At 67.9% G+C, this 56,850-nt stretch carries 52 protein-coding genes (1 of these 52 cut by a window edge); 29 read left to right on the top strand and 23 right to left on the bottom strand.

All coding sequences use genetic code 11. From position 1 onward, the window contains the following. Positions 1-209 precede the first annotated feature (209 nt). Positions 210-1,472 (top strand): M23 family metallopeptidase, encoded by a 1,263-nt coding sequence (locus MWN34_RS04775; RefSeq protein ID WP_247027117.1) that lies wholly within the window; start codon positions 210-212, stop codon positions 1,470-1,472. A 163-nt stretch (positions 1,473-1,635) separates the two neighbouring features. Next, on the top strand, positions 1,636-2,658 hold the full coding sequence (adhP, locus tag MWN34_RS04780; protein WP_247027119.1) for an alcohol dehydrogenase AdhP: 1,023 nt from the start codon (positions 1,636-1,638) through the stop codon (positions 2,656-2,658). Between the two features lie 529 nt (positions 2,659-3,187). On the opposite strand, the gene MWN34_RS04785 is transcribed toward adhP, so the two are convergent. Then, positions 3,188-4,489 (bottom strand): MFS transporter, encoded by a 1,302-nt coding sequence (locus MWN34_RS04785; RefSeq protein WP_247027121.1) that lies wholly within the window; start codon positions 4,487-4,489, stop codon positions 3,188-3,190. 189 nt (positions 4,490-4,678) lie between these two features. On the opposite strand from MWN34_RS04785, the gene MWN34_RS04790 reads away from it, so the two are divergent. The 7 genes from MWN34_RS04790 to MWN34_RS04820 all read left to right on the top strand — a co-directional run bounded on the left by MWN34_RS04790 (position 4,679) and on the right by MWN34_RS04820 (position 13,539). Further along, on the top strand, positions 4,679-5,593 hold the full coding sequence (locus MWN34_RS04790; RefSeq protein WP_247027123.1) for a LysR substrate-binding domain-containing protein: 915 nt from the start codon (positions 4,679-4,681) through the stop codon (positions 5,591-5,593). A 168-nt stretch (positions 5,594-5,761) separates the two neighbouring features. Next, positions 5,762-6,676, top strand: a complete 915-nt coding sequence (locus MWN34_RS04795) for a LysR family transcriptional regulator (protein ID WP_247027125.1) — start codon at positions 5,762-5,764, stop codon at positions 6,674-6,676. Between the two features lie 115 nt (positions 6,677-6,791). Continuing rightward, positions 6,792-7,193, top strand: a complete 402-nt coding sequence (locus tag MWN34_RS04800; RefSeq protein ID WP_247027127.1) for a DoxX family protein — start codon at positions 6,792-6,794, stop codon at positions 7,191-7,193. A gap of 86 nt (positions 7,194-7,279) precedes the next feature. Further along, complete coding sequence (locus MWN34_RS04805) at positions 7,280-8,233, top strand: glutathione S-transferase family protein (RefSeq protein WP_247027129.1); 954 nt, start codon at positions 7,280-7,282, stop codon at positions 8,231-8,233. 174 nt (positions 8,234-8,407) lie between these two features. Further along, positions 8,408-10,660 (top strand): ATP-binding protein, encoded by a 2,253-nt coding sequence (locus MWN34_RS04810; RefSeq protein WP_247027131.1) that lies wholly within the window; start codon positions 8,408-8,410, stop codon positions 10,658-10,660. Then, entirely contained in the window at positions 10,653-11,105 is a 453-nt protein-coding gene (locus tag MWN34_RS04815; protein ID WP_247027133.1) for a response regulator, read from the top strand. Before MWN34_RS04810 ends, MWN34_RS04815 begins: the two co-directional genes overlap by 8 nt. Continuing rightward, positions 11,095-13,539, top strand: a complete 2,445-nt coding sequence (locus MWN34_RS04820; protein WP_247027135.1) for a response regulator — start codon at positions 11,095-11,097, stop codon at positions 13,537-13,539. Before MWN34_RS04815 ends, MWN34_RS04820 begins: the two co-directional genes overlap by 11 nt. A 9-nt stretch (positions 13,540-13,548) precedes the next feature. On the opposite strand, the gene MWN34_RS04825 is transcribed toward MWN34_RS04820, so the two are convergent. Continuing rightward, the gene (locus tag MWN34_RS04825) at positions 13,549-14,181 is read right to left on the bottom strand and encodes a nitroreductase family protein (protein ID WP_247027137.1); all 633 of its coding nucleotides are present in this window, start codon (positions 14,179-14,181) and stop codon (positions 13,549-13,551) included. Positions 14,182-14,337: 156 nt separating this feature from the next. Between MWN34_RS04825 and MWN34_RS04830 the strand changes: the two genes are divergently transcribed. Together MWN34_RS04830 and MWN34_RS04835 are read left to right on the top strand one after the other, a co-directional pair. Continuing rightward, entirely contained in the window at positions 14,338-14,658 is a 321-nt protein-coding gene (locus MWN34_RS04830; RefSeq protein WP_247027139.1) for a GNAT family N-acetyltransferase, read from the top strand. A 307-nt stretch (positions 14,659-14,965) separates the two neighbouring features. Beyond that, positions 14,966-17,842: a DNA translocase FtsK gene (locus tag MWN34_RS04835; RefSeq protein WP_247027141.1), complete on the top strand. Its 2,877-nt coding sequence runs from the start codon at positions 14,966-14,968 to the stop codon at positions 17,840-17,842. Between the two features lie 74 nt (positions 17,843-17,916). On the opposite strand, the gene MWN34_RS04840 is transcribed toward MWN34_RS04835, so the two are convergent. Next, positions 17,917-18,096, bottom strand: coding sequence for a hypothetical protein (locus tag MWN34_RS04840; RefSeq protein WP_247027143.1), 180 nt, complete (start codon positions 18,094-18,096; stop codon positions 17,917-17,919). Between the two features lie 81 nt (positions 18,097-18,177). Beyond that, positions 18,178-18,720, bottom strand: a complete 543-nt coding sequence (locus tag MWN34_RS04845) for an MgtC/SapB family protein (protein ID WP_247027145.1) — start codon at positions 18,718-18,720, stop codon at positions 18,178-18,180. A gap of 242 nt (positions 18,721-18,962) precedes the next feature. Here MWN34_RS04845 and MWN34_RS04850 point away from each other — a divergent pair, with 242 nt between their 5' ends. The 4 genes from MWN34_RS04850 (at position 18,963) to MWN34_RS04865 (ending at position 24,190) form a co-directional block, all read left to right on the top strand. Beyond that, positions 18,963-20,402, top strand: coding sequence for an NAD-dependent succinate-semialdehyde dehydrogenase (locus MWN34_RS04850; protein WP_247027147.1), 1,440 nt, complete (start codon positions 18,963-18,965; stop codon positions 20,400-20,402). A 120-nt stretch (positions 20,403-20,522) separates the two neighbouring features. Next, on the top strand, positions 20,523-21,779 hold the full coding sequence (locus tag MWN34_RS04855) for a winged helix-turn-helix domain-containing protein (protein ID WP_247027148.1): 1,257 nt from the start codon (positions 20,523-20,525) through the stop codon (positions 21,777-21,779). A 122-nt stretch (positions 21,780-21,901) separates the two neighbouring features. Further along, positions 21,902-22,741: an EamA family transporter gene (locus tag MWN34_RS04860; RefSeq protein WP_247027150.1), complete on the top strand. Its 840-nt coding sequence runs from the start codon at positions 21,902-21,904 to the stop codon at positions 22,739-22,741. A 33-nt stretch (positions 22,742-22,774) separates the two neighbouring features. Then, complete coding sequence (locus MWN34_RS04865; protein WP_247027152.1) at positions 22,775-24,190, top strand: ATP-dependent DNA helicase; 1,416 nt, start codon at positions 22,775-22,777, stop codon at positions 24,188-24,190. 200 nt (positions 24,191-24,390) lie between these two features. Here the strand turns inward: MWN34_RS04865 and MWN34_RS04870 are convergent, their stop codons facing one another. After that, positions 24,391-25,275: a LysR family transcriptional regulator gene (locus MWN34_RS04870; RefSeq protein ID WP_247027154.1), complete on the bottom strand. Its 885-nt coding sequence runs from the start codon at positions 25,273-25,275 to the stop codon at positions 24,391-24,393. Between the two features lie 103 nt (positions 25,276-25,378). On the opposite strand from MWN34_RS04870, the gene MWN34_RS04875 reads away from it, so the two are divergent. From MWN34_RS04875 to MWN34_RS04890, 4 genes are read left to right on the top strand one after another with little or no spacing between them, the layout of a single operon-like run. Next, complete coding sequence (locus tag MWN34_RS04875) at positions 25,379-26,827, top strand: aldehyde dehydrogenase family protein (RefSeq protein WP_247027156.1); 1,449 nt, start codon at positions 25,379-25,381, stop codon at positions 26,825-26,827. Next, a complete protein-coding gene (locus tag MWN34_RS04880; protein ID WP_247027158.1) occupies positions 26,827-27,828 on the top strand; it encodes a membrane dipeptidase in 1,002 nt (333 codons plus the stop codon). Before MWN34_RS04875 ends, MWN34_RS04880 begins: the two co-directional genes overlap by 1 nt. Beyond that, positions 27,825-29,498 carry a hypothetical protein gene (locus MWN34_RS04885; protein ID WP_247027160.1) on the top strand — a complete coding sequence of 558 codons (1,674 nt, stop codon included), beginning with the start codon at positions 27,825-27,827 and terminating at the stop codon, positions 29,496-29,498. The genes MWN34_RS04880 and MWN34_RS04885 overlap by 4 nt, the downstream gene beginning before the upstream one ends. 10 nt (positions 29,499-29,508) lie before the next feature. Next, positions 29,509-30,096 (top strand): DUF3726 domain-containing protein, encoded by a 588-nt coding sequence (locus tag MWN34_RS04890; RefSeq protein WP_247027162.1) that lies wholly within the window; start codon positions 29,509-29,511, stop codon positions 30,094-30,096. 40 nt (positions 30,097-30,136) lie between these two features. On the opposite strand, the gene MWN34_RS04895 is transcribed toward MWN34_RS04890, so the two are convergent. Then, entirely contained in the window at positions 30,137-31,156 is a 1,020-nt protein-coding gene (locus MWN34_RS04895) for an Ldh family oxidoreductase (protein ID WP_247027163.1), read from the bottom strand. A 134-nt stretch (positions 31,157-31,290) separates the two neighbouring features. Here MWN34_RS04895 and MWN34_RS04900 point away from each other — a divergent pair, with 134 nt between their 5' ends. Beyond that, positions 31,291-31,665 carry a VOC family protein gene (locus tag MWN34_RS04900; RefSeq protein ID WP_247027165.1) on the top strand — a complete coding sequence of 125 codons (375 nt, stop codon included), beginning with the start codon at positions 31,291-31,293 and terminating at the stop codon, positions 31,663-31,665. 7 nt (positions 31,666-31,672) lie between these two features. Here the strand turns inward: MWN34_RS04900 and MWN34_RS04905 are convergent, their stop codons facing one another. Continuing rightward, positions 31,673-32,896, bottom strand: a complete 1,224-nt coding sequence (locus MWN34_RS04905; RefSeq protein ID WP_247027167.1) for an acyl-CoA dehydrogenase — start codon at positions 32,894-32,896, stop codon at positions 31,673-31,675. A 258-nt stretch (positions 32,897-33,154) separates the two neighbouring features. On the opposite strand from MWN34_RS04905, the gene MWN34_RS04910 reads away from it, so the two are divergent. The 5 genes from MWN34_RS04910 to MWN34_RS04930 all read left to right on the top strand — a co-directional run bounded on the left by MWN34_RS04910 (position 33,155) and on the right by MWN34_RS04930 (position 39,019). Continuing rightward, positions 33,155-34,747, top strand: a complete 1,593-nt coding sequence (locus MWN34_RS04910) for an ABC transporter substrate-binding protein (protein WP_247027169.1) — start codon at positions 33,155-33,157, stop codon at positions 34,745-34,747. Positions 34,748-34,991: 244 nt separating this feature from the next. Further along, a complete protein-coding gene (locus tag MWN34_RS04915) occupies positions 34,992-36,002 on the top strand; it encodes an ABC transporter permease subunit (RefSeq protein WP_247027171.1) in 1,011 nt (336 codons plus the stop codon). Continuing rightward, positions 35,995-36,999 (top strand): ABC transporter permease subunit, encoded by a 1,005-nt coding sequence (locus tag MWN34_RS04920; protein WP_247027173.1) that lies wholly within the window; start codon positions 35,995-35,997, stop codon positions 36,997-36,999. Before MWN34_RS04915 ends, MWN34_RS04920 begins: the two co-directional genes overlap by 8 nt. A 3-nt stretch (positions 37,000-37,002) precedes the next feature. Beyond that, positions 37,003-38,001: an ABC transporter ATP-binding protein gene (locus MWN34_RS04925; RefSeq protein WP_247027175.1), complete on the top strand. Its 999-nt coding sequence runs from the start codon at positions 37,003-37,005 to the stop codon at positions 37,999-38,001. Between the two features lie 10 nt (positions 38,002-38,011). Next, positions 38,012-39,019: a dipeptide ABC transporter ATP-binding protein gene (locus MWN34_RS04930; protein ID WP_247027177.1), complete on the top strand. Its 1,008-nt coding sequence runs from the start codon at positions 38,012-38,014 to the stop codon at positions 39,017-39,019. 23 nt (positions 39,020-39,042) lie between these two features. Here MWN34_RS04930 and MWN34_RS04935 read toward each other — a convergent pair whose 3' ends face one another. The 4 genes from MWN34_RS04935 to MWN34_RS04950 form a co-directional block, all read right to left on the bottom strand. Continuing rightward, the gene (locus tag MWN34_RS04935) at positions 39,043-39,951 is read right to left on the bottom strand and encodes an energy transducer TonB (protein ID WP_247027179.1); all 909 of its coding nucleotides are present in this window, start codon (positions 39,949-39,951) and stop codon (positions 39,043-39,045) included. Beyond that, positions 39,948-40,448: a TonB system transport protein ExbD gene (exbD, locus tag MWN34_RS04940; RefSeq protein ID WP_247027181.1), complete on the bottom strand. Its 501-nt coding sequence runs from the start codon at positions 40,446-40,448 to the stop codon at positions 39,948-39,950. The genes MWN34_RS04935 and exbD overlap by 4 nt, the downstream gene beginning before the upstream one ends. Before the next feature lie 27 nt (positions 40,449-40,475). After that, entirely contained in the window at positions 40,476-41,684 is a 1,209-nt protein-coding gene (gene exbB, locus MWN34_RS04945; RefSeq protein WP_247027183.1) for a tonB-system energizer ExbB, read from the bottom strand. 201 nt (positions 41,685-41,885) lie between these two features. Further along, positions 41,886-43,346, bottom strand: coding sequence for an FAD-binding oxidoreductase (locus MWN34_RS04950; protein WP_425532058.1), 1,461 nt, complete (start codon positions 43,344-43,346; stop codon positions 41,886-41,888). 177 nt (positions 43,347-43,523) lie between these two features. Here MWN34_RS04950 and MWN34_RS04955 point away from each other — a divergent pair, with 177 nt between their 5' ends. The 3 genes from MWN34_RS04955 to MWN34_RS04965 all read left to right on the top strand — a co-directional run bounded on the left by MWN34_RS04955 (position 43,524) and on the right by MWN34_RS04965 (position 47,100). Further along, positions 43,524-45,332: an ABC-F family ATP-binding cassette domain-containing protein gene (locus MWN34_RS04955; RefSeq protein WP_247027187.1), complete on the top strand. Its 1,809-nt coding sequence runs from the start codon at positions 43,524-43,526 to the stop codon at positions 45,330-45,332. 61 nt (positions 45,333-45,393) lie between these two features. Further along, positions 45,394-46,206, top strand: coding sequence for a TrmH family RNA methyltransferase (locus tag MWN34_RS04960; RefSeq protein WP_247027189.1), 813 nt, complete (start codon positions 45,394-45,396; stop codon positions 46,204-46,206). 63 nt (positions 46,207-46,269) lie between these two features. Beyond that, positions 46,270-47,100, top strand: a complete 831-nt coding sequence (locus MWN34_RS04965; RefSeq protein WP_247027191.1) for a quinoprotein dehydrogenase-associated SoxYZ-like carrier — start codon at positions 46,270-46,272, stop codon at positions 47,098-47,100. Positions 47,101-47,186: 86 nt separating this feature from the next. Here the strand turns inward: MWN34_RS04965 and MWN34_RS04970 are convergent, their stop codons facing one another. From MWN34_RS04970 to MWN34_RS05020, 12 genes are all read right to left on the bottom strand, one after another. Next, positions 47,187-47,573, bottom strand: coding sequence for a hypothetical protein (locus MWN34_RS04970; RefSeq protein WP_247027610.1), 387 nt, complete (start codon positions 47,571-47,573; stop codon positions 47,187-47,189). Positions 47,574-47,783: 210 nt separating this feature from the next. Then, positions 47,784-48,488 (bottom strand): hypothetical protein, encoded by a 705-nt coding sequence (locus MWN34_RS04975; protein WP_247027193.1) that lies wholly within the window; start codon positions 48,486-48,488, stop codon positions 47,784-47,786. Positions 48,489-48,544: 56 nt separating this feature from the next. Next, positions 48,545-49,693: a pyrroloquinoline quinone biosynthesis protein PqqE gene (gene pqqE, locus MWN34_RS04980; protein ID WP_247027195.1), complete on the bottom strand. Its 1,149-nt coding sequence runs from the start codon at positions 49,691-49,693 to the stop codon at positions 48,545-48,547. Next, positions 49,693-49,977 carry a pyrroloquinoline quinone biosynthesis peptide chaperone PqqD gene (gene pqqD / locus MWN34_RS04985; RefSeq protein WP_247027197.1) on the bottom strand — a complete coding sequence of 95 codons (285 nt, stop codon included), beginning with the start codon at positions 49,975-49,977 and terminating at the stop codon, positions 49,693-49,695. Before pqqD ends, pqqE begins: the two co-directional genes overlap by 1 nt. A gap of 3 nt (positions 49,978-49,980) precedes the next feature. Further along, positions 49,981-50,739: a pyrroloquinoline-quinone synthase PqqC gene (pqqC, locus tag MWN34_RS04990; protein ID WP_247027199.1), complete on the bottom strand. Its 759-nt coding sequence runs from the start codon at positions 50,737-50,739 to the stop codon at positions 49,981-49,983. Further along, positions 50,736-51,653 carry a pyrroloquinoline quinone biosynthesis protein PqqB gene (gene pqqB / locus MWN34_RS04995; protein ID WP_247027612.1) on the bottom strand — a complete coding sequence of 306 codons (918 nt, stop codon included), beginning with the start codon at positions 51,651-51,653 and terminating at the stop codon, positions 50,736-50,738. Before pqqB ends, pqqC begins: the two co-directional genes overlap by 4 nt. Positions 51,654-51,704: 51 nt before the next feature. Continuing rightward, entirely contained in the window at positions 51,705-51,782 is a 78-nt protein-coding gene (gene pqqA, locus MWN34_RS19755; protein ID WP_425532059.1) for a pyrroloquinoline quinone precursor peptide PqqA, read from the bottom strand. Positions 51,783-51,978: 196 nt separating this feature from the next. Beyond that, the gene (locus MWN34_RS05000) at positions 51,979-52,668 is read right to left on the bottom strand and encodes a response regulator transcription factor (RefSeq protein ID WP_247027201.1); all 690 of its coding nucleotides are present in this window, start codon (positions 52,666-52,668) and stop codon (positions 51,979-51,981) included. Further along, positions 52,665-54,326: a sensor histidine kinase gene (locus MWN34_RS05005; RefSeq protein ID WP_247027203.1), complete on the bottom strand. Its 1,662-nt coding sequence runs from the start codon at positions 54,324-54,326 to the stop codon at positions 52,665-52,667. The genes MWN34_RS05000 and MWN34_RS05005 overlap by 4 nt, the downstream gene beginning before the upstream one ends. Before the next feature lie 142 nt (positions 54,327-54,468). Further along, a complete protein-coding gene (locus MWN34_RS05010) occupies positions 54,469-54,726 on the bottom strand; it encodes a hypothetical protein (protein WP_247027205.1) in 258 nt (85 codons plus the stop codon). A gap of 148 nt (positions 54,727-54,874) precedes the next feature. After that, a complete protein-coding gene (locus MWN34_RS05015) occupies positions 54,875-55,339 on the bottom strand; it encodes a cupredoxin domain-containing protein (protein WP_247027614.1) in 465 nt (154 codons plus the stop codon). A 385-nt stretch (positions 55,340-55,724) separates the two neighbouring features. Beyond that, positions 55,725-55,931, bottom strand: coding sequence for a hypothetical protein (locus tag MWN34_RS05020; RefSeq protein ID WP_247027207.1), 207 nt, complete (start codon positions 55,929-55,931; stop codon positions 55,725-55,727). Positions 55,932-56,426: 495 nt separating this feature from the next. Between MWN34_RS05020 and fae the strand changes: the two genes are divergently transcribed. Continuing rightward, a protein-coding gene (gene fae, locus MWN34_RS05025) for a formaldehyde-activating enzyme (RefSeq protein WP_247027209.1) crosses the window boundary here: on the top strand, positions 56,427-56,850 show its 5' portion. Its footprint extends 83 nt past the window's final position; only the first 424 of its 507 coding nucleotides appear in the window; its start codon is at positions 56,427-56,429; the stop codon falls past the right edge of the window.

Here is a 56,850-nt window from a genome sequence, read left to right on the forward strand (position 1 = left end):
GCCGGACGCATGCCGTTGGGACAGGCTGGTTCCTGCTTACCTGGAGGTCGAACATGCCGAGCCCTGCCAGCACCTCGCCGCCCCGTTCGGCCAGTTCCGATGCGGAAGAACGCACAAAAGGCACGGCGTCAAGGCTTCGCGTGCGTCCCTTGCGCCCGGACGCCGGCGGACGCGCGCCATTCCACCGGGAGGCGGATGTCCGCGGCGAGATGAGCATTGCTCGAGCCTGCCGGCTCATCCTCGCCCCGGTTGCCCGTGCTCTGAAGCGGAGCGCCCCCGCACTGGTGAGCGGATCCGCGGCGATGGCGCTCACCCTTTCCGCCGCGCCAGCTACGGGTCAGACGCTACGGCCCGACGAGGTGCTCAGCTCCATCACTCTCACCCCCCTCGCCCCGCCGCGACCGGTTAAGGGCTCGGACGGCAAGGTGCACCTCGCCTATGAGCTCTATATCGGCAATCCGGGCAAGGTCTTCGTCACCCTGAGCCGGCTCGATATCCTTGATCCCGAGAACAAGGTGCTGCTCTCGCTCGCCGACGACGGGCTGAAGCAGAGGACCCATCTTCCGGCCGGAACCGGCGTTCGCCTGTCGCCGGGCGGCACCGCGATCGTGTTCCTCGACGTCGCCCTGCCGGCGGATGGCCCGGTGCCGGCGCGGCTCGCCGCGCGGGTCGACGCCTTGCGCGAGCTGGCGGGGGCAGATGGGCGGCCCGCACCGGTGCCGGCGGATTCGCCTTTGCCCGCGCGCTACACGTTCACCGGCGGGGCTGTCGCGACCGGACGACCGGCGGTGAGTCTCGCCCCGCCGCTGCGGGGGTCGCGCTGGGTGGCGGTGAACGGGTGCTGTGACGCCGTCACCTCGCATCGGGGCGCGGTGATGGCGGTGAATGGCGTGCTGCGCGCGCCCGAACGCTTCGCCATCGACTTCGTGCAGCTCGATGCCGACAATCGCCTCTTCACCGGCGATGGCGGGAGGCTGGGGAGCTATGGCTATTTCGGCGTGCCGGTCCATGCCGTTGCCGACGGCACGGTGGTGAATGTCTATGACGAGGCGCCGGAACAGACCCCGCTCGGCACGCCGGCCGGCATCACCCCGGCCAATATCGGCGGCAACATCGTGGTGGTGGACATCGGCGCGGGGAACTTCGCCTTCTTCGCCCATCTCCAGCCCGGCAGCCTGAAGGTGAAGATCGGCGACCGTGTCACCACCGGCAAGGTCATCGGCCTGCTCGGCAACAGCGGCAATTCCAGCGCGCCGCACCTGCACTTCCACGTGACCGACGGCACCTCGCCGCTGAACGCGGACAGCCTGCCCTATGTCTTCACCCGGTTCGAAAGCCGCGGCGTGATGGCCGATGACGAGGCGGTGATGGAGGCCGGCACGCCCGCACGAATCGCCCCCGGCGAGCGGGCCGGACCGAAAACCGACGTTCTGCCAATGGACAACGAGGTGATCGATTTCCCCGACGAGTGAGGCGGATGCCCCGAAATTGGCCTCTCTGCGGAGCCGCCCGCATTCGCAACGCCCGTTCGGCGCGTTTCGGGCGGGTTTGACACCGGTCAAGGCCGGGGTCAGCCTGTCGGCACAGTCTTCCACGCCTCGGATTTCCGCCGCCTCCGACCTGTCAAGGTGTTCCATGACCAACATGATGAAGGCCGCTCTCTGCCGCCAGTTCGGCGCCCCGCTTACCATCGAGGAGCTGCCGGTTCCCGAGCCGGGCCCGGACCAAATCCTGGTGCGCCTCGCCGCGACCGGCGTGTGCCACACCGATCTGCACGCGGTGAACGGGGACTGGCCGGTAAAGCCGAACCCGCCTTTCATTCCCGGCCATGAGGGGGTGGGCACCGTCGCTGCCATCGGGCGCAATGTGAAACGGGTGAAGGAAGGCGACCGCGTCGGCATTCCATGGCTGCATACCGCCTGCGGTTACTGCCCCTATTGCCGAACCGGCTGGGAAACGCTGTGCGGCAAGCAGCAGAACACCGGCTATTCGGTGAATGGCAGCTTCGCCGATTATGCGCTGGCGGACCCGAACTATGTCGGCCGGCTGCCGGACGCGCTCGAATGGGGACCGGCCGCGCCCGTGCTGTGCGCCGGCGTCACGGTCTATAAGGGCCTGAAAGAGGCCGAGGTGAAGCCCGGCGAGTGGGTGGCCGTGTCCGGCATCGGCGGGCTCGGCCACATGGCGGTGCAATATGCCAAGGCGATGGGCATGCATGTCGCGGCCATCGACGTGCACCCGGAAAAGCTTGAGCTCGCAAAATCGCTCGGCGCAGATGTCACCGTGAATGCGCGCGAGGAAGACCCCACCGCCGTCCTGCAGGCCATCGGCGGGGTGCATGGCGTGCTGGTCACCGCGGTGTCGCCCAAGGCGTTCGAGCAGGCCTTCGGGGTTCTGCGCCCGCACGGCACCATGTCGCTGGTCGGCCTGCCGCCGGGCGCCTTCGCCCTGCCGATCTTCGACACGGTCCTGAAACGCATCACGGTGCGCGGCTCCATCGTCGGCACGCGGCAGGACCTCGAGGAGGCCCTGGAGTTCGCCGGCGAAGGCAAGGTGGCGGCGCATTTCTCCTGGGACCGGCTCGAGAACATCAACACCATTTTCAAGACGATGGAAGAAGGCGGAATCGACGGGCGCATCGTGCTGCAGCTGAACTGACGCGCAAAGCATCGGCCCGCGCGGCGTACCGGACGTCGGCCCGATCCCGGATCGGGCCGACGATCTGGTCCGGGCGACGCCATGGGCATCGCAGAACGGACACGGCCGATGGCATGACGAAGGCGTGGCGGTAATCCGCGACCGTCTGCCATCCCGATCGCCTGCCGCCGGGATGGTCTGCTGGATGGCAGGAGATGCGTCCGAGGGGGATTTTGCGACACGTGCCCCGCTGCTCCGGCAGCCTGCTCGCCCCCGAACCAAGCCGGGGAACGGACCGGGTCATGTCGGGACGGAGCGGGAGAGCGGAGGTGTCGGAGCGGCATCTTCATGCCCCGATGCCTGCCCCACAGGTCCGAGCCGGCCGCGTGGCGGGTCTGGCGTGTTTTGGACTCATCGTCCACCTCACTGCACTCACTGTCCCGCCGCGCGGCCGGCTCCAGCGCCCTCCTCCCGGGCATCTCGCACAGGTCTGAACGTCCGCATCCCGCTGTCAGCGGTCCTGCATTCCTTCCAGATAGGAATTAATTCTCTAGACAGTCGCCGTCCGCGCCTCCCGCGCCAGCCAGGCCGCCGTGGCGAGGCCGGCGACCAGCATCACGCAGAGCAGCAACACTACGCCCGGCCAGCCGCCATCGGCCCAGAACAGGCCGCCCACGGTGCCGATGACGCTGGAGCCGAGATAATAGGAGAAGAGATAGAGCGAGGACGCCTGCGCCTTGGCGGCGTGCGCATTGGCTCCGACCCAGGAACTCGCCACCGAATGGGCGCCGAAGAAGCCGAAGGTGATGGCGGAAAGCCCGAGCAGGATCGCCGGCATCGCAGGCATCAGCGTCACCAGCGCGCCGGCCAGCATCAGGCCCATGGACAGGCACAGCACCGGGCCGCGGCCGAGCCGGGTGGTGAGATTGCCGAGATAGGCCGAGGAAAAAATGCCGATGAGATACACGCCGAAGACGAGGCTGACCGTCGCCTGACCATAGTCGAAGGGCGGCTGCATCAACCGGTAGCTGGTGTAGTTGTAGACGCACACGAAGCTGCCCAGCAGCAGGAAGCCGGTGAGGAACAGCGCCCGCTGCCGGGCATCCTTCAGATTCACCAGGAACGACGCCAGGATCACCCGCGGCGAGGGCGAAGAGGGGCGGAAGTGCCGCGAGGCCGGCAGGCTCCACCACAGGATCAGCCCGCAGGCGATGCCGAGCGTGCCGACCGCGAACATCCCCGTCCGCCAGGAATAGAAATCTGCGATGATGCCGGCGATCGCGCGCCCGCCAAGACCGCCGAGCCCGGAGCCGCCAATATAGAGGCCCATGGCGAGACCGCTGGATTCGCTGTGCATTTCCTCGCCGACATAGGCCATCGCCACCGCCGGCAGGCCGCTGAAGGTGATGCCGGCGACGGCGCGCAGCCACACGAACTGGTTCCAGTCCTGCACGAAGGGACACGCCATCATGAGGGCGGAGGACACCAGCAGCGAGGCCACCATGACCGGCTTGCGCCCGACCACTTCGGACAAGGCGGAGGCGAAGAGCATCGCCACGGCCAGCATGCCGGTGGTGGCGGAGAGCGCGAGGCTGCTCTGCGCCGGGCTGATGCCGAACTCCACGGAGAACACCGGCATCAGCGGCTGCACGCAATAGATGAGCGCGAAGGTGGAAAAGCCTGCCGAGAACAGCGCCAGATTGGTGAGCACGAAGCTGCGCGTGCCGCGCCTTATGCGCGTGTCGCCATCGGCCGCGGCAGCGGGGTTCGCCACGCGCTCCCGCCCCGGCAGGGCCGGAGCAGCAACGGGAACGGCACGCTCGAAGGAAACGCTGGGCTGGGACACGGACATGGCGGCAGCTTTGGTGGCAGGGTTTTGATGGACGGGGCTGTGAAAGATCGGGCCCTTCGGGAAACGGCGTGGAGCGGGGGACCCCGGCGCCATCTGCGGTCAATGCGGCAGTGCCGCTTGACGCCGGTGATGCACCCGTCGATTGATATTGTCCAATATGGCTTTTGACCCGATTGATATGATCTACGAATGGATTTGAAACATCTGCGTTCCTTCGTCGTGCTTGCCGAGGAGCTGCATTTCGGCCGCGCCGCCTCGCGGCTCGGCATCTCGCAGCCTCCGTTGAGCCAGCAGATCCACCTGCTGGAAGAGACCACCGGGGGTCCGCTCTTCGCCCGCACCAGCCGTCGGGTGGAACTGACCGAGGCCGGCCGGCTGTTCCTGCCGGAAGCCCGCGCCGTGCTGCTGCGGATGGACGAAGCGATGCTGGTGGGCCAGCGCGCGGTGCATGGCGAACTCGGCGAACTCAAGATTGGCTTCACTGCGTCCGCTCCGCTCGCCAACATCATGCCGACGCTGATCCACGCCTTCCGGCAAACGCGGCCCGACGTGCATCTCACCCTGCTCGAATTGCTGAGCAGCCTTCAGGTGCAGGCGCTGCGCGACGGCCGGCTCGATGTCGGCTTCCTGCGCGCGCCTTCCGACCCCGCGGCGCAGGATGACGAGGTCACCGCCGTGGCGCTGCAGAGCGAGGAACTTTTGGTGTTTCTCCATGCTCATCACCGCCTCGCCGCCCTCCCGCCCGAAGCCCGTCTCGTCCTCGCCGAGCTGAAGGACGATGCCTTCGTGCATTTCTCCGCCGAGGCCGGCGCCAGCACATCGGGACAGTTTCACGCGCTGTGCCGCGAGGCCGGGTTCGAGCCCCGCATCATCCAGGAGGCCCGCGAGGCCAGCACCATCATCGGGCTGGTGGAGGCCGGGCTCGGGGTCACGCTGCTGGCGAGCTCCTTCCGCAGCATCAGCCTGCCCCACGTCGTCACGCGCCGCCTCGCGGAACCCGTGCCGCTGCTCACCACGTGGCTCGCGCACCGCACGCATGATCCCTCGCCCGTGGTCGCGGCCTTCCTCGCGCTGGCGGCGCGGCAGGGCCGGCTGCCGCGGTGAGGCCAGCGGGAACGGCCGCGGTTGCGGCGGTGCGGGGTAGCTACCCCGATTGCGGCCTTGAGGGGCCATCGCCGCGGTTGCGGCCTTGGAGGGGCGACCGCCCCGATTGCGGCGTCGAGCGGTCTCGGCGCTATCATCGCGGCCGCGGCGAATCCGGGGAGGGGAAGCATGGCGCGCATCGACCAGGACCGCATGTTCGTCGCGGTGCTGGACCTCGGCAGCTTCGCCGCAGCGGCGCGAAGGCTCGGCACCAGCAGCGGGCAGGCCTCCAAGCTGGTCGCCCAGCTCGAAGCCGAACTCGGGGTGCAGCTTTTGAAGCGCACCACCCGTGCGCTGGCACCCACCGAGGTGGGGCAGGCCTATTACGACCGTATCCGTGTGCTGCTGGAGGAGTTCGACGCGCTCGACGCCTCCGTCCGCACGGCCTCCGCCCAGCCCGCCGGGCGGCTGCGCCTCACCGCGCCGGCCTCCTTCGGCACCACGCAACTGGTGCCGCGCCTCATCGGCTTCGCACGCGATTTTCCGCAGATCGAGCTCGATGTCAGCTTCACCGACCGGGTGGTGAATCTGATCGACGAAGGGTTCGACGCCGCCCTGCGCATCGGCCGGGCAGGCGATTCCAGCCTCATCGCCCGCAAGCTCTGCGAGAGCCGCGTGGTGATGGTCGCCGCCCCCGCCTATGCCGCCAGAAGCGGCCTGCCGGCGAGGCCGGAAACCCTCGCCGGCCATGCCTGCATCATCGACACCAACTTCCCCGATCCGCTGAACTGGCGGCTGCGGCCGGATCCCTCCGGCGAGATCCTCGCCGTCCCGGTCGTGGGGCGGCTGCGCTTCGCCAATGCCGAGGCCTGCCTCGCCGCCGCCGAAGCCGGGCTCGGCATCGCGCGGGTGCCGAGCTTCATCGCCGGAGAGAGCCTGCGCGCCGGTCGCGTGGTGCCGGTGTTGCGCGGCATGGCGCCGGAGGTGCACGGCGTCTTCGCGGTCTACCCGCCCGCCCGTCACCTCGCCGGAAAGGTGCGCGCGCTGGTCGACCATCTGGTGCGCAGCTTCCATGGCGAGCCGGAATGGGACCAGGGTTGGTGAGCGCCATTCCTTCCAAAGAGGAAGGGATCATCCGCCGTGTGACGGGATAATCATTCGTGCGGGAACGGGCCATGTTCCGCGGCGAACGAACCCCGACCTGCGGAGCATCATAGAAATGACCGATTCCCGTACCGCCCCCTACGCCGCCCTGCTGCTGCGGGTAGCCCTCGGCATCCTGTTCCTGGCCCATGCCGGCCTGAAGATTTTCGTCTTCACCCCCGCCGGCACTGCCGGATTCTTCTCCTCGCTCGGCCTGCCGGGCTGGCTCGCCTATGTCACCATCCTGTGGGAAGTCCTTGGTGGCATTGCACTTATTCTCGGCATCTATGCCCGCTTCGCCGCGATCGCGGTGATCCCGATCCTGCTCGGCGCCATCGCCACCGTGCACGGTCCGGCCGGCTTCTTCTTCACCAACCCCAATGGCGGCTGGGAATTCCTGGCGCTGTGGATCGCCGGCCTGATCGCGCTCGCCCTGATCGGCGATGGCCCGCTGGCGCTCAAGCCGAGCCGCAGGTGAGCGGAGCGGCGAGACCGTGGGCGAGGGAACCCACGGTCAGCCGCATCCGTGCCATGATCGGCAGAATTCCTCCCGGAGACATTCCCATGCTCGTCGATGGAAAATGGACGGCCGACTGGCAACCCGTGCAGGCGACCGATGCCAAGGGCGGCTTCGTCCGCCAGATATCCGGTTTTCGCAACTGGGTGACAGCGGACGGCGCCCCGGCCCCCACGGGCAGCGGCGGCTTCAAGGCCGAGGCCGGTCGCTATCACCTCTATGTCGCCTATATCTGCCCCTGGGCCTCTCGCACGCTGATCGCGCGGCAGATCAAGGGTTTGACGGATGTGGTCAGCGTCTCGGTGGTCGAGCCCGCCTTGTCCGAGCAGGGCTGGCGGTTCGGCGACTATCCCGGCTCGAACCCCGACACACTGAACGGCGCGACCTATCTCCACGAACTCTACACCCGCGCCGATCCGCACTACACGGGCCGCGCCACGGTGCCGGTGCTGTGGGACCGGAAGACCGGTACCATCGTGAACAACGAATCCGCGGACATCGTGCGGATGTTCAACAGCGGCTTCGGCAGCCTCGCCGACGACGGGATCGACCTCTACCCGGAAGACCTGCGCGCGCCCATCGACGCCATCAACGAGCGCATCTATCCGCGCCTCAACAATGGCGTCTACCGCGCCGGCTTCGCGACGACGCAGATCGCCTATGAGGAAGCCTTCGGCGACGTCTTCGGCATGCTCGACGAGCTGGAGCAACGCCTCTCCGACACAGGACCGTTCCTGTTCGGGAAACGTCTGACCGAAGCCGACATCCGCCTGTTCGTCACGCTGGTGCGCTTCGATGCGGCCTATCATGGCCTGTTCAAGTGCAACCTCAGGATGCTGAAGGACTATTCGGCACTCAGTGCCTACCTCGTGCGCGTATTGGACGTTCCCGGCATCCGCTCGACGGTGAACATCGACCACATCAAGCGCGGCTATTATTCGATCCGCACCCTCAATCCAAACGGGATCGTGCCTGTCGGGCCGCGACTCGACTGGCGGTAGGGAACAGCCAGCCAAACCGGAAGTTCTGCAGATGGGTGAGGCGTCGGTGCGACGTTAACGAATGATGGATGCCGATCCTCCATCATCGTGCGCTCTTTCGCCCGCCCGGGCGGTGAACAGATAGCGTTGCCATGCTTCGCTGTCGGTCCCAAGCAGCGGAGCTGACGATCCCTCATGACCAGCCCCCAGACCGCTCCCAACAACGAGGTGACGCCGGAACTGCTGGCCGGCTGCGCGGCCGAGCCGATCCGCATTCCCGGCGCCATCCAGCCCCATGGCGCGCTGTTCGTTCTCGATCCCGAAACGCTGGCGCTCCGGCAGGCCAGCACCAACCTCGCGGCCGTCACCGGCCTCGAGATGATGCCGGGACAACTCCTTCAGGACACGCCGCATGCCGGCGCCTTGTGCCGCTGCCTGCGCCGCTGGCTGGGCGGCAGGTCCGGTGTCCTCCTGCGCACGGAGCTGATCGGCATCGAGCTGTTCGACATATTGGCGCATGCCACCCCGCAGGGCGTCATCGTCGAATGCGAACCGGTGGACGCCGTGCCGTCCGAAGGGCCGGAGGTCTTCTACACCTATATCCGCCGTTTCCTCGATCAGCTCGCCGCTGCTCCGGACCTCGCCGCCATGGCACGGGCGACGGTGGACGAGGTTCGGGCTCTGACCGGCTTCAACCGCACGCTGCTCTACAGCTTCGACAGGATCGGCGACGGCACCGTCCTGGCGGAAGACACCGACGGCGTGCTGCCGTCCTATCGTGGCCAGCGCTTTCCCGCCGCGGACATTCCCAAGCAGGCCCGCGAACTCTATGTCAACAACCGGTTGAGGCTCATCGTCGATGCCGGCTATGTCCCCTGCCCGATCGAGCCCATGGCAAGCCCGGTCGATGGCCGGCCACTCGACTTGTCGTATGCAGCCCTGCGCAGCGTGTCCCCCGTGCATGTCGAATACATGCAGAACATGGGCACGGGCTCCTCCATGTCGATTTCCATCGTCGTGGAAGGCGAGCTGTGGGGCCTGATCTCCGGGCACAGCCGGGCGCCGAGGCGCATCAACGCGCAGACCCGCAATGCGTGCGGCATGATCGGCCAGATGCTCTCGCTGCACATCGAAGCGCGGCAGAAATCGGTCCATGCCGCCGAACGACTCGAACTGACGCGGATCGAAACGGAGCTGGTCGCCGCCCTGTCCGATGCCACCTCGCTGCCCGAAGGCCTCGCCGCACACCGTGAGGACTGGCTCGGGGTGGTGCGCGCCGACGGTGCCGCCATCGTCATGGACGGCGTGGTGAAGCAGGCAGGGCGCACGCCGGCGGTGAGCGATACGCTCATCCTCGCCGAGCGCCTTCATCCCATGGATGACGGCATTTACGCCACGGATTCCCTCGCCGGAGAATGGCCGGACCTCGCCCGCCTCACTGGCGAGGCGAGCGGCGTGCTGGCCATTCCGCTCTCGCAAATCCGCCCCGACTGCATCCTCTGGTTCCGTCCCGAGCAGGTGCGCACCGTTGAATGGGCCGGCGACCCGGCCAAGGCGATCGACGATGGAACCACCCGGCTGCACCCGCGCCATTCCTTCGCGGCCTGGAGCGAACAGGTGCGCGACCATGCGCGGAGCTGGACCAGGGCCGAGATCGAAAGCGCCATCTCCTTCCGGGGTGCCGTGCAGAATGTGATCCTGCGGCGAGCGGAGGAGAAGGCCGAACTTTCCGGCCGACTCGAGCGCGCCAACAAGGAGCTGGAGGCGTTCTCCTATTCGATCTCGCATGATCTGCGCGCACCGTTCCGCCACATCGTCGGATATGCGGAGCTGCTCGGCGAGCGTGAGACGGCGCTGGAGACGACCTCGCAGCATTACCTCGCCTCCATCAAGGATTCGGCGCTCGCCGCCGGCCGGCTGGTCGATGACCTGCTCGCTTTCTCGCAACTGGGCCGCCACCAGCTGCAATCCGGCACGGTCGACATGAACAAGCTGGCCGCCGAAGTGCGGCGCTCCCTCGAGCCCGACATGGCTGGACGGAGCATCGCGTGGGAGATCGGCGCCCTACCCACGGCCTGGGGCGACCCGAGCATGATCCGGCAGGTTCTGCTCAACCTGTTGCAGAACGCCGTGAAATACACCGCCACCCGCGAGCAGGCACGCATCTCCCTCGACGGAACCGAGCTCGCCGATACGGTCGCCTACACGGTCGCCGACAACGGCGTCGGCTTCGAGATGGCTTATGTGCGCAAGCTGTTCGGCGTGTTCCAGCGCCTGCATCGTGCCGAGGAGTTCGAGGGCTCCGGGATCGGGCTGGCGCTGGTGAAGCGGATCGTCGAACGCCATGGCGGAACCGTCTCGGCCAAGGGAACCCCCGGGGTGGGCGCCGAGTTCTCATTCACATTGCCCAAGCGTCAGGTTTCTCACGGAGTTCCCATCATTGGCTGATCTGCGTCCCATCCTTCTGGTGGAGGACAATCCGCGCGACCTGGAGCTGACATTGGCGGCCCTCGCCAAATGCCAGCTCGCCAATGACATCGTGGTGGCCCGCGACGGCGCGGAGGCGCTGGACTACCTGTATCGACGCGGCATCCATGCGGATCGGCCACCGGGCGATCCGGCCGTCGTACTGCTTGACCTCAAGCTGCCCAAGGTGGACGGACTGGAAGTCCTTGAGCAGATCAAGGGCGACGCCAGCCATCGCCAGATCCCGGTCGTCATGCTCACCTCGTCGCGCGAGGAGCGGGACCTGACGCGAAGCTATGAGCTTGGCGTGAATGCCTTCGTGGTGAAGCCGGTCGATTTCAACGCATTCTTCGAGGCCATCCAGGACCTTGGCATGTTCTGGGCGATCCTCAACGAACCACCACCGAGGGTCGGATATGGCATCTGATCCCTCCATCCCCGGCCGGCCCATCCGCATCCTGCTGCTGGAAGACAGCGACATGGATGCAGAACTTCTTGCCGCCCATCTCGACAAGGCCCGCATCGCCTTCGAGGCGAAGCGCGTCATGCGGCGGGCGGATTTCGTGGCGGCGCTGGAAGAAGGCGGGTGGGACATCATCCTCGCCGATTATTCTCTGCCCGAATTCGACGGGCTCTCCGCCCTGACCATCGCGCGGGCCATGCAGCCCGACATTCCCTTCCTGTTCGTCTCCGGCGTCGTGGGCGAGGAATTCGCGACCAATGCGCTCAAGCGGGGGGCGACCGACTATGTGATGAAGCGCAACCTCTCGCGGCTGCCGACAGCCCTCGAACGCGCATTGGAGCAGGCGCAGGACCGGGTCGAGAGGCGACGCACCGAGGAAGCGCTGCGTCACAGCGAGATGAGCGCGCGACTGGCGACGGAAGCGGCGCATCTCGGCATCTGGGATCTGGAATTGCGCACCGGCCGGTTCACATGCGACGAGCGTTGCCGCAGCCTGTTCGGCCTCGTCTCCACGGCCGGGGGCGGCCGCGAGGCGCTGCTCACCGGGTGCCACCCCGACGACCGCGCCCGCATGGAGCGGGCCATCGAACGCGCCATTGATCCGACGGTCGAACAGGGCGGCCATTTCGGCGAGCAATACCGCATCATCCTGCCGGACGGGCGCGAGCGCTGGGTCGCCACGCATGGGCAGGCCATCTTCGAGAGCGATATCTGCGTGCGTTTCCTCGGCGCGGTTCGGGACATCACCGAGGAGAAGAGAGCCAGCGAAGCGCTTCGCGATCTCGCAACCGCGCTGGAACAGCAGGTGGCGGAACGCACGGCCGAGCGCGACCGCATCTGGCGGCTGAGCGCGGATCTCTTCAGCGTCATCGGCTTCGACGGCCGCCTGCGCCGGCTCAACCCGGCATGGCAGCAGATGCTGGGCTATGATGCCGACCGACTGGTCGGCAGCAGCATATCGCTGCTCATCCACCCGGATGACCGGGACGGCCTCGAAAACGCGGTGCGGCAGCTCTCGGCCGGCCGGAAGGTGGACCGGCTGGAGACACGCCTGCGCCATCTCGACGGCAGCTGGCGATGGATCTCATGGACCGCCGCGCCCGAAGGGGACGCCTTCTACGCCGTGGGCCGCGACGTCACGAGCGAAAAGCAGGCCAGCGCGTCGCTCGCCGAGCGCAACCGCGAGCTCGCCAACCAGATCGAGGAACGCGAGCGGGTCGAATACACCCTGCGCCAGATGCAACGGCTGGAAGCGGTGGGCCAGCTCACCGCCGGCGTCGCGCACGACTTCAACAACCTGCTCACGGTCATCCTCGGCAATATCGGTTTCGTCGAGCGTTCGCTGGAACGGCTCGGCATTCAGGACCGCGCGCTGGAACGACTCGGCCATATGCGCATGGCGGCCGAGCGCGGTGCCAAGCTCACCGCGCAACTGCTCGCCTTCTCGCGCCGGCAGAAGCTGGAACCCAAGCCCGTCGACCTCAACGAGACGGTCTCCGGCATGCGCGACCTGCTGCAGAGCACGATGGGCGGCAGCGTGCAGTTGAAGACCAACCTCAATCCCGGCCTCTGGCCGGCGCTGGTCGACCCGACCCAGATCGAGCTCATCATCCTCAATCTCGCGATCAATGCCCGCGATGCGATGGATGTCGGCGGCATGCTGACGGTCGAAACCTTCAACATCCGACATGCCAAGCAGCCCCGGCGGCCGGAGGAACCCTCGCCCGGCGATTATGTGGTGCTGGCCGTCAGCGACACCGGCTCCGGCATGAACGAGGAGGTGCTCGCAAAGGCGTTCGAGCCCTTCTTCACCACCAAGGAGATCGGCAAGGGATCAGGACTCGGCCTGCCGCAGGTCTATGGTTTCGCCAAGCAGTCGGGTGGCGGCGTCAGCATCGACACCCGGCTCGGCGAGGGCACCACGATCCGTGTCTACCTGCCCCGTGCGGCCGGCACGGCACAACAGCCCGGCGGACAGGAGCCGGCGACCGCACCGGAACCCGGGCGGGACGACCACATCGTGCTGCTGGTGGATGACGATGCCGCGGTGCGGGACGTCACCGCCTCCATGCTGCGGGATCTTGGCTATCACGTCATCGACGCGGGAAACGGGTCGAGCGCGCTGGAATTGCTTCGCTCCGGGCAAGCGGTCGATCTGCTGCTGGTGGACTACGCCATGCCGGGCATGAACGGGGCGGAGCTCGCCCGCGCGGCGGGCCAATTGCGGCCGGGCCTGCCGACGGTGTTCATCACCGGCTATGCCGACCTCAAGGCGCTGCGCGAAATCGGCGAGGAACGGGTGGTGCGCAAGCCGTTCCAGGACAATGAACTGCAGCTCCGTCTCGCGGGCGCCCTCAGCCATCGCCCCTCCAATGTGGTGCGCTTCCAGCGCTCGTGAGAGGGCGATTCAGCCCGCCTCCGGCGCATGCCACGCTTGCACGATGGCGCCGATCTCCGGGCGCGGGCGATCCGCGACCGCATGCTGCGGCGTGCCGAGATGGACGAATCCCGCGATCTGCTCGCCTTCCTCCACCCCGATCACGCGCCGCGCCTGCGGATGGGTGGCTGCCCAACCGGTGACCCAGTTGCCCGCATAGCCGAGCGCATACGCCGCATGAAGCAGGTTGAGGCACACGGCCCCGGCGGACAGCTCCTGCTCGAACACCGGAATTCGGGTCGAGCGGTCCGGGCGGCTCACCACGACAACCACCAGCGGTGCGTGGAGGAAGAGGCGCTCCATGATGCCGGCGAACTTTTCCCGCCGTGTCGGCTCCATCGCGTCGTTGCCGGTGCGATAGGCGGCGCCGAGATGCCGGCCGGCATCGGCCCGATTCTGGCCGCCGATAACGATGAAGCGCCACGGCACGAGCGCGGCATGGTCCGGCACCCGGCTCGCAATGGTGAGCATCCGTGCCAGCTCATCCTCATCGGGCCCCGGCGCGGCGAGTTCCATGAAGGACACCGAACGCCGCCCCTCCAGCAAAGCGAGCTGGGCGCTGCGGGCGGCACGGTTCTGGATGTCGGGCACGGCAGACGACATGGTTCCTCCCCGGGGCGGCAAACGTTCCGGGGCAGGCATACACGGGACGGGTCCCACTGTCCCCGTCATCCGGCACGGAAGCGCTGGTCATTCATTTGGTCGACCATATATTTGCCTGTACAACAGCGACTGAGCCAACAGAACAGGGACGGAAACATGCCCAGCGAGGCCATCGTCGAAGTGCAGGACAATCCCGAAGCGAGCCGCTTCGAGACCACGATCGAAGGCCACACCGCCTTCGCGCAATACATTCTCGCCGACAAACTCATGATCTTCACCCACACGGAGGTTCCCCCGGAACTGGGCGGACGCGGCATCGCGACCCGTCTCGTCGAAGCGGGCCTGCATTCGGCCCGCCAGCGCGGACTCTCGGTGCTGCCGCGCTGTTCGGTGTTCGGCCGCTACATCATGAAGCATCCCGAGACGCACGACCTCATCGGCGACTCGGTGAAGGACACGCTGGGCATCGCCCACTGAACATGCCGCCGGCTCTGCCACGGCAGGGCCGGCATCTCCTGTGGATGAAGCACCCGTCCGGCTTGGCCGGCCCTAGCGGCCCGGCGGCGCATCGGCCGCAATACCGCACCGTGACAGGATCGACGTCCCCCCATACCTCCCGGAACCGTGGCCCAACGGCCACATGAAGCTCCTGCCTCGCCCATGAAGGGCTACCGCGGGGGCGTCTCCATACCGTTCATTAACGCTGATCTCGCTAGCGTCAGGGCTCAGGCAGACGGATCGGTTTCCGGTTCGTCGAGGCACTCACGACAGGTCGATCTGGCACATGCGGCACCCCGGGGATACCTCCTATCCGTTCGATTCCTCCGAGCCGGTGTCGCCGGTTCTCGGCAGCATGGCGGGGCCGGTGCGTCCGGCGCGCCCGGTGCCGCGCACCAGCCCGCTGCCCGGCACGCGGCCTCCCGGCGCGCCCTCCCCTTCGGCACCGCAGCACCTCGCCGGCGAGATGTCGCCGACGATGCCGCAGGCGGGCCATGGCAGCGCCCTGCCCCCGCTCTCCGCGCCGTTGCGCGCCGCTACCGCGCCGATGACCGATGGCGGCCCTGCGCCCACCCACGGCACCGCTGCCTCGTCGTCGGCACTGGCCGCGCGCGGCGTGCTGAATCCGCGCAGCCGCGCCACCCCGCTTCCCGCCTCCTACACACCACCGTCGGCCAGCAGCGAGCCCGCACCGGCTCCGGTGCGCAAGCCGGCAGCGGCGGAGCCGGCCGACCCGAACCTGCCGAGCTGGCTGCGCCCCTTCGTGGTGCCGACCAACCTCAACACCCGCTTCACTCGCACGCCGAACTATCTGCTGCGCCAGCAGCAGGTGGCGGGTGTGCCGGACCCGGACGGTTCGGGCGAGGAGCCTGAAGCGACCGCGGCGCCCGTGCAGCCCCCGCAGGGCATGCGCCCGCCGCCGCTCATCGTGCCGCGCGCCGGGCCCGCCGCCCGCATCGCTCGCGCCCGCAGCGAAGCCGCCGCGGAGCCGACGCCTGCCACGGAACAGGCGACCGGCTCTCCCGTCATCCAAGCCGCCCCTCCTGCCGCGACTGGAGCCGGTGCCAAGGAAACCCCGGCCACCATCAGCCGCAAGGAGCCGTCCGACTCCGGCCCGCCGGCAAATGTGCGCCGCATTGCCGAGCTGATCCGGCTCGATTGGGACAGCCCGCCCGTCGCCCCCCAACGCGCGCAGGATGCCCCCGCTGTCGTCGGGCTGGAGGAACCCGTGCCTGCAACGGCACGTGCCCGCCCCGCCGATATCCGCTACTCCTTCGCCTGGCCGGTCTTCATCGCCCCATCCGCGATCGCGGCCCCGCTCGCCGCGGCTGCGCCGGAAGCTGCGGCCGAGGTCTCGATGGAGATGGATGGCCCGGCTGTGGACGACAACCTCGCTCCCGAATCCGCGATCGAGGAGCCGATGGCGCAGGAACCCGTTTTCGAGGCCGCCGATACGTTCGCCGAGGATGAGTACGACGCGGAGCAGGCTTATGAAGACGAGAGGGATGAAGACGCGACCGACGAAGACGATGTCGACGACGCATCCGATATCGAGGAGCTGGACGTCGAGGACCCCCTCGCGCTCGCGCCCGCCCGCCTTGCGCCCACGCACATCGGACAGGAATGCGAGGGCTACGCCTTCCCGCCGATCGAGTTGCTGGCCGATCCGCCGGAGGTCGAGCCCGATTTCGAACTGTCCGCCGAATATCTCGACCGCAATTCGGTGAAGCTGCAGCAGGTGCTGCATGATTTCGGCGTGCGCGGCGAGATCATCGACGCCAATCCCGGCCCGGTGGTCACGCTCTACGAGCTGGAGCCGGCCCCCGGCATCAAGTCGAGCCGCGTCACCAACCTGTCCGCCGATATCGCCCGCTCGATGAGCGCGGTCTCGGCCCGCGTCGCGGTGGTGGAAGGGCGCAACGTCATCGGCATCGAGCTGCCCAACCAGCGGCGCGAGACGGTGTGGCTGCGCGAGATGCTGGCGAGCCACGAGTTCGAGCTGGCGGCTGCCAAGGCCAAGCTCGCCATCGCGCTCGGCAAGACCATCGGCGGGGAGCCGGTGATCGTCGATCTCGCCCGCATGCCGCATCTGCTGGTGGCCGGCACCACCGGCTCGGGCAAGTCGGTCGCCATCAACACCATGATCCTGTCGCTGCTCTACCGCCACCGGCCGGAGCAGTGCCGCCTGATCATGATCGACCCGAAGATGCTGGAACTCTCCGTCTATGAAGGTATCCCGCATCTGCTGACCCCGGTCGTCACCGATCCGAAGAAGGCCATCATCGCGCTGAAATGGGCGGTGAAGGAGATGGAGGATCGCTACAGGAAGATGAGCCGTCTCGGCGTGCGCAACATCGACGGCTTCAACGCCCGCATGGCCGAGGCCCGGGCCAAGGGCGAGATCATCACCCGCACCGTACAGACCGGCTTCGACCGCGAAACCGGGCAGATGATGGAGGAGGAGGAGATCATGGATCTCTCCGCCCTGCCCTACATCGTCGTGGTGGTGGACGAGATGGCCGATCTGATGATGGTCGCCGGCAAGGAGATCGAAGGCGCCATCCAGCGCCTCGCCCAGATGGCCCGCGCCGCCGGCATCCACCTCATCATGGCGACGCAGCGCCCTTCGGTGGATGTCATCACCGGCACCATCAAGGCCAACTTCCCGACCCGCATCTCCTTCCAGGTGACCTCGAAGATCGACAGCCGCACCATCCTCGGCGAGATGGGTGCCGAGCAGCTCCTCGGCCAGGGCGACATGCTCTACATGGCGGGCGGCGGGCGCATCTCGCGCGTGCACGGTCCCTTCGTCTCCGACCACGAGGTGGAGAAGGTCGTCGCCCACCTGAAGCGGCAGGGCCGGCCGGATTATATCGAGGCCGTCACCGCGGACGAGAGCGAAGAGACGGAAGGGATCGAGGACACCGCGGTGTTCGACAAGTCCGCCATGGGAGCCACGTCCGGCGAGGAGAGCGGCGATCTCTACGACCAGGCCGTCGGCGTGGTGCTGCGCGACCGCAAGGCCTCCACCTCCTACATCCAGCGCCGCCTGCAGATCGGCTACAACCGCGCCGCCTCGCTGATGGAGCGGATGGAGAAGGAAGGCCTCGTCGGCCCGGCCAACCATGCCGGCAAGCGTGAGATTCTGGCCGGCGGCAAATAGGCCGGGACGTTCTCGACATCCACCGAACGGCCGGGCCAGCGCCCGGCCGTTTCGTTTAGAGGATGGAAAGTGCGTCAGCCGGGCGTGGTGGACGACATCAGCCAGAGCGCCAGCGTCAGCACGACCGCCGCCCCCACCAGCATCCAGAGCGCCCGCCACCATTTGCGCGCGGCCCGCGCCGGATCGGCCGCGAACAGGCGCGGTGCGTCATTGTCCGGGGCGCCGGTTCCGGGAGAGTCCGCCTCGCCGGTCACACCCCGGCCCTCCTGTTGCATCACCGGTCGAGCCTCATGCGAGCCATGGAACCTCCTTGGCGGGGACGAATGCCATCACATTCATTTTTGCCGCGCATCGGGCTCCCCCGGCCTTTGCGCGAAAAGCGGCGGCTCCGGCTCCGGGGCCACCTTGGCCCCGCGCAGGAGAGCCCGGCTCTCCAGACATTTTTCGATCGGATGCAGCACCACCAGCAGGCCGAGCGTGATGAACACGCCCATCGCAATGAGCGACCAGCTCGCCAGCGCGCAGGAAATGCCCAGCGCCGCCGTCATCCATACCGTCGCCGCGGTCGTCAGACCGTGGATCTTGAGCGAGCCATTGTCGCGGATCACCACGCCCGCGCCGAGAAAACCGATACCCGTAAGCACGCCCTGCACGATGCCCTGCACCACGCGGCTCGTCGCGTCGGGATGGCTGGCGAGATCGCCGAACCGGATCGCCGTCAGCGACACGAGTGCCGCGCCCGTGCACACAAGTCCGAGCGTGCGCATGCCGGTCGGCTTGCCGCGTATATCGCGGTTGATACCGATCACCATGCCGATGATGGCGGCCGCCGCCAGACGCGCCAGTGCGTCGGTATCCGCGCCAATCCAGGCCAGCATCACACCCATCCCGCCTGCTTCGAAGCCGGCCTTTCCGAGGAGAGGAACCCGGCAGCCATATTCAAGGTTCCCTGTTCGCGGTGTCGGGATGCCGCATGTCGCGCCGGCGCACAAGGAATCTTCACCCAAAGTCGCATGAGACTGGCACCCCTCAAACACGGTGCGCAACCGCAGGGGCCTTTTCCCGCGCGCCAAGGGTGATTAGGTGAAGGACCCGCGACGAACGGCTGAAGGATAGTCCCATGCTGACCGCCACCTACCCCGACACGTCCCTCTTCATCGACGGCAAATGGATTCCCGGTCCGTCCAGCGATCCGGTGCTGAATCCGGCGACCGGCGAGGAGATCGGCCGGGTGGCCCATGCCGGGCGCGCCGAGCTCGATGCCGCGCTGGAAGCCGCCTCCCGCGCTTTCGCGAAATGGAGCCGCGTCACCGCGCATGAGCGTTACAAGCTGCTGCGCAAGGCCGGCGAGCTGCTGCGCGAACGGCACGAAGAGATCGCCCGCATCATGACCATGGAGCAGGGCAAGCCGGTCGCCGAGGCGCGCGTCGAGACCCTGGCCGCCGCCGACATCATCGACTGGCTCGCCGAGGAAGGCCGTCGCCAGTATGGCCGGCTGATCCCCGCCCGCGCCGAGGGCGTGCAGCAGATCGTGCACCGCGAGCCGGTGGGCGTGGTCGCCGCCTTCACCCCGTGGAACTTCCCGATCAACCAGGCGGTGCGCAAGTGTTCCGCCGCCATCGCCGCCGGCTGCACCATCATCCTCAAGGGACCGGAAGAGACCCCGGCGAGCTGCGCCGCGCTGGTGAAGTGCTATGAGGATGCCGGGATCCCGGCGGGCGTCGTCAATCTGGTCTACGGCACGCCCTCGGAAATTTCCGAGTACCTGATCCCGCATCCGGTCATCAAGAAGGTGACGTTCACCGGCTCCACCCCCGTCGGCAAGAAGTTGGCCGCGCTGGCGGGCGAGCACATGAAGCGCGTCACCATGGAGCTCGGCGGCCATGCCCCGGCCGTGGTGTTCGAGGATGCCGACCTCGACCATGCCATCAAGATGCTGGCCGGCGCCAAGTTCCGCAATGCCGGGCAGGTCTGCGTCTCGCCGACCCGCTTCCTGGTGCACGAGAACGTCTATGAGCGCTTCGTCGACGGCTTCACCGAGGCGGTGAAGCAGGTGAAGGTCGGCAACGGCCTCGACGAGAGCGTGCGCATGGGTCCGCTCGCCAATTCCCGCCGCGTCGACGCCATGGAGGCGCTGACCGCCGACGCCCTGCAGAAGGGCGCCAGCCTCAGGACCGGCGGCGGGCGCATCGGCAATACCGGCTATTTCTTCCAGCCGACCGTCCTTACCGAGGTGCCGCTCTCTGCGCGCATCATGAACGAGGAGCCGTTCGGGCCGGTGGTGCCGATCTCCTCCTTCTCCTCGCGCGACGGCCTGTTCGACGAGGCGAACCGCCTGCCGTGGGGTCTGGCGGCCTATGCCTACACCCGCTCGGGCCAGCTCGCCGACGAGTTCGGCCGTCGGGTCGAGAGCGGCATGGTGTCGATCAACCATCACGGCCTCGCCTTCCCCGAGACGCCGTTCGGCGGCATCAAGGATTCCGGCTTCGGCTCGGAAGGCGGCATCGAGGCGATGGACGCCTATGTCAACACCAAGTTCGTCACCCAGCTCAATGTGTGACGCCTGACGAAGGCGCGACGGCCGGGCACGTTCCGGCCGTCGCCCGCTCCGCCGCCTTGCCCCTGGCCTGCGACTCCCCCCATCCTCCGCCACCCGGCACGAGCGGATGAGCGCTGCACCATGGCCCTGCCTTCCGACGATCCCGTTCCCGCACCGCGTGCCCGTCTTTCACTGAAGGAGGCGCGGCGCCTGGCGCTGGCGGCGCAAGGCTTCGGATCCGGGCATGGCGGGGCGGAGCGCGCCCATGTCCACACCTCCTATGGTCCGATGCGGCGCATGGCCGACCGTCTCGGCCTGCTCCAGATCGACTCGGTCAACGTGCTGGTGCGCTCGCACTATCTGCCGCTGTTCTCCCGCCTCGGCCCCTATCCGATGGAGCGGCTCGACGCCGCGACGCAGGGGCGCCGCCGCATCCTGTTCGAATATTGGGGCCACGAGGCCTCGCTGCTGCCGGTCGCGCTGCAGCCGCTGATGCGCTGGCGCATGGAGCGGGCCGCGCGTGGGCACGGCATCTATGGCGGCCTCGCCCGCTTCGCCCGCGAACAGGCCGACTATATCGAAGCAGTGCGCGAGGAAATCCGCACGCGCGGTCCCCTGGGGGCGGGCGAGCTTTCCGACGGCAGCAAGGGCGAAGGCGGCTGGTGGGGCTGGAGCGCGGGTAAGCAGGCGCTCGAATTCCTGTTCTGGGCCGGCGAGGTCACCACTGCGCAGCGCCGCGGCTTCGAACGGGTCTACGATCTCACCGAGCGGGTCTTGCCGGCCGAGGTGCTCGCCGCCCCGACCGTGCCGGCCGAGGAGGCGCAGCGCCAGCTGGTGATGGTCGCCGCCCGCGCGCTGGGCGTCGCGACCGAGCCCTGCCTGCGCGATTATTTCCGCCTCGACCCCACCGAATCCAAGGCCCGGGTCGCCGAGCTGGTGGAGGATGGCCGGCTGCTGCCGGTCGCGGTGGAGGGCTGGAGCCGGCCCGCCTATCTCGATCCGGCGCAGAAGATCCCCCGCCGCATCGGGGCCCGCGCGCTGCTCTCGCCCTTCGACTCGCTCATCTTCGAGCGGCGGCGCACGCAGGAGCTGTTCGGCTTCCACTACCGTCTCGCCTTCTACACCCCCGCCGACAAGCGTTCGCATGGCTACTACGTCATGCCGCTACTGCTCGGCGACCGTCTGGTGGCGCGCATCGACGTGAAGGCGGAGCGGGCGACGGGCGTTCTCAGCGTGCCGGCCGCGCATATCGAGGACGGCGTCGCGGCCGGCGAGGTCGTTGAGCCGCTGGCGGAGGAGCTGCGGCTGCTCGCCTTCTGGCTCGGCCTGCCGAGCGTGCATGTCGGCGAGCGCGGCGACCTCGCTAACCCGTTGCGCGAGCTGTTCGGCCGCGGCTGAGGGGTGCTTCCGCTTGGCGGACGTCGCGGAATCGATTAATTCCCCGATGGCTCCATGACGCTTCGACGTCGCTTCGATGACGTTCGCATGACGGGCTGTTTTCCTCTCCGGGCCGGGCGGCAATGGACGTCAGCGTATTCATGGCGGTGATGGCCGCGGCGGCGATGCATGCCGGCTGGAACGCCATCCTCAAGATCCGGCTCGACCCGTTCCTCGCCGTGGTTCTGGTGAATGCGGCCTGCGGCATCATCGCTTTGCCGGCGGCGATCTGGTTCGGCCTGCCGCCGCTGCATGTCTGGCCGTGGATCTTCGCCTCCATCGCCATCCATCTCGTCTATTACCTGACGCTGAGCGGGGCCTACCGCCTCGCCGACATGGGGCAGGTCTACCCTGTGGCACGCGGCAGCGCGCCGCTGATGACCGCGCTCATCTCCCTCACCGTGCTGGGCGAGCCCATCGACGGACAGGGGCTGCTCGGCGTCGTCCTGCTGGCCTTCGGCATCGTCGCCATCGCCTGGCGCAACGCCGGCACGCGGTTCGATCCGCGCGCGCTGCGGCTGGCCCTCATTTGCGGCGTGAGCATCACCGCCTACACGCTGGTCGACGGGTTGGGGGCGCGCAGCGCGGGCAATCCGCATTTGTATTCGGCATGGCTGTTCGTGATGGACAGCCTGCTCATCACCCTCACCGCGCTCGTCTGGAAGGGTCCCACGGCGCTCAGGCCCACGCTCGCCTTCATCGGACCGGGCTTCGCCGGAGGGGCGATGTCGCTGTCGGCCTACTGGATCTCGATCTGGGCGATGACCCGCGCGCCGATCGGGCTGGTGGCGGCGGTGCGGGAATCGAGCGTGCTGTTCGGCGCGGTGATCGCGGTGCTGGTGCTGCACGAGCCGCTGCGCGCCAACCGCATCCTCGCCGCCGGGCTCATCGTCGCCGGCCTCGTGCTGATCAAGATGCATTGAGAAGCGCGGGACGCCTGTGCTTCTCTCCCCGCCATGAAGACCCCTGCCTCCCAACCGATTCCCGACCCCGCCGCCCGGCGCAAGGCGATGGCGATCCGCAAGGCGCACGCCCAGATCGAAGCAGCACATGCGGCCGCGCTCGAAAAGATGCCGGCGGGCGTGCCCGAAGACGCCTTCGCCGAACCGCTGGAGCGGCTGAAGCGCGGCACCCCTGTCGTCATGGTGCTGGGTGGCGCGGGCACCGGCAAGACCACCTTCCTGCAGGCGGTGCGGCGTATGGGCGAAGGCCGGCAGGCCTTTCTCGCGCCGACAGGCGTCGCCGCGCTGCAACTCGGCGGGCAGACCATCCACTCCTTCTTCGGCCTGCCGCCCCGCCTCGTCGATCCGGCCGAGGTGAAGCCGAAGACCGCCCGCCGCACCCTCATGAAAAAGCTGGAGCGGCTCGTCATCGACGAGATCTCCATGGTGCGGGCCGATGTGCTCGACGCCATCGACCGCTGCCTGCGCATTGTCCGGGAGGACGATCGACCCTTCGGCGGGGTGCAGATGGTGCTGGTCGGCGATTTCCTGCAATTGCCGCCGGTGGTGCCGACGGTGGAGCGCGAGATGCTGGCGCTGCTCGGCTATGACGGCCCCTTCGCCTTCGATGCCCGCGTGCTGCGTGAGGCGGAGGTCGACCGCGTCGCCTTCAACCGGGTGTACCGGCAGACGGAAGAAGAATTCGTCGCCCATCTCGCCGCCTTGCGCGCCGGCCGCAACGTGCAGGCGGCGATCGAAGCGATCAACGCCGCCTGCCACCGCGACCACCGTCCCGGCAAGGTGCCGGTGGTGCTCGCCCCCACCAATGCCCGCGTGGACGCCTACAACCAGCGCGGGCTCGACGCGCTGCATGATGCCGGACGCGCCTATGGCGGGGTCAGCGAAGGCGAGTTCGACATCGCCACCGACCGCCTGCCGGTGCCCGAGACGCTGGTGCTGAAGGTGGGCGCCCGCGTCATGGCCGTGCGCAACGATCCCGCGCGGCAATGGGTCAACGGCTCGGTCGGCACGGTGGTCGGGCTCGCCGCCGACCGCGCCTATGTCCGCTTCGACGCCTCCGGCCAGCTCTGCGAGATCGAGGCGACGAGCTGGGAGCGCATCCGCTACGACTGGAACGAGAGTGGCGGCACCATCGCGGCCAAGATCGTCGGCTCCTATTCGCAGCTCCCTCTGGTGCCGGCCTGGGCGGTGACGGTGCACAAGGCGCAGGGGCTGACGCTGGAGGATGTGCGCATCGACCTCGATGGCGGCGCCTTCGCCGCCGGCCAGACCTATGTCGCCCTCTCCCGCGCCCGCTCCATGGCTGGCCTGTCGCTGGCCCGCGCGCTGCGCGCCAGCGACATAAGGGTCGACCGCCGCGTCGTCGGTTTCACCATGGCCTTCGAACGCGAGGCAGCGGACAGCGAGTAATACATTTAATATCCGTTGATTAAAGACATTCCACAGACAACGCTTTACAGTTCTCCACTCTGTCTGTAGATTAATCGCATCGTCAACGGATGCTTCCCATGCGCACGACCTTCAACCGCTATCGCGACCGCGTGCTCTTCGCCCTCGCCTATGCGGCGATCGCGGGCACCGTGCTGTTCGCCCATCCTTTCGGCTGAACGTCAACGCGCCAGCTCATAGCCGAAGGCCGCCTGCTCCTCCCCGATCACGTCCGCCACCGCCGCCACCAGCCGCGCTGCCGCCGGCTGCAGCTTGCGGTCGGCCCGGGCGATCCAGCCCAGCGTGCGGGCGCACGCGGCGTCGGCCAGCGGCAGGAAGGCGATCTCCGCATCGGCAGGACGACACAGCCGCGGCAGGATCGAAACGCCCAGCCCCGCCCGGATCATCGCCAGGATCGAAGCCACGTTGCGGGCCTCCAGCGTCGTGGCGGCGTGCGGCGGACTCAGCCCGGCCATGCTGCCATTGACGATGAAGGTCTCCCCTGTCAGCGCCGGCCACGCGACCGCGCCGCCCTGTCGCGCCAGCGGATGGTCGGCGCGGCACACCAGTTCCAGCGTCTCGCGCAGCAGCGGGGTGAAGGCGATGCCTTGCCGCGGCTGGTTGAGCACGCAGAAGCCGATCTCGACCCGGCCATTGTCCACCGCGTCGATCACCGCCGCCGAATCCATGTCGCGCAGGCTCACCTGAAGGTCGGGCGCATCTGTCCGCAGCCGGGCGATGGCGGCGGGTAGGAAGGTGGTGGCGACCGAGGGCACGCTCGCGACATCGCAGCGCCCGACCTGATTGGCGGCGAAGGCGCGTAGCGCCGCGCAGGAGCGCTCATAATGGGCGAGCAGCGCCTGCGCCTCGTCGAGCACGCGATAGCCGAGCTGGCTCAGCGCCGCCTTGCGTTCGGCGAGGAACAGCGCCCCCCCGATATCCGCCTCAAGCTGCTTCAGCGTCATGGAAACCGCCGATGGGGTGCGGTTCAGGCGGTGAGCGGCGGGCCTGATGCCGCCAGTTTCCACCACTGCGACGAAGGTGCGCAATCCGGTGAGGCTGATCATGGGCGCTCCGTTCAGTTGACCTGAACGATAGTGCAATATTCCGCGATTGACTGAAACACCGTCCCGGCCCGAGCATGGCGCCGCTGTCAGTAGGATGGGTCGGATGGACGTTGCTCAGAACTATATCGGCGGGCGCTGGGTCGAGGGCTCCTCGACCATCGAAAACCGCTCGCCCTCCGACCAGACCGACCTTGTCGGCCTCTATGCGCAGGCGAGCGTCGCACAGGTGCACGAAGCAGCCACGGCTGCGCGCAGCGCCCAGCCGATCTGGGCTGCGACCGGGCTGGAGGCCCGCTCCGCGGTACTGGACGCCATAGGCCGCGAATTGATGGCCCGCAGCGCCGAGCTTGGCCGGCTGCTCTCCCGCGAGGAAGGCAAGCCGCTCCCTGAGGGCAGCGGCGAGGTCTATCGCGCCGGGCAGTTCTTCACCTATTTCGCCGGCGAGGTGCTGCGCATTCTCGGCGACGTCGCCGATTCGGTACGCCCCGGCGTGGAGGTGAGCGTCACCCGTGAGCCGCTCGGCGTGGTGGCGGTGATCTCGCCCTGGAACTTCCCCATGGCGACCGCCGCCTGGAAGATCGCGCCTGCGCTCGCCTTCGGCAATGCGGTGATCTGGAAGCCGGCCAATCTCACCCCGGCCAGCGCCCATGCGCTCACCGACATCATTTCCCGGCAGGCGATCCCGGCGGGATTGTTCAACCTCGTCATGGGCCCCGGCGGCGCGCTCGGCCGGGCGCTGGCGGCGGAGGCAGATATTGACGGGCTCACCTTCACCGGCTCCTGCGAGGTGGGACGCGACATCGCCGCCCACGCCGCGCCGCGGCTGGTGAAGCTGCAGATGGAGATGGGCTCCAAGAATCCGCTGGTGGTGATGGACGACGCCGATCTCGATCGCGCCGCCGACCTTGCCGCCAACGGCGCCTTCGGCGGTACGGGGCAGAAATGCACCGCCTCCTCCCGCCTCATCGTGCATCGCCCGGTCTATGAGGCGTTCGCCGGGAAGCTGCTGGCGCGGGCGAAGGCGCTGCGCGTCGGCCATGCGCTCGATCCGGCGACGCAGATGGGCCCGGTGGTGAGCGCCGGGCAGCTCGAGGCCAATCTTGGCTATGTGGCGCTTGCCCGCGCCGAGGGCGGGGAGATCGCCTGCGGCGGCACCCGGATCGAGGGTCCGGCGGACGGCTTCTACATGGCACCGACCGTTGTGCTGGGCACGCGCAACGAGATGCGGGTGAACCAGGAGGAGATGTTCGCCCCCATCACCTGCCTGATCCCCGCGGACGACCTCGACCACGCCATCGCGCTCGCCAATGGAACGCCCTTCGGCCTGACGGCGGGCATCTGCACCCGCTCCCTGGCCCGCGCCACGAAATTCCGCCGCGCCTCGCGCTCCGGCTGCGTGATGGTGAACCTGCCGACCGCGGGCACGGATTATCACGTTCCCTTCGGCGGCATCCGCGGGTCGAGCTACGGGCCGCGCGAGCAGGGCCGCAACGCCGCCGAGTTCTACACGCAGGTGAAGACCGCCTATGTCTTCGCCGGGGAGGCGGATTGATGGCCGCGCCCTCCCCCCTCCTCATCGACGGGCTGCAGTTCTGCCGCTGGTCGCGCGACGTGTTCGAGCAGATGCGCGCCGCCGGCATGAGCGCGGTGCATGTCACCATTGCCTATCACGAGAATTTCCGCCGCACGGTGGACCATGTCGTCGCCTGGAACGCCCGGTTCCGCGATCACGCGGACCTCATCCTGCACGCCCGCAGCGTCGAGGACATCGACCGGGCGCGGGCGAGCGGACGGACCGCGATCCTGTTCGGGCTGCAGAACCCCATGCCGGTCGAGGATGATTTCGGCCTCGTCGAGGTGCTGCACACGCTCGGCATCCGCTTCCTGCAGCCGACCTACAACAACCAGTCGCTGCTCGGCAGCGGGTGGATGGAACCGGTCGATGGCGGGCTGACCCGCATGGGACGCGAGGTGATCGGCGAGATGAACCGGCTCGGCATGGTGGTCGACCTCTCCCATGCCGGCGAGCGCACCGCGCTGGAGGCGATCGCCTGCTCCTCCCGCCCCGTTGCCGTCAGCCATGCCAACCCCGCCTGGTGGCGGGCGACCGGGCGCAACGTCTCGCGCCCGCTGATGGAAGCGCTCGCCGCACGCGGCGGCATGCTCGGCCTCTCGCTCTACCCCCACCACCTGCCGGACAGCTCGCAGACCACGCTCGCCCGATTCTGCGCCATGGCACGGGATACCGCCGAGGTGGTCGGCATCGACCGCGTCGGCATCGGCTCGGACCTCTGCCAGGACCAGCCGGACGAGGTGGTGCGCTGGATGCGCGAGGGCAAATGGTGCCGGCCCGGCGACGCTCCGATCAACTTCCCGGCCCAGCCGGACTGGTTCCGCGACAATCGCGATTTTCCCCGCATCGCCGAAGGTCTCACCGCCGCTGGCTTCCGGCCGGACGAGGTGGAAAAGCTGCTCGGCGGCAACTGGTATCGCTTCCTGCGCGACGCCCTGCGCCCGCTCCCCGCAACATCCGACACGGAGGCGGCGGCATGAATGCGGCCATCCCCAGCGTGCCCCCCAGCCTGTCCCTTCGCCCACCCTCCGAGGTGATGTGCCTCTCCCGTATGGGTGCGATGCATGCCAGCCGGCTAAGCTTCGCCCCCACATTGCTGCGCCGCGTCGCCGATGAGGGCTGGAGCTTTGCCCGCACCATATGGGCCATCGACGCGCAGGGCTTCGGCCACGCGGTCTACACGGTAACCACGCCGCGCCATCGCTACAGCCTCATTGCCTTCTCCCGCGACCTGCCCGACGACCAGCGCACCGACCGCGTCATCGCCGAGGCGTGGGACACCTCCTACGTGCTCTATGACGGCGTACCGGACGCTGCCGAGATCGAGCGTCTCGCCGCCAATGCCCCCCGACAGGAAGCCGGCCGCTTCAGCGAGCGCGACCTCGTGCTCTCGCGCGCCAACCGTAGCGTGCGGCTGTTCGAGACGGTGGTGAGCCACCTTGCCGCCGGCACCCAGCCGCCGCAGGAGCTCCTGGAGTCGGTCGGCTATCTGATGCGGACCACCGCGGTTTATGGCAACGGCAAGTTCGGTATCGCCGACCGCGACATCATCGCCGCGCGGGAGGACCTGAACGGGCCGTTCCAGGCGGAGATGCTGACGGTCTGGCTGATCCGCAGCTTCACGCTCGACCTCGTCGACCATGTCGCCGGGCAGCGCAGCCCTGAGGCGGTGCGCCTTGCCCCCGATCTGCGCCGCCGGCTCGGCGTGGGCAATTCCACCGGGCTCGGCATGGCGCCTTTCCTCGTGCGCCATCCGCTGCTGCTGCACAACTGGATGCTGGCCCGCGAGACCGCGCTGGCCCGCGTGCGCGCCGCCGCCTCCACGCCGGACACCGTCGCCGCGATTGCCAGGCACCTCGCCATCGCCCGCGCCGGCCTCGCCGACTGGGTCACGCAGGACGCGACGCAGGCCGGGCGGATCGCCCGGCTCGACGCCGATCTCGCAAGGCTCGCCGACGCCGTCGAACGGCTGGCGGCCACCGGCGGCGACTGGGACGTGCTGTATCGCTTCGCCGCCGACGAGCTGTCCGTCGAGGCGCAGGAATTCACGGTCTCGCTGCTGCTGGAACCCAATGGCGCGCTGGTGGACGATCTCACCGGCACCATGGCTGCCGAGGAGGCGGTCAGCCACCGGCTCGACGGAGCCATGTCCTGCGGCGCGCTCGCCGCCCTGCTCCAGCGCGACTATGGCTGGGCGCTCGATCTCGACCGTGCGGCGCCGGAAGCCTCGGCCCGGTTCTGGTACGTCTCCGAGGAGAAGCTGGAGCCCCGCCTCGGCACCCGCGCGCTGGACGATGGCGCCGAGCGCGAACTGCCCCTCACCTTCGCCCATGAGGCCGAGGCGCTGAGCCGCCGCCTGGCGGATGCCGATCCCGCCCTGCCGGTGGCGGAGCTGGTCGCCCGGCACCCGGAGCTTCGTCACATCGTGCGCCGCGTGCAGTTCGTCGCCACCCATCCCTATGCCGAGATCCGCGACAACCTCGTCGACGGACGGATGCGGCCGATCGACCTGCTGCGCTGCAAGCTCTCCTTCTTCGGCGCCTCGCGCTTCGACCCCCGCTCCGACCTCTGGCTGCGCATCACGCTGTTTCACGGCGCGCCGTTCCCGGAGGAGCTGTGCCGCATCGAGACTGAACCTGTCGCCGCCTGAGGAGGTCCGCATGATCGAGCTCTCTCTGAACGAAGTGGAACTGCAGGCCGCCAAGGCGGCGCGGGGCGCTGGCCTCTCATGGGGTGCGGCCGAGGATGTCGGGCGCGCCGCACGCTGGCTTGCCCGCTACGGGCTCGACTGGGCACCCGCTTTGCTGGCCCTGCTCGACGACCCGGACGCCGGGAGCTTCGTCGCGCGCATCTGCCGGCTGGTGGATGAGGGCGAGATGAGGGGGCCCGCCATCCTCTCCGGCCGGCCGCTCTGGATGGCGGCGCTGCTGGCGGCCGACATACCGCCCGAGGGCTGGCAGCTCGACTGGCAAAGCGCCGCGCAGCAGCGCGCGAGCCTGCATCTCGGCCCGCTCGACACGCTGAGCCGCAGCGGCACGCCCTTGCCGTCCGGCTGGACCGAGGGGCAGGCGGTCACGATCTCGACCGGCGGCGAGCCTCTCGCGGTGCGGCTGCCGCCCGCGAGCCGGAGCGTGGTGGCCCACGGTGCATGGGTTGCGATCGGGGAACTCGCCCGGAAAACCTATGTCCCCGCATCCGCCCGCTCGCGCGCCTCGGGTGCCGGCGCGAGCCTCACGGACAATGACTGAGCGGATACGGACTGGCCGGATGCGGCACGCCGCGCCGGCCTCAGGCCTGTGCCCCGGCGAGGGCCGCGACCTTGTCGTAGAGCCCCTGATCCACCTCCACCGTGCCGGCGGCGCGATGGCGGCGGCGGGCCTGCTCCTTGCGGGCGCCGGGCAGGCGCACGCCCTCCTGCGCGGTGAGCGCCTCGGCCAGGCGCGCCGCGCGCTCGCCGAACAGGCCGCCGGAGCTGGTCGCGGCATCGATGGCGAGAAAGAACTGTCCGGTGCGCGGCGGTCCGCCATTGGGACCGGAGAACGGGCTGGCGTCGATGCCGAGCGTCGCCCCGCTGGCCGCGGCGGCCAAAAGCTCCACCATCAGCCCGATGCCGACGCCCTTGTGCCCGCCGGACGGCGCCATGCTGCCGGACAGTCCGACATTCGCATCGGTGGTCGGCTGCCCGTCCGGCCCCAGCGCCCAGCCGGGCGGGATCGGGCGCCCCTCCCGCGCATGCTTCATCACCTCGCTCTTGGCGATGACGCTGGCGCTCTGGTCGATGGAGAGCAGCACCCCGCCCTTGCCGTCCGGCACCGCGAAGGCGAAGGGATTGGTGCCGATCACCGGCTTGGTGCCGCCCGCCGGAGCGATGGAGGCCGGCGCATTGGTGAAGCCGATGCCGACCAGCCCGGCCGCCGCCAGCGCCTCCGTGTGCAGGCCCAGCACGCCGGCATTGTAGGAATTGCGGATGGCGAGCGCAGCCACCCCCATCTCCCGCGCCAGCGGGATGAGCGCCTCGAAGCCGAGCCGGATGGCGGGATGGGCGAAGCCGGAGGCGGCATCGGCCACCAGCAAGGCCGGCTTCGGCCGCTCGAGACGAGGCACCGCCTGCCCGTCCACCTTGCCGATGCGCACATGCTCGCAATAGGTCGGCACATAAGCGAGGCCATGGGAGGCCACGCCCGCCTCCTCCGTACGCACCACCGATTCCGCCATGATGGCCGCGACATCCGCCCGCGCGCCGCTCGCGACCAGCGCCGCCTCGACGAGAATCTTCAGATCGGAAAAGGAGATGGCGCGCTTCGTCATGATGCCCCCTTGACTGCTCTGGAAAAACGATTACGCAGATATCAATGTATAGTCAAATATATTCACGTCTATTGTAGACATATGAGGTCGTATATTACGGTCTACGATGGATCTTCATCCAGAAAAATACATCCATGACCGTTCTTCGCATTGTCCCGAACATCGCGACCGATGACATCGCAAAGGTCGTCGCCTTCTATCGCAAGCTGCTGGATCTGGAACCGGTGATGGATCACGGCTGGATCGTCACGCTGGCCGGCGCACCTCATGGCGCGGCGCAGCTCGGCATTGCCAGCGAGGGGGGCTCGGGCACACCGGTACCGGACCTCTCGATCGAGGTCGACGATCTGGACATGGTGCTTGCCCGGATGCGGGCCATGGGCGTCACGCCCGCCTATGGGCCGGCGGAGGAGCCGTGGGGGGTGCGCCGCGTCTATGTGCGCGATCCGGCCGGGCGGCTGGTCAATATTCTCTGCCACGGTCGGGGCGGCAACGCGGCCGCCCCGTGAGGCCTGCTCAGAAGAACGCCTGATGGCCGGTGATGGCGCGCCCGATGATCAGCGCGTGGATGTCATGGGTGCCCTCATAGGTGTTCACCGTCTCGAGGTTCACCATGTGGCGCATCACCGGATATTCGCCGGAAATGCCGTTGCCGCCATGCATGTCCCGGGCGAGCCGGGCGATGTCGAGCGCCTTGCCACAATTGTTGCGCTTCACCACGGAAATCAGCTCCGGCGGCAGCCGTCCCTCCTCGAACAGCCGGCCGACGCGCAGCACGCCCTGCAGGCCGAGGCCGATCTCGGTGAGCATGTCGGCGAGCTTCTTCTGCACGAGCTGGGTGGCGGCGAGCGGCTTGTCGAACTGCTTGCGGTCGAGCGTGTAGCTGCGGGCCGAGGCGAGGCAGGCTTCCGCCGCCCCCATCACGCCCCAGGCGATGCCGTAACGGGCGCGGTTGAGGCAGCCGAACGGGCCCTTGAGGCCGGAGACGTTCGGCAGCAGCGCCTCCTCGGGCACCTCGACGCCGTCCATCACGATCTCGCCGGTGATCGAGGCGCGCAGCGACAGCTTGTTCTCGATCTTGGGGGTGGACAGCCCCTTCATGCCCCGTTCCAGCACGAAGCCGCGAATGGCGTTGTCATGGGCGGCCGACTTCGCCCACACCACCATGACGTCGGCGATCGGCGCATTGGTGATCCACATCTTGGCGCCGGAGAGGCGGTAGCCGCCGTCGATCTTTTCCGCGCGAGTACGCATGCCGGCGGGGTCGGAACCCGCATCCGGCTCGGTGAGGCCGAAGCAGCCGACGATCTCGCCGGTGGCGAGGCGCGGCAGATATTTCTTCCGCTGGCTCTCGTCGCCATAGGCGTGGATCGGATGCATCACCAGCGAGGACTGCACGCTCATGGCCGAGCGGTAGCCCGAATCCACCCGCTCCACCTCGCGGGCGACGAGGCCATAGGACACATAGCCGAGGCCGGCGCCGCCATATTCTTCCGGGATGGTGGGCCCCAGCAGGCCCAGTTCGCCCATCTCCGACATGATCTCGCGGTCGAACCGTTCGTCGCGGAAGGCTGTGGCGACGCGGGGCGCCAGCTTTTCCTGCGCATAGTCGCGGGCGGTGTCGCGGACGAGGCGCTCCTCCTCGCTCAGCTGGCCGTCGAGGTCGAACGGGTCGGCCCAGTCGAAGGCCGGAAGGCTGCGGGCTGCCTTGGGGGCGGGGGCGGAGGCGTTGGCGCTCATATGTCGATCTCCCGATGGCGCGGGCTTTCCTGCCCGCGCGTCGTTTCTCTCCTTCTAGCCCATCGGCATCGCGGCCGCATCCCGTACGACCCTGCAGACCCCTGCACGCCATGGCTGCAGATTTTAGACTTTTGTCGGGGCCTTCTCCCTGATTGCGCTGCGGCGAACGCCGTGTTTCAGTCAGCGTCATCGGCGATCCGCCCAGAGGAAATCGGCATAAGCCGCCCTGCGGACCGTCTTCAGAGGGGAACTCCGAACATGTCGCTCCTGAAAGCGAAAATCGCGGCGGCTGCCGTTCTTTCGATTCTTGCCGTGCCTGCCTATGCGAACACGCTGGTGTACTGCTCCGAAGGCAGTCCCGAGAACTTCACCCCCGCCCTGAATACCACCGGCACCAGCTTCGATGCCGCCCGCCCGGTCTACAACCAGCTCGTCGAGTTCGAGCGCGGCACCACCAAGGTGGTTCCCGGCCTCGCCGAGAGCTGGACCGTGAGTCCCGACGGCAAGGAGATCGTCTTCAAGCTGCGCAAGGGCGTGAAATTCCATTCCGGCGTCAACGGCTTCAAGCCGACCCGCGATTTCAACGTCGATGACGTGCTGTTCTCCTTCGAACGCCAGTGGAAGCCGGACAACCCCTATTTCAAGGTCACCGGCGGCGCTTATGACTACTTCAACGACATGAGCATGCCCGACCTGCTCAAGAGCATCGACAAGGTGGACGATTACACCGTCAAGTTCGTGCTGAACGAGCCGAACGCCCCGATGCTCGCCAACCTCGCCATGGATTTCGGCACCATCCACTCGAAGGAATATGCCGACTATCTGCTCAAGAAGGGCACGCCCGAGCAGTTCGACCAGATCCCGGTCGGCACCGGCCCGTTCCAGTTCGTCGCCTACCAGAAGGACGCGGTGATCCGCTACAAGGCCTTCCCGGACTATTTCGACGGCAAGGCCAAGATCGACAACCTGGTCTATGCCATCACGCCCGATCCGACGGCCCGCTATGCGAAGCTGAAGAAGGGCGAATGCCAGGTGATGATCGCGCCGAACCCGGCCGATATCGCGGCGATGAAGACCGATCCGGCGGTGAACCTGTTGTCGCAGCCGGGCCTCAACATCGCCTACTGGGCGTTCAACGTGCAGAAGCCGCCCTTCGACAAGAAAGAAGTGCGGCAGGCCTTCAACATGGCGATCGACAAGGCGGCGATCATCAAGGACGTCTATCAGGGCGCCGGCCAGGCCGCGATCAATCCGATCCCGCCGACGATCTGGTCCTACAACAAGGACGTGAAGGACTATCCCTACGATCCCGAGAAGGCCAAGAAGATGCTGGCCGATGCGGGAGTGACCACGCCGCTCGACATCGACCTGTGGTGGATGCCGGTGCAGCGCCCCTACAACCCCAACGCCAAGCGTATCGCCGAGATGATGCAGGCGGACCTTGCCAAGGTCGGCGTCAATGCGAAGCTCGTGTCCTATGAGTGGGGCGAGTACCGCAAGCGCATGCAGCAGGGCGAGCACACGACCGGCCAGCTCGGCTGGACCGGCGACAATGGCGACCCGGACAATTTCTTCTTCCTGCTCGGCTGCCCCGCTGCCCGCCAGGGCGGGCAGAACCTCGCCAAATGGTGCAACAAGGACTTCGACGCGCTCATCAACAAGGCCCGGGTCTCCTCCGACCTCGCCGAGCGCACCAAGCTCTATGAACAGGCGCAGGTCATCGTGAAGGAAGACGCGCCCTGGTTCACCATCGCCCATTCGGTCGTCTACGAGCCCATCCGCAAGGAAGTGGTGGACTACAAGGTGAGCCCGTTCGGCCGCCACGAATTCTACGGCGTCTCGCTGAAGTGACGCGGGCCTTCGGGCTCCGCGGCCGGGTGCCTTGAGGGAGCGCACCCGGCCCGTTTTCGCCCATCGACCGGCCCGGCCGGTGGGCGTCCTCATGAACACGCCTGACGCGCGCCTGTCGTGTCGCCACCCGCCCTGCGCGGGCCCGTCACGATCCGGCATGCCGCATGCATCGCACCTTCATGGATGACGCCTGCCCGTTCGTGACGGCGGGCGCCGGCCCCTCGAGGGCCCTGCCGGGATCGACATGCTCCGATTTGTGCTCCGCCGCGTCGCGCTGACGCTGCCGACCTTCGTGGCGCTGATGTTCGTCACCTTCATCGCCGTGCGGCTGGTGCCGGGCGATCCGATCGAGGTGCGCACCGGCGAACGCGGCATCGCGCCGGAACGGCTCGCGGCGCTGCGCCACGACCTCGGCCTCGACCAGCCGATGTGGGAGCAGTTCCTGCACTACGCCAATGGCCTCGCCCATGGCGATTTCGGCGTCTCCATCGTCACCAAGACGCCGGTGCTGCAGGAATTCCTCACCTTGTTCCCCGCGACGCTGGAACTCTCGCTCTGCGCGCTCATCCTCGCCGTGGCGATCGGCATTCCGGTCGGCGTGCTGGCAGCGGTGAAGCGCGGCGGACTGCTCGACCACGCGGTCATGGCGGTGGCGCTGACCGGCTACTCCATGCCGATCTTCTGGTGGGGCCTGCTGCTCATCATGTTCATGTCCGAATATCTCGGGCTGACCCCGGTCTCGGGCCGGGTGGACCTCATCAACTATTATTTCGAGCCGGTCACCGGCTTCATGCTGATCGACAGCCTGCTGTCGGACCAGGAAGGCGCGTTCTGGTCGGCGGTGCAGCACCTCATCCTGCCCTCCATCGTGCTTGGCACCATCCCGCTCGCGGTCATCGCCCGCATGACCCGCTCCTCCATGCTGGAGGTGCTGAGCGAGGATTACGTGCGCACCGCGCGGGCCAAGGGGCTCTCGCCGTTCCGCGTGGTGGGGCTGCACGCGCTGCGCAACGCGCTCATCCCGGTGGTCACGGTCATCGGCCTGCAGACCGGCACGCTGCTGGCGGGCGCGGTGCTGACCGAGCACATCTTCGCCTGGCCCGGCATCGGCAAATGGCTGATCGAGAGCATCGCCCGGCGCGACTACCCGGCGCTCCAGGGCGGCATCATGCTGATCTCGGGCATCGTCATCCTCGTGAACCTTCTCGTCGACCTCGCCTATGTCGCGATCAACCCGAGGATCCGTCATGGCTGAGCGGCTGATCGACAACGCCACGACGCCGACCCTCGCCGACGAGCGCGTCAACGCCGCCGACGCCGTGGATCCCTCCGGCGCCGTGCTGCCGCTTGAGGAGATCGCCGCCTCTTCCGTCGAGGCGGTTCCCGCGGAACGTTCCGCCCTCGCCGGCTTCTGGGCGGCGTTCCGCGAGAATCGCGGCGCCGTGGCCGGTCTGATGGTCGTTCTCGCGATCGCCATCCTCGCCGTCATCGCCCCGCTGGTCGCACCCCATGCGCCGACCGAGCAGTTCCGCGATTTCGTACAGACGCCGCCGGTCTGGTCGGAGGGCGGGTCGTGGAGATTCCCGCTCGGCACCGATGCGGTTGGTCGCGACATCCTCTCCCGGCTGATCTATGGCGCGCGCATCTCGCTCGGCATCGGCGTCTCGGTGATGCTGGTCTCGGTCGCGGTCGGCATTGTGCTGGGCCTCGCCAGCGCCTTCCTGCGCGGGCTGGCCGACACCGTCATCATGCGGGTGATGGACGTGATCACCGCCATTCCAAGCCTGGTGCTCGCGATCCTGGTCGTCGCGGTGCTGGGGCCGAGCCTCGTCAACACCATCGTCGCGGTCACGGTCGTCTATCTGCCGCGCTATGTGCGCATCGTGCGCGCGGCCGCTCTGGCGGAACTGTCGAAGGAATATGTCGTCGCCGCGCGGGTCGCCGGCGTCGGCACGCTGCGGCTGATGTTCGTGACCGTGCTGCCGAACTGCCTCGCCCCGCTCATCGTGCAGGCCGCGCTCGGCGTGTCGGACGCCATTCTGGAAGCCGCGGCGCTCGGCTTCCTCGGCCTCGGCGCCCAGCCGCCGACACCGGAATGGGGCGCGATGCTGGCCGACAGCCGTGAGTTCATCCGCGCCGCGCCCTGGATCGTCACCCTGCCGGGCCTCGCCATCCTCATCACGGTGGTCGCCATCAACCTGATGGGCGACGGGCTGCGGGATGCCCTCGACCCCAAGCTGCGGAGGAGCTGAGCCATGGCCGACACACCCCTGCTCTCCATCCGCAACCTGTCGGTTTCCTTCGCCACCTCGCGCGGCCCGTTCCGCGCGGTGGACGGGGTCGATCTCGACGTGTCGAGCGGCGAACTGGTCGCCATCGTCGGCGAGAGCGGCTCCGGCAAGTCGGTCGCGATGCTGGCCGTCATGGGCCTGCTGCCCTGGACCGCCACCGTCACCGCCGACCGCCTCGCCTTCGACGGCCACGACATGCTCGCCCTCTCGCCCCGCGAGCGGCGGCGGATCATCGGGCGCGACCTCGCCATGATCTTCCAGGAGCCGATGTCGAGCCTCAATCCGTGCTTCACTGTCGGCTTCCAGATCGGCGAGGCATTGAAGACTCATCTCGGCCTTGACCGGGCCGAGCGGCGGGTCCGCTCCATCGAATTGCTGCGCGAGGTCGGCATCCCGGAACCGGAGCGCCGGCTGAAGGCCTTCCCGCACCAGCTCTCCGGCGGCATGAGCCAGCGCGTGATGATCGCGATGGCGCTGGCCTGCCGGCCGAAGCTCATCATCGCCGACGAACCCACCACCGCGCTCGACGTCACCATCCAGGCGCAGATACTCGATCTGCTGGTGCGCCTCCAGCGGGACAACGGCGTCGGCCTCGTGCTCATCACTCATGACATGGGCGTGGTGGCGGAAACCGCGCAGCGGGTGTGCGTGCATTATGCCGGCCAGCAGGTGGAGATGCAGGAGACCGCCGGCCTGTTCCGCGATCCGCACCACCCCTACACCGCCGCGCTGCTGGCCGCCCTGCCGGAACGGGCCAGCGGGCGCATCCTGCCCTCCATTCCGGGCGTGGTGCCGGGCCTGGCCGACCGGCCGAAGGGCTGCCTGTTCTCGCCGCGCTGCCGCTTCGCCACCGAGCGCTGCCGCACCGTGCCGCCGCCGCGTTCCGGCCCGGAACTCGGCCTTGCGCTGTGTCACACCCCGCTGGTCGGCGGCGTGCCGCAGCGCCGCACCCAGGCCGCGTGAGGAGGCTCCGATGACCGCACCCGTGATGGAAGCCGTCGAGCTCACCCAAACCTATGAGGTCGCGCGCGGCTTTCTCTCCGCCCCGGCGAGCGTGAAGGCGGTCTCCGGTATCAGCTTCCGCCTCGCCCCGCGCGCGACGCTGGCGGTGGTGGGCGAATCCGGCTCCGGCAAGTCGACGCTGGCCCGCATGCTCACCATGATCGAGCCCCCGGGATCGGGCGCGCTCTTCATCAACGGCGCCGATGTCGCCGAGGCCGACGCCGCCACGCGACGCCGCTATCGCGGCGAGGTGCAGATGGTGTTCCAGAACCCTTATGGCTCGCTCAATCCCCGCCAGACCATCGGCGCCGCGATCGAGGAGCCGCTGCTGGTCAATACCTCCCTGTCATCGGCCGAACGGCGCCGGCAGGCGCTGGAGATGATGACGCGGGTCGGGCTGCGGGCCGAGCACCACGCCCGCTACCCGCATATGTTCTCCGGCGGCCAGCGCCAGCGCATCGCCATCGCCCGCGCGCTGGTGCTGCGCCCGAAGATCCTGGTATTGGACGAACCGGTCTCCGCGCTCGACGTCTCGGTGCGGGCGCAGGTGCTGAACCTGCTGGTGGAGCTGCAGGAGAGCCTCGACGTCGCCTATGTGTTCGTCAGCCATGATCTCGGCGTGGTGCGCCACATGGCCGACGACGTGATGGTGATGTATCTCGGCCGCGCCGTGGAGCGCGGCCCGCGCGACGCCATCTTCGACGCCCCCAAGCACCCCTATACCCGTGCCCTGATGTCTGCGACGCCGATAGCCGATCCCGGCGCGCGGCGCGAGCGGATCGTGCTGGAGGGGGAGTTGCCCTCCCCCTTCAACCCGCCCTCCGGCTGCCCCTTCAACCCGCGCTGCCCGCTGGTGATGGAGCGCTGCCGGGCCGAGATGCCGCCGCTGGAGCGCAAGGGCGGGCGCCTCGTCGCCTGCTGGGCGGCGCAGGACACGCCGGGACCAACCCCCATGCAGCGCCAGCCGGCCTTTGCGTGACAGGAAAGCGTGAGGGCCGGCCCTCACCGCATGCTGAAGTTCACCGGCACCGTGAAGGTGAATTGACCGCCCGGCATTTCCGGCGGCGGGGGCGGCATGGGTGAGGCACGCCGCACCATCGCCACCGCCTCTTCATCCAGGCTCGCGCTGCCGGAACCGCCGGCAAGCCGCGCGCTCAGCACCCGGCCGGAGCGGTCGATGGTGAAGGTCACCCGCGGGCGCCCCTGCTCGCCGCGCGCCCGCGCATCGCCGGGATAGCGCTTGTTGCGGTTGAGATGCGCCAGCAGCCGGCTGCGCCAGTCGGCGGACGCCATGCTGCGCGCCGCGCTCGCACCGGCGGAGGGAGCCGCCACCGCATCCGCAGGAGGCGCATTCACCGAAGCGGCCGCGGAGGTGCGCGGTGCCGGCGGCTTGTCGCGGATTTCCTTCGGCTTCACCTTGGGCTTCTGCACGGGCTTCGGGCGCGGCTTCGGCTTCTCCGGCGGCTTCTCGATCGGCGGCGGAGGATCCTTGGGCGGCGTCAGCTCGGCCGAGAGCGGAAGCTGCGGTGGAATCGGCACCTCGATATCGGCAACCGGGCTCTCATCGACCTTCGGCAGCGGCTCCTCCTCGGGAGGCGCAACCTCCGGCGGCGGGGGAACCTCGTCCTCCATCTCGGCGAGCGGATCTGGGGGCACCTCGTCCGGAGGGTCGTCGGCCTGCTCCATCTCCGGGCCGGGCGGCTGCTCCACCGGGTCGGCAGGCGGCGCGACGGGCAGCGGCGCCAGCTCGATCATCATGGCCGCGGGCTCTTCCGCCGCCATCATCGGCCGGGAACTCAGCAGCTCGAAGACCGCGGCATGGATGCCGACCACCACGAGCCCGCAGCCGGCCCAGCGCGACGCCTCGGCGAGCCGCTTGCGGCCGCTGCCCTGCAACAGGAGCATGCTCATGGTGCGGCGGGCGCCGCCGTCGCTGCGGGAGCCGGGAGTGCCGCGGGGGCGGCGCCAGACGGCGCGGGAGCGGCGCCCGGCAGGGTTTCGAGACCGACCAGCGCCACCTTGAGATAACCGGCGGTGCGCAGGAGGTTCATCACCTCCATGAGATCGCCATAGGGCACCGCCTTGTCGGCGCGCAGGAAGATGCGGCTGTCCTTCTTGCCGCCGGTGGCGGCGGCGAGCGCGGCGGCGACCCCGTCACGCGGCACGGTCTCGTTGCCGAGCGCGAGGCTGAGGTCGTTCTTCACCGTGAAATAGACCGGCTTGTCCGGCCGCTGCTGCGGCTGCGCGGTGGAGGCGGGAAGATCGACCGCGACATCGACGGTGGAGAGCGGCGCCGCCACCATGAAGATGATGAGCAGCACCAGCATCACGTCGATGAAGGGCGTGACATTGATCTCGTGGTTCTCGACGAGCTCGTCGCTGTCGCTCGACTGAAGCTTGGCGGCCATGGCTGGGCTCCCTGACTGTCTGCCCGCCTATTCCGCGGCCGCGCGCACGCGCTGGCCGCCGGCCGCCGGCGCCGCGCGCTCGCGCCGCGCCTCACGCGACACGTCGCGGCGATCGAGATCCCGCGAGAGCAGGCGCAGCATCTCGGCCGAGGTGTCGCCCAGCAGCGCGCGATAGCCCGACACCTGCCGGCTGAAATGATTGTAGATGACCACCGCCGGAATGGCCGCGACGAGGCCGATGGCGGTGGCGAGCAGCGCCTCGGCGATGCCGGGGGCAACGACGGCGAGATTGGTGGTCTGCGTCTTCGCGATGCCGATGAAGGAATTCATGATGCCCCACACCGTACCGAACAGGCCGACGAAGGGAGCGGTAGCGCCGATGGTCGCCAGCACGCCGGTGCCGCGCGTCATGCGGCGGCCGGCACCGGCCTCGATGCGGGCGAGCGAGATCGAGACCCGCTCCTTGATGCCGTCCGCCGGCAGGTCGGCGGAACGCTCCAGCTCGAGGTCGGTGACGCGCACCATGGCGGCGGCAGCGCCGGCCTTGGCGTTGACGGTGCGGCGCGCGGCCTCCAGCGAGGTCGCGGCGAGGAGCGCCCTGAGCGCGCGACGCAGCCGGCCGACGGCGACCGCGAGTTCCAGCGTCTTGGCGAGCCAGATCGTCCAGGTCACCACAGAGGCGAAGGCAAGGCCCAGCATCACCGCCTTCACGATGATGTCCGCTGCCATGAACATGCCCCAGGGCGACAGGTCGTGCGGCAGGGTCATGCCGGCGACGGTCGGCGGAGCGAAGTCGTCGGCGGGTGCATCGGCCGCCGGGCTCCCGGCGATGCCGGGGGCGGCGGGGACCTCACCCGCCGCAGGCGCGAGCGCCGGTGCGGGCTCGGTAACGGGCGCGGCCGGAGCGGCCACGGTGCCGGCGGCCTGGGCCGGCACGGCGGACTGGGCCGGCACGGCGGACTGGGCCGGCACGGCGGACTGGGCCGGCACGGCGGACTGGGCCGGCGCGGCGGCGGGCGCAGCAGGCTGCGGTGCCACATTCTGCGGCAGCACGGACGGCGCGGGATTCGCTGCGGGCGAGACCGCCTGCGCGGCAGCCGGCGCATTGTCCTGCGCCACGGCGCCGACCGTTCCAAGCCCGAACACGCCCACGATCGCCAGAACGGCAACGCCGGCCCCGACGGAACAGCGGGCCATGCCGGAGGACGCCGGGCGGGCGGAACGGAGCGTAAGCATGAATGCGCATCCCTATTGGGGGCGGCCGGTCGCTCTCCACGGGCAGCTTCGCGCTACGGGGTTGGCACCGGCACTCATCAGGTTTGACGCATCCTTAAACCTCGTCAACGGCCAACGACAATATAAAATTCACGATTACGCAAAGTGTGGAATCATTAGAAAGAGGACCAATTCGCGACTATCAGATTAGGATGATTCCAATCAAATATCATCGCCGCCGCGGCCGGCAATCACCTTGCCGGGGTTGAGCAGGCCTGCCGGATCAAGTGCATTCTTCAGCTGCTCCATCAGTTCCAGCGCCACCGGATCGGCATAATGGGCGAGTTCCTCACGCTTCAGCCGGCCGATGCCGTGCTCGGCGGCGATGGAACCGTCCATCTCGATCACGATGTCGTGGACGATGCGGTTGAAGCCCGCCCATCGGGCGAGGAAATCGGCCTTTGCCATCCCTGCCGGCTGGCTGAGATTGAAATGGATGTTGCCATCGCCGACATGGCCGAAGGGGCACGGCCGGACATCCGGCATCTCGGCCTCCACCGCCGCGAGAGCGCGGGTCAGAAAATCGGGCACGCGCGACACCGGCACCGACACGTCATGCTTGATGGAACCGCCCTCGTGCTTCTGCGCCTCGGACATGTCCTCGCGTAGCCGCCACAGCGCCGCGGCCTGCGACTCACTGGACGCAATGGTCGCATCGTCCACCTCACCGGACTCACTGGACTCGACCAGAACCTGCTCTATCAGGCTGCCGAGGTCGAAGGCGCGGGTGGGGGCGGACAGTTCAGCGAGCACGTACCAGGGATGCCGTCCGGCGAGCGGGCGCACCGTGCCCGGCATATGCTTCAGCACGGTTTCCAGCCCGAAGCTCGCCATCAGCTCGAAGGTGGTGAGCGCATCCCCTGCCTGCGCCCGCAGCCGCCGCATCAAGGCGAGCGCCGCCGCGGGATCGGGCACGGCGGCGAAGGCGGTGACGCGCTGCACCGGGCGCGGGAACAGCTTCAGCACGGCGGCGGTGATGATGCCGAGCGTCCCCTCGGTGCCGAGGAAAAGCTGCTTCAGGTCATAGCCCGCATTGTTTTTCCGCAGTCTTTTCAATCCGTTCCAGATGCGCCCATCCGCCAGTACCACCTCCAGCCCCAACACCAGCTCGCGCGCATTGCCATAGCGCAGCACCGCGGTCCCGCCGGCATTGGTGGCGAGATTGCCGCCGATCCGGCAGGAGCCCTGCGACGCGATGTGCAGCGGGAACAGGCAGTCGACGTCTTCCGCGACACGGTGGATGCTGTCGAGAATGCAGCCCGCCTCCACCGTCATGGTCATGTCGACAGGATCGACCTGGCGAATCCGGTCGAGCCGCGCCAGCGAAAGCAGAAGCTGGCCGAAGGGCATCTGCCCGCCTACCAGCCCGGTATTGCCGCCCTGAGGCACGATCGGCATGCCCGCCTCGGCACAGGCCGCGACGATGAAGGCGACCTCCTCCGTCGTCCCCGGCTTCACCACCGCCGGCGTGCGCCCGTCGTAAAGCCCCCGCTCCTCCCGCAGATACAGAGCGATTTCCTTTGGTTCCGTAAGCACATACTGCTCGCCGATGCGCTCGGCGATGCGGGCGAGGAGGTTGTTTGCGGGCGTGGTCACGGAAGGCGGCGGGACGGTGAGCGGCATGGGGATGAGGGGCATGATCGAAGCTCCGCAGGCATTCGGCAGGGCGTGGGCGCGCCGCGAGCATATCCCCAGATGCCGCCGTGCCGGCAAGAGAGGCGAGCGCGGCGGCGACCGTGCGCGACCATCGGCCGCCCGCACCCCTTGCCGCCGCGCCGCTTTGCCCCTATCCCCGGCGCCATGGCGCCTCCTCTCCTTCTTCTTCAGAACATCGCCCTCACCTTCGGCGGCACGCCGCTGCTGGAATCGGCGGAGCTGTCGGTTTCCCCGGGCGAACGCCTCGGGCTGATCGGCCGCAATGGCTCGGGCAAGTCGACCCTGCTCAAGATCGCGGCCGGGCTCATCCAGCCGGACAGCGGCACGCGCTTCGCCCAGCCCGGCGCGACGATCCGCTATCTACCGCAGGAGCCGGATCTGTCCGGCCATGCCAACACGCTCGCCTATGTGGAAGCCGGGCTCGGGCCGGGCGATCCGGACTACCGCGCCCGCTATCTGCTGGAACAGCTCGGCCTCACCGGCGAGGAGGAGCCCTCCCGGCTTTCGGGCGGCGAGGCTCGCCGCGCCGCTCTGGCCCGCGTGCTGGCCCCGGAGCCGGACATCCTGCTGCTGGACGAGCCGACCAACCATCTCGACCTGCCGGCCATCGAATGGCTGGAGAGCGAGATCAACACCATGCGCTCCGCTCTCGTGCTCATCAGCCACGACCGGCGCTTCCTCGAAGACCTGACCCGCGCCACCGTCTGGCTCGATCGTGGCGCGACCCGGCGCATGGAGCGGGGCTTCCGATTCTTCGAGGAATGGCGCGATCAGGTGCTCGAGGAAGAGGAGCGCGACCAGCAGAAGCTCGCCCGCAAGATCGTGGCGGAAGAGCACTGGATGCGTTACGGCGTCACCGCCCGGCGCAAACGCAACATGCGCCGTGTCGGCGAGCTGGCCGCCCTGCGCCAGGAGTTCCGCGAGCATCGCAGGGCGCTCGGTACGGTCACCGTGACCACCACGGAAGCCGAGGTCTCCGGCAAGCTGGTGGTCGAGGCGGAACACATCGCCAAGGCCTATGACGGCCGCCCGATCGTGCGCGACCTCTCCATCCGCATCCAGCGCGGCGACCGCATCGGCATCGTCGGCCCGAACGGCGCCGGCAAGACGACGCTGCTGAAGATGCTCACCGGCGAACTCGCGCCCGACAGCGGCACGATCAAGCTCGGCACCAATATCGAGATGGCGACGCTCGACCAGCGCCGCGCGGCCCTCGACCCCCTCCGCTCGGTGCGCGACACGCTGACCGACGGACGCGGCGACCAGGTGTTCGTCGGCGGCAATCCACGCCATGTCATCGGCTATATGAAGGATTTCCTGTTCTCGCCGGAGCAGGCCGGCACTCCGGTGTCCTCGCTCTCGGGCGGCGAGCGCGGGCGGCTGCTGCTGGCCTGCGCGCTGGCCCAGGCCTCGAACCTGATGGTGCTGGACGAGCCGACCAACGATCTCGACCTTGAAACCCTCGATCTGCTCGAAGAAATGATCGACGACTATGCCGGCACCGTGCTGCTGGTGAGCCACGACCGCGACTTCCTCGACCGCACGGTCAACGCCGTCATCGCTTATGAGGGCGACGGACGGTGGGCGGTCTATGCCGGCGGTTATTCCGACATGGTGGCGCAGCGCGGCAAGGGCGTGGAAGCCCGCGGCGTGGAGAAGGCGCGGGACGCGAAGGCCGGGCCGGGCGCGAAAGCCGCGGCCAAGCCTGCCGCCAGGCGCAAGCTCTCCTTCAAGGAGAAGCACGCGCTGGACACGCTGCCCAAGCGCATCGCCGAACTGGAAGCCGAGATCGGCAAGCTCGCCGGCAAGATGCAGGCGCCGAACTTCTACACCCGAGACCCCGCCGGCTTTGCCAAGGCCTCCGCCGCGCTGGAGGCTGCGCAGGCCTCGTTGTCGAAGGCCGAGGAAGAATGGCTGGAGCTGGAGATGCTGCGTGAAGAGCTGGAGGGATGAGCGGCGGCGGCCTCTTCTCCACCGGCCTTTCTTTCGCACCGGCAGCACGGCCTGAGCATCCATGCCCTATCTGATCCCCATCTCCTCCTTCGACGATCCCCGCATCGAGCCCTATCACGCGATCCGCGAGCGCGATCTGGTTGGGCGCGCGGGGCGCTTCATCGTCGAGGGGCGCACGGTGATGGACGTGGCGCTTTCGCCGCGCAACCGCTTTCGGATCGGTTCGCTGCTGATGGCGGAAAGCCGTGCCGGCGCGCTCGACCCTCTGCTGGCGCAAGCGCCTGACGATCTTCCGGTCTATGTCGCGCCGCAGTCGGTGCTGGACGGCATCACCGGCTTCCACATCCATCGCGGCCTGCTCGGCATCGGCAACCGGGGCGAGGATCCCGATGCCGACACCTTGCTGGCAAGCCTGCCGGAGCATGCGACCATCCTCGTGCTGGGTGGCATCACCAACCATGACAATGTCGGCGGCATCTTCCGCAACGCCGCCGCCTTCGGGGCCGATGCGGTGCTGCTGGACACCGCCTCCTGCGATCCGCTCTACCGCAAGGCGATCCGCGTCTCCGTCGGCGGCGCGCTCATGGTGCCGTTCGCGCGCGGCGGGGCGATCGACCATCTGCTGGATCGGGTGCTCGCCCACGGCTTCACCCCGCTGGCCCTGACACCGGCAGGGAGCACCCCCCTCATCGACAGCCGGCCACCGGCACGCACGGCGCTTCTGCTGGGTGCCGAGGGTCCGGGCCTGCCGGCGCGCATCATGGAGCGATCGCTCACCGTGCGTATTCCGATGTCGGGCGATTTCGACTCTCTGAACGTCGCAACCGCCGCAGGCATCGCGCTCCACCATGTGACTGCAATTCACGCCCGATGAGCGTATGATGCCTCATGCCGACAGCCGGACGAGGAATAATCCGGCGAGGTCAAGGAGGACGTCATGCGCTACGCCAAGGCCATTCTCGCCGCCTCCATTCTGGCGGCCACGCTGCTGGCCGGGCTCGGCGCCGCGGCCGCGGGCGAGGAAGCAGCGAACGGGGCGACCTGGAAGGAGCTCCGCCCCGATGTGTTCGGTGAGCGCCCGTTGAGCGATGCGAGCCCGATGGTGAAGCTCGACGCGCCGATCCGCGCCGAGGACGCCGCGCTGGTGCCGATCGAGGTCAGCATCGACCTGCCCGCCGGCGATGCCCGCACGGTGAAGAAGCTGACCCTGATCGTGGATGAGAACCCCTCCCCGGTCGCCGCGACGTTCACCTTCGGCGGCGTGCGGCGCGATGTCGCGCTGTCCACCCGGCTGCGGGTCAATTCCTATTCCTATGTCCGCGCCGTCGCCGAACTTTCGGACGGCTCGCTGCAGATGAGCGAGCGTTTCGTGAAGGCCTCGGGGGGCTGCTCGGCACCTGCAATGAAGGATGCCGACGAAGCGATGAAGCATCTCGGCGAGATGAAGATGAAGCTGGTGGAGGGTGGCCAATCGGGCGACGCGACGCAGGCGAGCCGTTTCGCCCGCGTGCAGCTCATGATCCGCCACCCCAACAATTCCGGGATGCAGATGGACCCGATCACGCGAGGCTACATTCCCGCGCGCTATGTCGACAAGATCGAGCTGAAGCAGGGCGATGCCCTCATCGTCTCGATGGAAGGCGGCATTTCGCTGAGCGAGGATCCCAACCTGCAGGTGTCCTTCGAGCCGACCGGCGCGCCGATCCATGTGGATGCGGCGGACACAGACGGCACGCCCTTCCGCGGCGACCTGAAGCCGGCAAGCTGAACGGTGCGCAACGAAGATGGCCAGGCGCGAGCCCGGCCATCTTGCGTCGAACGCTTTCCGCACATCAGTGGAAGCAGGACCCGTTCTCAGTAGAAACAGGTGACCTCGGCTTCGGCCTGGGCGCGACGCAGATCGGCGACGATGTCGCGGAACATGCCGGTGGAGCGGAACACCTCGGCCTGCTGGCCGCCGACCTGGCTGATCGACATGATCGTCTCCGCCTCGACGTATTTTTCGTAAGGCAGGATGGTCGCGATGGTGTCGATGGAGCAGGAGCACTTCTCCAGCGCCGTGCGGGTCTGCCCGTTGGCGGCCATGCAGCCGAACACGTAATCGGCGCGAGCCACGGTAGGATAGTCGTTCAGCGGGCCGGGCGCGATGGGGCTGGAGATCGGCGCGGGCCGGGTGACGCCCACCGGAAGCGGCGCGCCGGTCGCCGGATCGGTGGTCGCAGCCCTGGCGGCGTCGCTCATCGACGAGGCGCCGGACGCGGCGGGATCGTTCTGGGCGAAGGCAGCACTGTGGGCGAACGCGGCGCTTGCCGCGAGAATGAAGGCGCCTGTCGCCAGACGGGCAAATCTGCGCATCGTTATCCTCTCCGGTCTTTTGCGCGGGCCTTTTCGGCCTCGTATCTTGGGACGGTTTCCGCCCCGCCGGCTTCGTTCCGGCCGTCTGTCGTCACGTCAGGGCTGGGTGTTTCCGGTCAGCGTCACGCGGGTTTCGATCATGGGCGCCGAGCCATCCTTCTGCGGCGTGAGGACCTTTACAGCGTATAGCCCGCCGGGCACGTCCTTCGAGAACACGAATTCGTAAGAACGGCCGATAAGCTCCAGCAACTGGTCCTTGTGCGGATCGCTGGCGAAGGGGGTCATGGACATCTTCCACCCGTCGATCATCTTACCGTCATAGGAGAAGCTTGTGGGCTCCACCTTGGCCGAGGCGAGGCCGTCGCGCAGGCGGTTGCGGATGTAATAGGGGCTGCCCTTGCTGAGCTCGGTCAGTTCCTTGGCCTCGCGCTCCAGCACAACCAGCGTCATCGGGTTGCCGAGTGCAGGAAACGGACCCGCGCCACGTTCCGCGGTACCCCGAAAGATCGCAACCGTGGCGACCTTCTTGGCCGCGTCTTCCTGCGCCGGGGCAAGCGACAGCTTCATCGTCTCGTCGAAGCTGTCGCCGAGGTCCGGCCGGGCGGTCTTGTGCACATAGGCGTAGGACAGGGTTGCGCCGCTCGGCAGGCCGGCGAGATACGGCGTGTTGAAGAACAGATCCAGCGGACCCGGCGCGGCCGGAGCTGCGCTCGCGGTCTGGGCGGCCAGCGGGAAGGCCGCCGGAACGGCAAAGGCGGACAGGCAACCCAGAAGGGCAAGACGGAAGGACAGACGACGCATGCAACGCTCCCGATCGGCCCGCCGCAGGGCGGCGCGGCACCGAATACGGGAACTATTCATACGCGCCGATCGGGAGTGAGGAAACGTCGATAGTCAAAAGTCTCCTCGCCGGTTGCCGCATCTTCCTCTGCCAGAGCAAGGAGATGTCCATGCAGCGGCGATTTGTGGCAGGCCGGATCGGTCTCCGCCGCGTCACCGGCGATCGCCATGGCCTGGCAACGACAGCCGCCCCAGTCGATTTCCTTGCGCTCACAGGTCTGGCACAGCGGGGGCATCCAGTCCGTGCCGCGAAAGGCATTGAAGGCGGGCGAATCCTGCCAGATATCGTCGAGCGCATGATCGCGCACGTTCCAGAAGTCGAGATTGGGAATGGTCTCGGCCGCATGACAGGGCAGCACCTTGCCGGACGGCGTCACGTTCAGCGACTGCCGGCCCCAGCCATTCATGCAGGGCTTGGGGTATTTGGCGTAATAGTCCGGCACCACCGCATCAATGGTAAGCCGGCCCTTCAGCTTCTCGCGGGCCTTCTCCACGATCTCCAGCGCCCAGAACACCTGCTCGCGGGTCGGCATCAGCGCGGCGCGGTTGCGCAGGGCCCAGCCGTAATATTGCGAATGGGCGATCTCGATGCGCTTGGCATCCAGGCTCAGGGCAAGCTCGATGAAATCCGGGATCTGGTGGATATTGGCCCGGTGCACCACCGAATTGATGGTGAGCGGCAGGCCCAGTCGGCGCACCTCGCGCGCAACCGCAAGCTTGCGTTCATGGGCGCCGCGGAAATTCGACACGTGATCGGTCATCATCGCGTCCGCGCCCTGGAAGGAGAGCTGGACGTGATCGACGCCGGCATCGGAGATGGATTGCAGCCGCTCCGCGGTGACGCCGACGCCCGCCGTGATGAGGTTGGTGTAGAGCCCCACCTTCACGCAGTGGCGGATCATCTCCTCAAGATCGCGCCGCGCGGTCGGCTCGCCGCCCGAGAGATGGACCTGCAACACGCCGAGCTTGGCGGCCTGCGTGAAGACGCGCAGCCACGTCTCGGTGTCCAGCTCGACATTGCGGCGGTCGAGTTCGACCGGATTGGAGCAATAGGGGCACTGGAGCGGACAGCGATGCGTCAGCTCCGCCAGCATGCCGTAGGGCGGAGGGACCGGAGGCCGCGCCAGCGCGGTCGCATCGGCATCCGGACGGGTGACGACGTTCATCAGGCCACCTCCACCATTCCCTTCGTCGCCAGATTGGCGAGGAAGGCGTCCACATCCTGCGCGACCCGCTCGCGCTCGACCGCGAAGGCCGTGATCAGTTCATCGATGATCGCGTCGATGGAACGCTCGCCATCGACGCGCTTCAGGATCTCGACCGCCACCGGATCAGGATGCAGCACTCGTTCCGGTGCGAGCAGAACCCACTGGCCCCGCGCCTCGTCGTGGCGGAGCCGAACGCCGCGCGCGAGGCGCGGCACACCGGCCGGGGCGAGCTGGGCCGCCATTCCTCAGGCCTCCCGTCGCGCGGGCGGCGCTGAGGATTGGGGAACGAAGGCGCCGGGATAAGCCATCTTCGGATCCACATAGGCGAAATAGAGTGCGTCGAGCTGCACCCACAGCACGTCGCATTTGAATTCAAGGGCGCGAATGGCCGCCTCCTGCTGCTCGGGGGTGCGCGCATTGCGCTTTACATAATCGAGCGCGAAGTCGGCATCACGCGGCGCCTCGGTGAGGCGGTTCTCGAAATAGGCGAGCGTCTCCTTCGAGACGAAATCATAGTTCTTGAGCATCCCCGCGACACGCTCGCCGATGATGCCGGGCGAGAACATCTCCGTGAGCGAGGAGGCGATGGCCTCCAGCAGGGTCTTCTCGCGCACGAAATGCACATAGGCGTCCACCGCGAAGCGGGTGGCCGGCAGCAGGCCGCGCAGCGAGGTGACGTAGTCGCGATCGATGCCGAGCCCGTCGGTGAGCTTCAACCAGCGGGCGATGCCGCCCTCGCCCTCGTGATGGCCGTCATGGTCGATGATGCGCTGGCGCCAGATGCGGCGCAGCTCGGCATCGTCCATCCGGGCGAGAATGGAGGAATCCTTCACCGGGATCATGGCCTGATAGTAATAGCGGTTCAGCGCCCAGGCCTGGACCTGGCCGAAATCGAGCTGGCCGTTGTGCAGCAGCTTATGAAAGGGGTGCAGGCTGTGGTAGCGGCGCTTGCCCACATCACGCAGCCGCGCCTCAAGTTCTTCCGGCGAGAGCAGCGTCGTCATGGCCTAATCTCCATTCCGTCCTCGGCGACCTCCCACCCCGCGGCCTGTGCTGCGAGGCGCTCCGGCGTTCCCTCGACGAGTGCCGGATTTGTATTGTTGATATGCACGTAAATCTTGCGACGGACATTGATGCCGGACAAGGCGGCGATGGAACCCTCGGGGCCGGACATGGCCATGTGGCCCATGCGCTTGCCGGTCTTGGTGCCGACGCCGGCGAGGACCATTTCGTCGTCCCGCCACACCGTGCCGTCGAACAGCACGGCATCCGCCCCCTCGATCCTGGCGCGCAACTCGTCGGTCATGCGGGCGCAGCCGGGAATGAAGAGGATGCGGGCGATACCGTCGCTCAGTTCAACGCCGACGGTCTGTTCGCCCTCGACCGCGGTGGCGACCTCGCCATGCGCGCGGATCTCGCCGCTTTCCAGATAGAGCGCGATCTTGCCGGGGACCGGAAAGATGCTCGCCTTCAATCCGGGCAGCAGCTCGAAGGTCGTCTCCAGCCCGACCGTGCGGCGCTCGACATAATCGGGTGCGAGCACGTCGAAGGCGCTGTTCGCCGCCAATACGCCGTGAATGGCCGCAGTGGCATTCAGGACGAAGGGCTGGGACTCACGCAGGCTCAACAGGCCTGCAACATGATCGATATCTGCATTGGTCAGCAGCACCGCGGAGATCGGCGAGTGCCGACGCGCCCCTTTCGGGTGCAAGGCCGGCACAGCCTGGATCTGAGACAGAATCTCCGGTGCACAATTGACCAGTGCCCAACGCTCGCCGTCCACACTGACGGCAACGGACGTCTGAGTCCGCCGGCGGACGCGTGGATCACCCTCCCAGGCGAGCGTGCACACTGGACATCGGCAGTTCCATTGGGGAAATCCCCCGCCGGCGGCCGAGCCTAGTATGTGAAGCCGCAGACGGGACCCGGCGTGGGGCATGATGCCTTAACCTGTCCCGTCACGCAGACCTCAGAAGTCGGCCGGCATATAGGCGTTGACTTCCATGCCGACGCAGACTTCGACGATGCAGGGGGTCGTCCAGGCCATTGTGCTTCCTCCAGGTTAAACACCTCCAGGATCTCATAAGAAGATCCTAAGAGGCTGATTTCGCCACCGAAATCCGGTGACGTGACTTACATTGGGCATTCATGAGCCGAGCGTCAAGAACACCAGAACAAAACTTTATTCGCATACGTCACAGCCGAATACTACCGCAACGCACAAGAAAAAGTGCTGCGATTGCTCATCCGGCAGGGGCTTCGAACATGAATCCCCGCCCACGCACCGTCACGATCAATTGCTCGCCGGCGGGCATGACTTCCGCCAGCTTGTGACGCAGATAGCCGACATAGACATCGACCACGTTCAGCGAGGCGCCGCCATGGCCGGCCCAGAGCGCGGCGAAGATGTCCGAGCGCGCAAGAGGCTCTCCGGCATGGCGCATCAGCAGGGCGAGCAGCTCGACCTCGCGCTCGGTGAGACGCACGCGGGCCTCCCCGATCTGCGCCTGGCGCACTTCCATGTCGAGGGTGAGCCGACCGACGGTGAGGCTGCGCGGCTCGCCCTCGTCCTGGCTACGGCGGAGCGCCTGCACCTTCAGTCGAGCCAGCAGCTCCTCGAAAGCGAAGGGCTTCACGATGTAGTCATCCGCCCCCGCCATCAGCCCCTCGGTGCGTTCCGCCACGCTGGAACGCGCGGAAAGCATGATGATGGGGGCGAGCTGGCCGGCGGCGCGCAGCGCCTTGCAGACCTCGATGCCGGAACGGCCGGGCAGCATCACATCGAGAATGATGGCTTCGAAAGGCTTGCCCGTAGCCGCCTTCAACGCCAGATCGCCGTCTCCGACCAGTTCGACCTGATAGCTTTCCGAGGCGAAGCCGCGACGCAGCAGCGAGCCGATATCGGCATCGTCCTCGACGATCAGGATGGTCATTGAGCCGCCTCCAGAATGCCATGCGGGACGAGCGCGGGAATGCGGATCTCGACGCAGGTCCCCGCCTGCACCGAGCCCGCAGGCCCTTCCCCCGTCTCCTCATCGGCCGCGACGGGCCCCGCCGTCAACTCGGACCGGGCGACGCTCGAAATGCCGATCGTCCCCTCATGCCGGTCCACCACCCATTTCGCGAGCGCGAGACCGATGCCGAAACCACCGCCTTCCCGCCCGCCCGAGGTGCCGCGAAAGAAGCGTTCGAACACGTGCGGCAGCTCGTCGCGCGCAATGCCTTCCCCCTGATCGCGCACGGTCAGTACTGCGGCGGCGCCCTCCAGCCGCGCGGCGAGCCGGATCGTGGTGCCGGGCGAACTGTGGCGAACCGCATTGGCGACCAACCCCTCCAGCACCTGTCGCAGCCATTCGCCGTCGGCCTCGACCACGAGGCCGGGCTCCACTGCGCGTTCCAGCATCAGGCCACGGGCCCGCACCAGCGACGCGACGTCTTCTTCCACCTCGGCGAACAGCCCGGCGACCGGAATCTCACGTTTTTCAAGCTCGATCTGGCCGGTTTCGGAGCGGGCGATCCGGAGCAGGTCCTCCACCCGCCGGTGCAGCCGGCGGGCGCGGGCCTGAATCACCCGCAACGCAGCCGCGAGGTCATCCGCCGTGGGTGCGCCGCGCAGGGTGATCTCCGCCTCGCCGAGAATCACCGTGAGCGGCGTGCGCAGTTCATGGCTGACATCGGTGAAGAATCGCCGCCGCGCCTGGTCGACATGCTCCAGCCGCTCATTGGCGCCGCGCAGTTCCGCGGTCCGGGCATCGACGATCTCCTGCAGCCGGCGCTGGTCGGCGACGAGCTTGGCCTCGCGCCGGGCGAGATGCAGCGCCATGCGGTTGAAGCGGGCCATGGCAAGGCTGAGCTCGTCATGGCCGGTGACGGTCAGCCGAGTATCGGTTCGCCCGCGCGCGATCTCGGCCGCCGCGGTCGCGACCTCGGCCACGCGATTGATGAGCGAGCGCCCCAGCCGATGATAGAGAAAAGCTGCCAGCAGCAAGGCTAGAATCACGCCGGCGACACTCCAGCGCACGGTGCGGATGCGCAGGTCGTGCACGGTTTCCTGCGCCTGGTGTGCCGCGATCCGCTCCTCCTCCATGGCGAGGCCGAGCGGAGGACCGAAACCGGCGGCAAAGACATCGAGCGCGACGCGTACCCCGGTCGCACGCTGGGGCGTGATCATCGCCGCCTGTATCTGCCGGTCGAGCACTTCGAACTGGGCGCGCAGCCGGGCAAGCGTGCGGCTACGTGCCGCGAGCAGGGTCTGCTGCTCCACCCCCGAGGTCCGGGCGATATCCTCGCCCAGCGCATCCTCGAAACGCTGAAACGCCTCGCGCGTCAGATCGCGTGCCTTTGGCAGGTTGCCGAGGCCGTCCGGCTGCTGCGCCGCCTGCAGGGCCGTGAGGGCATAATCGCCGATGCGCCCGGTGAGAACCGACAGCCGCTCGAGCCGGCGCTGGGCGGAAACGAGGCGGTCCACCTCGGCATTGGCAAGGCCGAGCACGCCGACCAGCGCGCCGACCGACGTCACCGTCACCAGCACGGCGACCGCGAGCAGCAGGGCCATGCGGCCGCGCAGCGAAGACAGAAAGGTGCTCAGCATCGGGGCGGCCAGGTCCGGGCTCGTGTGGCGTTGCGGCCTCCGGGGAACGCCCGATGATTTCATGTCCGGCCCGGTCGCGCACGCTGCACCGCAACAAAGGCGCTGCGCCGCACGACCGGAGCCTTGGATCAGGCGGGACGGCTCAGCCGCCAACAGCCTTCTGCGCGTCCTTGATGTAATCGACGCACTCGTCATATTCCTTCTCGCCATGCTCGCGCTCGGCGCCCTTGAGGGCCTTGGTGAGCTTGTCGAGCGTGGCCTTCGGCGGCTTCTTGGCGATCTCCGCCTTGATCATGGCGATGCCGTCATTGCAGGTCTTCGCATCGTCGGCGAGGGCGACGCCGCCGAAGGCGAGGCCGGCCGCGAGGCCGAGGGCGAGCTTGAGGCCCGTATAGCGCATGTGAAAATCCTCCCGATGCCCGGCCTGCGCCGGTGCGTTGTGAAAGGCCCTGTTCAGCCAGAACCCGTGCTTTTGTGAAGAAGACCCCGGCGGCGAAGCGCCGGGGCCGGATGAGGGAGCCCTCCCCCCACCTGATGCGGGACGGCCGTTACTTCACCGTCAGCGTACCGAACATGCCCTTTTCCTCGAGTCCGTCGATCCACCACTTGAAAGTGCCGGTGCGGACCGGGACGAACTCGACGGAGATCGTGCCCGCATCGTCGAATTCGAGATGATGCGGCGCGCCGTAGGTATGGATTTCCAGATGATCCACGACGATCTGGTTAATCCAGATGTTCCGGAAGAATTCCGGCGCCATGAATTTGTATTCCTTGCCGCCATTGGAGGTGATGTTCAGGCGGTAGGACTTGCCACCCTCCATGACGATATCCTTGGTCGGCACGGCGAAGTCGTTGCCGTTGGTGTCGCCGAGGACGATGTCGGGCAGGTCCGTGCGACCCTTGGCGAGGTCGATGGCCGCCGCCGGCGAAGCACTCCACAGCGCGGTTCCCAGCGCGCCGGCGCCAGCAAGAACCGCGCCCGCGAGCACCGTAGCGACGGACAGCGTGAACATTCCCCGGCGACCGGTGCGGCGATGGCCCATCGTCATGCGTTCCTCCTTCATGTCTCGGCTCAGGCGCGAGTGTTGTTGCTTGGGCGGGAGCGGGGCGATTGTTGCGCCCGGACGGCAGGCCACCGGCAGATGTGGCCTCAAAAAGCCGGAACGAAGCACTCCACACCGGGAAATCTTCCCGAAACAAAGCCTAGGGGTGGCAAAAAACGATGTCTAGAGAATTGATACTTATGAATTATTTATGAAATATCGCCATATAGGCCGCGAAGCCGTGTCCGTGCCCGACACACGCTCCGTCATGCCGCGGCCTGACATGACGTGACGCCGCGGGCTCGCTTGCGACACAGCGGCGCAGTCGTGAACCGATCCCGGCATCCCCGGCGCGTCAGATGTCCTTGCCATCGGCATGCGGCCCGCAGCGCCAACGTGCAACCCGCCATTTGGGATGGCTTTCCGTCCATCCCGCGATCAAAGACGGGGCACCGACGAGACATTGCGACGACGGCACGATCTGCTCCTGCCCGAGCGCGACGATTTCCTCGCGGCAGGTGGCTGGCGCGGCGACGAGGCACACCGACAAAATGAGTTCCATGGCGGGATCCCTTTCTGGATCTGGCAGCCTGGACACGTCCTCCCCACTCGGGGACGACGTTAACACCGTCGCGCCCGCACACGTAGAACGCCGTCAGGCAGGCAATGGTTGTGCCAGCCCGGAGGAATATAAACGGGCGCCATCCATGCCCGGCGGCAATGCGCGCCGCAGGATTGGGCGAAGGGCCTGTCGATGTGACTGCCTTATGACCAGTAGCCGATGCGCGGCCGAGTGTCGCCCTTTCGAGCGGCCCTTCCGCTGCCCGTGCAAGTGCGCTGTGCGTAAGACGTGAAGAACCCCGCAAAAGCAGCATCCGCAACGAAGATTCCCTTGCAGGAAGCGGCGAACCAGAACTAGTCTCCCGGCCGTGACGTGTCTGGTCGCGCTATCGGGCCAACCGGTTTGGTCTTCAAACGCTGCAACAAAGATAGCCGGGACATCGACGAGGGATTCCTCGGAGCCCTCGAGTGAGCAACCCCGTTTGGGAGGATTTAGATGGCCAAGATCACCAAGGTTCTGATCGGCGAGTCGCTGGTTGGCGACGGCAACGAAGTCGCGCACATCGACCTGATCATCGGACCGCGCGGCAGCGCGGCGGAGAGCGCGTTCGTGAACGCCCTCACCAACAACAAGGACGGTTTCACCTCGCTCCTCGCGGTCGTGACCCCGAACCTGCTCGCCAAGCCGAACACCATCCTGTTCAACAAGGTCACCATCAAGGACGCCCGCCAGGCCGTCCAGATGTTCGGCCCCGCGCAGTATGCGGTGGCGAAGGCCGTGGTCGACAGCGTGGCCGACGGCACCATCCCGGAAGAAGAAGCCGACGACCTGTTCATCTCGGTCGGCGTGTTCATCCACTGGGAAGCCGCGGATGACGCCAAGATCCAGCAGTTCAACTACGAGGCCACCAAGCAGGCCC

This window comes from Ancylobacter crimeensis, from assembly GCF_023016805.1.
Classification (GTDB): domain Bacteria; phylum Pseudomonadota; class Alphaproteobacteria; order Rhizobiales; family Xanthobacteraceae; genus Ancylobacter; species Ancylobacter crimeensis.

Coding starts and splice junctions, on each gene's coding strand:
- MWN34_RS05000 (WP_247027201.1), bottom strand. CDS start 52,668: ATGACCATCCTGATCGTCGAGGACGATGCCGATATCGGCTCGCTGCTG.
- MWN34_RS04965 (WP_247027191.1), top strand. CDS start 46,270: ATGCGCTACGCCAAGGCCATTCTCGCCGCCTCCATTCTGGCGGCCACG.
- MWN34_RS04855 (WP_247027148.1), top strand. CDS start 20,523: ATGGCCCTGCCTTCCGACGATCCCGTTCCCGCACCGCGTGCCCGTCTT.
- MWN34_RS05020 (WP_247027207.1), bottom strand. CDS start 55,931: ATGGAACTCATTTTGTCGGTGTGCCTCGTCGCCGCGCCAGCCACCTGC.
- MWN34_RS04925 (WP_247027175.1), top strand. CDS start 37,003: ATGGCCGACACACCCCTGCTCTCCATCCGCAACCTGTCGGTTTCCTTC.
- MWN34_RS04935 (WP_247027179.1), bottom strand. CDS start 39,951: ATGAGCATGCTCCTGTTGCAGGGCAGCGGCCGCAAGCGGCTCGCCGAG.
- MWN34_RS04970 (WP_247027610.1), bottom strand. CDS start 47,573: ATGAGCGACGCCGCCAGGGCTGCGACCACCGATCCGGCGACCGGCGCG.
- MWN34_RS04915 (WP_247027171.1), top strand. CDS start 34,992: ATGCTCCGATTTGTGCTCCGCCGCGTCGCGCTGACGCTGCCGACCTTC.
- MWN34_RS04795 (WP_247027125.1), top strand. CDS start 5,762: ATGGCGCGCATCGACCAGGACCGCATGTTCGTCGCGGTGCTGGACCTC.
- MWN34_RS04820 (WP_247027135.1), top strand. CDS start 11,095: ATGGCATCTGATCCCTCCATCCCCGGCCGGCCCATCCGCATCCTGCTG.
- MWN34_RS04890 (WP_247027162.1), top strand. CDS start 29,509: ATGATCGAGCTCTCTCTGAACGAAGTGGAACTGCAGGCCGCCAAGGCG.
- MWN34_RS04860 (WP_247027150.1), top strand. CDS start 21,902: ATGGACGTCAGCGTATTCATGGCGGTGATGGCCGCGGCGGCGATGCAT.
- MWN34_RS04880 (WP_247027158.1), top strand. CDS start 26,827: ATGGCCGCGCCCTCCCCCCTCCTCATCGACGGGCTGCAGTTCTGCCGC.
- MWN34_RS05010 (WP_247027205.1), bottom strand. CDS start 54,726: ATGCGCTATACGGGCCTCAAGCTCGCCCTCGGCCTCGCGGCCGGCCTC.
- exbD (WP_247027181.1), bottom strand. CDS start 40,448: ATGGCCGCCAAGCTTCAGTCGAGCGACAGCGACGAGCTCGTCGAGAAC.
- adhP (WP_247027119.1), top strand. CDS start 1,636: ATGACCAACATGATGAAGGCCGCTCTCTGCCGCCAGTTCGGCGCCCCG.
- MWN34_RS04900 (WP_247027165.1), top strand. CDS start 31,291: ATGACCGTTCTTCGCATTGTCCCGAACATCGCGACCGATGACATCGCA.
- pqqE (WP_247027195.1), bottom strand. CDS start 49,693: ATGAACGTCGTCACCCGTCCGGATGCCGATGCGACCGCGCTGGCGCGG.
- MWN34_RS04875 (WP_247027156.1), top strand. CDS start 25,379: ATGGACGTTGCTCAGAACTATATCGGCGGGCGCTGGGTCGAGGGCTCC.
- MWN34_RS04910 (WP_247027169.1), top strand. CDS start 33,155: ATGTCGCTCCTGAAAGCGAAAATCGCGGCGGCTGCCGTTCTTTCGATT.
- MWN34_RS04825 (WP_247027137.1), bottom strand. CDS start 14,181: ATGTCGTCTGCCGTGCCCGACATCCAGAACCGTGCCGCCCGCAGCGCC.
- MWN34_RS04830 (WP_247027139.1), top strand. CDS start 14,338: ATGCCCAGCGAGGCCATCGTCGAAGTGCAGGACAATCCCGAAGCGAGC.
- MWN34_RS04905 (WP_247027167.1), bottom strand. CDS start 32,896: ATGAGCGCCAACGCCTCCGCCCCCGCCCCCAAGGCAGCCCGCAGCCTT.
- MWN34_RS04930 (WP_247027177.1), top strand. CDS start 38,012: ATGACCGCACCCGTGATGGAAGCCGTCGAGCTCACCCAAACCTATGAG.
- MWN34_RS04920 (WP_247027173.1), top strand. CDS start 35,995: ATGGCTGAGCGGCTGATCGACAACGCCACGACGCCGACCCTCGCCGAC.
- MWN34_RS05015 (WP_247027614.1), bottom strand. CDS start 55,339: ATGTTCACGCTGTCCGTCGCTACGGTGCTCGCGGGCGCGGTTCTTGCT.
- MWN34_RS04850 (WP_247027147.1), top strand. CDS start 18,963: ATGCTGACCGCCACCTACCCCGACACGTCCCTCTTCATCGACGGCAAA.
- MWN34_RS04810 (WP_247027131.1), top strand. CDS start 8,408: ATGACCAGCCCCCAGACCGCTCCCAACAACGAGGTGACGCCGGAACTG.
- MWN34_RS04870 (WP_247027154.1), bottom strand. CDS start 25,275: ATGATCAGCCTCACCGGATTGCGCACCTTCGTCGCAGTGGTGGAAACT.
- MWN34_RS04885 (WP_247027160.1), top strand. CDS start 27,825: ATGAATGCGGCCATCCCCAGCGTGCCCCCCAGCCTGTCCCTTCGCCCA.
- MWN34_RS04865 (WP_247027152.1), top strand. CDS start 22,775: ATGAAGACCCCTGCCTCCCAACCGATTCCCGACCCCGCCGCCCGGCGC.
- MWN34_RS04975 (WP_247027193.1), bottom strand. CDS start 48,488: ATGCGTCGTCTGTCCTTCCGTCTTGCCCTTCTGGGTTGCCTGTCCGCC.
- pqqA (WP_425532059.1), bottom strand. CDS start 51,782: ATGGCCTGGACGACCCCCTGCATCGTCGAAGTCTGCGTCGGCATGGAA.
- exbB (WP_247027183.1), bottom strand. CDS start 41,684: ATGCTTACGCTCCGTTCCGCCCGCCCGGCGTCCTCCGGCATGGCCCGC.
- MWN34_RS04790 (WP_247027123.1), top strand. CDS start 4,679: ATGGATTTGAAACATCTGCGTTCCTTCGTCGTGCTTGCCGAGGAGCTG.
- MWN34_RS05005 (WP_247027203.1), bottom strand. CDS start 54,326: ATGCTGAGCACCTTTCTGTCTTCGCTGCGCGGCCGCATGGCCCTGCTG.
- MWN34_RS04845 (WP_247027145.1), bottom strand. CDS start 18,720: ATGCTGGCCTGGATTGGCGCGGATACCGACGCACTGGCGCGTCTGGCG.
- MWN34_RS04895 (WP_247027163.1), bottom strand. CDS start 31,156: ATGACGAAGCGCGCCATCTCCTTTTCCGATCTGAAGATTCTCGTCGAG.
- MWN34_RS04950 (WP_425532058.1), bottom strand. CDS start 43,346: ATGCCGCTCACCGTCCCGCCGCCTTCCGTGACCACGCCCGCAAACAAC.
- MWN34_RS04955 (WP_247027187.1), top strand. CDS start 43,524: ATGGCGCCTCCTCTCCTTCTTCTTCAGAACATCGCCCTCACCTTCGGC.
- pqqC (WP_247027199.1), bottom strand. CDS start 50,739: ATGACGACGCTGCTCTCGCCGGAAGAACTTGAGGCGCGGCTGCGTGAT.
- MWN34_RS04805 (WP_247027129.1), top strand. CDS start 7,280: ATGCTCGTCGATGGAAAATGGACGGCCGACTGGCAACCCGTGCAGGCG.
- pqqD (WP_247027197.1), bottom strand. CDS start 49,977: ATGGCGGCCCAGCTCGCCCCGGCCGGTGTGCCGCGCCTCGCGCGCGGC.
- MWN34_RS04835 (WP_247027141.1), top strand. CDS start 14,966: ATGCGGCACCCCGGGGATACCTCCTATCCGTTCGATTCCTCCGAGCCG.
- MWN34_RS04775 (WP_247027117.1), top strand. CDS start 210: ATGAGCATTGCTCGAGCCTGCCGGCTCATCCTCGCCCCGGTTGCCCGT.
- MWN34_RS04800 (WP_247027127.1), top strand. CDS start 6,792: ATGACCGATTCCCGTACCGCCCCCTACGCCGCCCTGCTGCTGCGGGTA.
- MWN34_RS04960 (WP_247027189.1), top strand. CDS start 45,394: ATGCCCTATCTGATCCCCATCTCCTCCTTCGACGATCCCCGCATCGAG.
- MWN34_RS04785 (WP_247027121.1), bottom strand. CDS start 4,489: ATGTCCGTGTCCCAGCCCAGCGTTTCCTTCGAGCGTGCCGTTCCCGTT.